Raw genomic sequence first — 57541 nt, 5'->3', positions numbered from 1 at the left:
TGAAGTCACGCAGATCGTTCTTTCGACGCAGCATCTCGAGGCCAGCTGGGATTCGAAGAAGGTGCGTTCGGTTGTCGAGCCTTACATTCGCGAAGCGCTTGGCGATCTGCCGGTTGCCGCAAACTGCAACTGGTACATCAATCCAACCGGTAAATTTGTCATTGGCGGTCCGGATGGTGACGCCGGTCTGACCGGTCGCAAGATCATCGTCGACACTTATGGCGGCGCAGCACCGCACGGCGGCGGTGCATTCTCCGGCAAGGACACGACCAAGGTCGATCGTTCGGCGGCTTATGCTGCGCGTTATCTTGCCAAGAACGTAGTTGCTGCCAATCTTGCAGACCGTTGCACGATCCAGCTTTCCTATGCCATTGGCGTTGCCCAGCCGCTTTCGGTCTATGTTGACCTGCACGGCACCGGCAAGGTTGACGAATCGGCTGTTGAGGAAGCGCTGCGCAAGGTCATGGACCTGTCGCCAACCGGCATCCGCAAGCATCTAGATCTCAACAAGCCTATCTATGCCAAGACCTCTTCTTACGGCCATTTTGGTCGCAAGGCTGGTCGTGATGGTTCCTTCTCCTGGGAGAAGACCGATCTTACCAAGGCATTGAAGGCAGCACTCTCAGCCTGATTGATTACATTTCCAGCAATACTGCGCAGCGGTTTTGCATAGGATAATGCGAAAAAAAGAGTTAGAGCGGTTCCCACGATACCGCTTTAACTGGAACAGCGATAAATGACCGATGAATCCCATCCCGTACGCGCGGCCGGAAACTTTTTCGGCCGCCGTCATGGCAAGCCACTCCGTCCACATCAGAATAATCTTTTCGAAGATTTGCTGCCGCGTCTGAAACTGGACCTCGATACACCTGCGCCGCAGGATTTGAGGACATTGTTTGAAGCGCCGGTTGAGAATGTGCGCATGGAAATCGGCTTTGGTGGTGGCGAACATCTCTATCATGAGAGTGGGCGCTATCCGCAGTCGGGCTTCATTGGTGTCGAGCCTTTCGTCAATGGTATGGCCAAGATGCTGGCGGCCCTTCATGAAGCGCCGCGCACTAATCTTCGTCTCTATGATGAAGATGCGACCGATGTGCTGGATTGGCTGCCTGATGCATCGCTTTCTGGCATCGATCTTTTCTATCCAGATCCTTGGCATAAGCGTCGCCACTGGAAACGGCGCTTTGTCAGTGATGCAAATCTTGATCGTTTCGCGCGTCTGCTGAAGCCAGGCACGAAGTTCCGTTTCGCTTCTGATATCGAACATTACGTCAACTGGACGCTGCAGCACTGCCGCAGGCACCCGGCGTTCGAATGGCAGGCGACAGGCCCGGATGACTGGAATAACGCCTATGACGGCTGGCCAGGCACGCGCTATGAAGCAAAGGCTTTCCGTGAAGGACGCGTTGCTGCCTATCTGACATTCATCAGGCTTTGATGGTTGGTTGAATTGCGGCCTCAATTGCGGCCTTGAAAAAATCCGCATCAGCTGGTATATAAGTTTCAAATTCTTGGTCGTTTGAACAAGAGTGGGCCCTCCCGGACCCGCTCTTTTTTGTTAACTACGGCTCTGTGAAAAAGGTTTATCGAGTGACGGAACAGGAACAGGCAATTGAGGCCGTAAACGCAGATGAGCGTATCATTCGCGAAACGGGCGTCGATGCAAAAGTAGCAGGCATTGTGGAGCCGGTGATCAATACGCTGGGTTTCCGCCTTGTGCGCGTGCGCCTTTCCGGCCTCAATGGTCAGACGCTGCAGATCATGGCCGAGCGTCCAGATGGCACGATGACAGTTGAGGATTGCGAATTGTTGAGCCGCACCGTGGCTCCGGTTCTCGATGTCGAAGATCCGATCAGCGGCAAGTACCATCTTGAAATCTCGTCGCCGGGTATTGATCGTCCGATGGTTCGTAAGTCCGATTTCAGCGATTGGGCGGGACATATCGCAAAGGTCGAGACCTCGATCGTTCATGAAGGACGAAAGAAGTTTCGCGGTCGCATCGTGGTCGGTGATGCCGATTCTATCGTGATCGAAAGTGATCAGATTTCATACGGTAATGAACCGGTTGTTCGCATTCCGTTCGATCTGATCTCCGATGCGCGTCTGGTTCTGACCGATGAACTCATTCGCGATGCGCTGCGCAAGGACAAGGCCCTGCGGGAAGGCCGCATTCCCGGAGATGATCTGGGTGATGGGCGCGGAGACGAGTCGACCGAAGACAATCAGGAAGCCGCTTCGACGGAATCCGAAGAGAAGTAAGTTTCAAAGTGAGTTTCAGGCGTCCGGTTCCTAAAGGCGAACGGATGCGTCACCAAGGAGAGACCTATGGCAGTCAGTGCAAACAGGCTGGAACTTCTGCAGATCGCTGATGCGGTTGCACGCGAGAAGTCGATTGACCGTGAGATCGTTCTTGCGGCCATGGCCGATGCGATCCAGAAGGCTGCGCGTTCGCGTTACGGTCAGGAAAGCAACATCCGCGCCGACATCAATGCAAAGTCCGGTGAGATCAAGCTTCAGCGTCTGCTCGAAGTGGTCGAGACTGTTGAAGACTATTCCACGCAGATTTCGCTGTTCACTGCGCGCGATCGCAATCCAGATGCGCAGGTTGGTGATTTCATCGCCGACCAGCTGCCGCCAATGGATTTCGGCCGTATTGCCGCTCAGTCTGCCAAGCAGGTTATCGTGCAGAAGGTGCGCGAAGCCGAGCGCGACCGCCAGTATGACGAATTCAAGGATCGCGTCGGCGAAATCGCTAACGGCACCGTCAAGCGTGTTGAATATGGCAATGTGATCGTTGATCTTGGCCGAGGTGAAGCAATCGTTCGTCGTGACGAACTGATCCCGCGTGAAGCTTTCCGTTATGGCGATCGTATCCGCGCTTATGTTTACGACGTTCGTCGCGAACAGCGCGGTCCGCAGATTTTCCTGTCGCGTACCCATCCTTCTTTCATGGCGAAGCTTTTCACCATGGAAGTGCCGGAAATCTACGACGGCATCATTGAGATCAAGTCGGTTGCTCGTGACCCAGGTTCGCGCGCCAAGATCGCCGTGGTTTCACGCGACGCATCGATTGATCCGGTTGGTGCCTGTGTCGGTATGCGCGGCTCTCGTGTTCAGGCTGTTGTTGCCGAACTGCAGGGCGAAAAGATCGACATTATTCCTTGGTCGCCAGATGCTGCTTCCTTCATCGTCAACGCGCTTCAGCCTGCTGAAGTTGCCAAGGTTGTTCTTGATGAAGACGCAGAACGTATTGAAGTTGTCGTTCCGAATGACCAACTATCACTAGCAATCGGTCGTCGCGGTCAGAACGTGCGCCTTGCTTCGCAGTTGACAGGCTGGGATATCGACATCCTGACGGAAGACGAAGAATCCGAACGTCGTCAGAAGGAATTTGCCGAGCGTTCGAACCTGTTCATGGAAGCCCTCAACGTTGATGAGATGGTTGGTCAGGTTCTGGCTTCTGAAGGCTTTGCCTCTGTTGAAGAACTGGCATATGTCGAGCCAGGCGAAATTGCCTCGATCGACGGCTTTGATGAAGATACCGCTGGTGAAATTCAGGAACGCGCACGCGAATTCCTGGAGCGCATTGAAGGCGAACAGGATGCCCGCCGCAAGGAACTGGGTGTTGAAGACGAACTTCGCGAGCTTCCGGGTCTTACCACAGCCATGTTGGTTGCCGTCGGCGAGGACGGAGTGAAGAATATCGAAGACTTTGCGGGTTATGCTGTTGACGATCTCGTCGGCTGGCGTGAACGCAAGGACGGAGAAACCGTTAATCACAGCGGTATCCTCTCTTCGTTCGATGTTTCACGCGTTGATGCTGAACAGATGATCCTGACTGCTCGCTTGAAGGCTGGCTGGATCACTGAAGAAGAGCTCGTTGCGGTTGAAACCAACGACGAGAGCGAAGCTGGCGAAGAAGAAGTCGCTTCGTAAAAAGACAAGAGACGGCATTGCGGTTGCGCCCGGAGCAATTCGGGCGCAATTTATGGCGTTTTAGAGTTTCGTATTGAGAAGTGGCGTCAGCTCTGCTAGGTCGCTGCCAGTTTGGTAATAAGTAACAGGCATCGATGGTAAAACCGAGTTTGCGTGCGGAGCAGGATATGAATGATAGAACCTGTATCGTCACGCGGGAAAGCGGATCGGCAGATGATCTGATCCGGTTCGTTGCTGGGCCTGATGGTTCGGTTGTACCTGACCTGAAGCGGAATTTGCCGGGCAGAGGTTGCTGGGTCAAGGCGGAACGTCGTCTTGTAGACGAAGCCGTCAAGCGCAAGCTTTTTGCGCGGGCGCTGAAAGACGATGTGAAGCCGCAAGCAGATCTTGGCGCGCTGGTTGACCAGCTGTTGACGAAGTCTGCACTCGGTAGTCTCGCGCTGGCTCGTAAATCCGGTGCAGTTGTATCTGGTTCCACTAAGGTGGATCAGGCAATTCGTTCCGGTGCTGCGGCATTGGTTTTGCATGCACAGGAAGCCGCTTCTGATGGCGTGCGTAAACTGGATCAAGCCCGCCGTGTGGTGGTTCGTATGGATGGCCCCGAAATCCCGGCCTTCACTCTTTTTAAGGGAGAAGAAATGGATTTGGCATTTGGGGGTGGAAATGTGATACATGCAGCCGTGCTCGACGGAAAGGCAGCAGCCGGGGTCGTGCAACGGTTGCTTTTATTGCATCGATATCGTGGCGAAAGCCCATTGAGTTGAAACGGCAGTCCGACACTGCTGAGTTATAAATTGGTAGAGCGGTTCTCTTAATCCCGACGAGACGGGATCCGCTCTGGAGCATGAACCGGATAATCGGCCTGGTTGGCCTAACCGGATTGTGCGCTAAAGTGGATGACCGGAGCATTATTCAAAATGATCTGATCGCGTTGGATAATGCTCGGGTAAAGCGGCTGAAGCCGCGAAGGAAACGGAAACGTAATGAGCGATAAAACAAACGACGACAAGACGCTGAGCGTCAACTCCAAGAAGACGCTGACCATTAAGCGGCCAGGCGTTGAGCAGAGCACCGTGCGCCAGAATTTCAGCCACGGCCGCACAAAGGCTGTCGTCGTTGAAACCAAGAAGCGCAAGTTCTCACGGCCTGATGAGAAGCCTGAAGCGGAAGCACTGGCACCGAAGCCAGCAGCGCCTGCTCCGGCAGCTCCAGCACCTGCGGCCGCGCCAGCACCAGCTGCAACAACGGCTCCCGTTGCTGCGCCGGTACAAGCTGCACCTGCTCAGCCAATAGCCAAGGCACCGGCCCCGGCTGCTCCTGCAGCACCGCAGCCAAAGCCTGCTGCTGCCGCACCGGCGGCTCCGCGCCCACAATCAACACAGCAGCAGCCACGTCATCAGCAGCGCCCTGGCCAGCAGCAACAGCGTCCTCGCCAGTCTGATCGCTCGGGCATGGTGCTGAACACGCTGTCTCGCTCCGAAATGGACGCACGCCGTCGTGCGCTCGAAGGCGCGTTGGTTCGTGATGCAGAAGATCGCGTTCGCGCAGCTGAAGAAGCCAAGCGCCGCGCTGAAGAAGATGCACGCCGCGCCAAGGAACGTGAAGAATCCGCTCGCCGTCAGGCGGAGGAAGAAGCCCGTATCAAGGCAGAAGCAGAAGCCAAGGCTCGTGCCGAGGCTGAAGCTGCCAAGCGCGCTCCACAGACCGAAGCACGCACCGAGCGTCGTGACGATGCGCGTCCTGCGCCGCAGGGCGGACGTCCGCAACATTCCGGTCGTCCACAACAGGGCGGTCGTCCCGGTCAGGGTCAAGGCCAGGGACAGCGTCCGGCATCGCCAGCGATTGCCGACGTTATTCCAACAGCCAATAAACCTTTGCCTCAGAGCCAGCAGCGCAAGCCGGGCGGTTCCGTCGATGACGATGATCGTCGTGGTCCAGCCGGCGCACGTCGCAGCACTCCAGCAAAGCCTGAAGTGCGCGCACCGAAGGTTGTTAAGGGTGAAGATGACCGCCGTCGTGGCAAGCTGACGATCTCCAGCAATCTGGAAGATGAAGGTCGTTCGCGTTCGCTGTCGGCGATGCGTCGTCGTCAGGAAAAGTTCAAGCGTTCGCAGATGCAGGAAACTCGCGAGAAGATCTCTCGTGAAGTGACCATTCCTGAAACCATTACGCTGCAGGAACTTGCACAGCGTATGACCGAGCGTTCGGTTGACATCATCAAGTACCTGATGAAGCAGGGCCAGATGATGAAGCCAGGCGACGTCATCGATGCGGATATGGCGCAGCTGATCGCTGAAGAATTTGGCCACACCGTCAAACGCGTTGCTGAATCGGACGTTGAAGAAGGCATCTTCGATGTTGCTGATAACGAAGGCGCATTGGTTTCACGTCCTCCGGTCGTAACCATTATGGGTCACGTCGATCACGGCAAGACCTCGCTCCTCGATGCTATCCGTCACGCAAACGTCGTTTCGGGCGAAGCTGGTGGCATCACGCAGCATATCGGTGCTTATCAGGTCGAACAGAACGGCCAGAAGATCACCTTCATCGATACGCCAGGCCACGCAGCCTTTACGGCAATGCGTGCTCGTGGTGCTCAGGCGACCGATATTGCGATCCTGGTGGTTGCAGCAGACGATAGCGTCATGCCGCAGACCATTGAATCGATCAATCATGCCAAGGCAGCTGGCGTTCCGATCATTGTTGCAATTAACAAGATCGACAAGCCTGAAGCCGATGCGCAGAAGGTTCGTACACAGCTGCTCCAACACGATGTTTTTGTGGAAACCATGGGCGGTGAAGTGCTCGACGTCGAAGTTTCGGCCAAGAACAAGATCAACCTCGACAAGCTGCTTGAAGCAGTTCTGTTGCAGGCTGAAATCCTTGATCTCAAGGCTGATCCGACACGTACGGCTGAAGGTGTGGTTATCGAAGCCCAGCTCGACCGCGGTCGTGGTTCGGTTGCAACCGTTCTGGTTCAGAAGGGTACGCTGCATCCGGGCGACATCATCGCTGCCGGTAACGAATGGGGCCGTGTACGCGCTCTGGTAAACGACCATGGCGATCATGTGAAGGAAGCTGGACCTGCTATGCCGGTCGAGATCCTCGGTCTCCAGGGTACGCCGCAGGCAGGTGATCGCTTCGCAGTTGTTGCCAATGAAGCCAAGGCTCGTGAAATTGCCGATTATCGCCAGCGTCTTGCCCGCGATAAGGCTGTTGCACGTCAGACAGGCCAGCGTGGCTCGCTCGAGCATATGATGAGCCAGCTTCAGTCTTCGGGTACTAAGGAATTCCCGCTCGTCATCAAGGGTGACGTGCAGGGTTCGGTCGAAGCGATTATTACCGCTCTCGACAAGCTTGGCACAGACGAAGTGCGTGCCCGCATCGTTCATTCGGGCGCAGGTGGTATCACGGAAAGCGACGTGTCGCTGGCCGAAGCCTCCAATGCCGCGATCATCGGCTTCAACGTTCGTGCCAACAAGCAGGCGCGTGATGCAGCTGATCAGCAGGGTACTGAAATCCGCTACTACAACATCATTTACGATCTGATCGAAGATGTTAAAGCAGCAATGTCCGGTCTTCTGTCACCAGAACGCCGTGAAACCTTCATCGGTAATGCTGAGATTCTCGAAGTCTTCAACATCACCAAGGTCGGTAAGGTTGCTGGTTGCCGTGTGGTTGACGGTAAGGTTGAACGTGGTGCAGGCGTCCGCCTCATCCGTGACAACGTGGTTATCCACGAAGGCAAGCTCAAGACGCTCAAGCGCTTCAAGGACGAAGTGTCGGAAGTGCCTATGGGCCAGGAATGCGGTATGGCGTTCGAAAACTACGACGATATCCGCGCTGGCGATACGATCGAAGCGTTCCGCGTCGAACACATTACCCGTACGCTTTAATAGCATTATGCCGTGTCGCCCTATCATGGGCGGCACGGCTTTCTTACATTTCCGTTGCCCGGTTCCGAGGGTCTGACTCCCATCTGAATTGTGGTAGATTGCGCTTTATTGCGCTTACCAGTTTGTAGCCATTTTGTCGGCCAGCCTTTCGGGACTGAGCGCCGATTGATGGCTGTTTATCGAGGATACAGCTATGGCACGTTCTCCAGATCCAAAAGGCTCAGGTGGCCTTTCCCAGCGCCAGCTCCGTGTGGGCGAACAGGTGCGTCACGCATTGGCTCAGGTTCTTCAGCGCGGAGAAATTCGCGATGACGTAATCGAGCGTACGGTTATTTCGGTGTCGGAAGTTCGCATGTCGCCTGATCTCAAGATCGCGACCTGCTTCATCACACCGCTGGGCAGCACTGATGTACAGGCTGTGATCAAAGCATTGGCTGCAAACGCGAAATTCATTCGCGGTCGCATGGCTCCAAGCCTCAGCCAGATGAAATATATGCCGGAATTCCGTTTCCGCGCAGATACCAGCTTTGATAATTTTTCCAAGATTGATGCGCTTCTCCGTTCGCCGGAAGTGGCGCGTGACCTTGGGCATGATGAAGATGACGGCGAGGACGCAACCTCCCGCAATGGAGACGAATAAAGCATGGCAAGACGAGGCAAGAAAAAAGGTCGTCCGGTTTCCGGCTGGGTCATTTTTGACAAGCCGAAGGGCATGGGATCGACCGAAGCGGTCTCGAAGATCAAGTGGTTGTTCAATGCCGAAAAGGCCGGCCATGCCGGTACGCTTGATCCTCTTGCCTCGGGCATGTTGCCTATTGCTCTGGGTGAAGCCACCAAAACCGTACCTTACGTCATGGATGGAACCAAGGTTTATCGTTTCACAGTGACATGGGGCGAGGAACGGTCGACCGACGATCTTGAAGGTGTTGCCACCAAAAACTCAGATAACCGCCCCTCGCGTGCGGATGTCGAAGCGCTGCTGCCTAATTATACAGGCGTTATCTCGCAGATTCCGCCGCAGTTTTCGGCTATCAAGATTGCAGGCGAACGCGCCTATGATCTGGCGCGTGAAGGTGAAACGGTAGAAATTCCGGCGCGTGAAGTCGAAATTGATCGCCTCGAAATTGTCGAGTTTCCGGACGCAAATCGCACCGAATTCGAAGTCGAATGCTCCAAGGGCACCTATGTTCGCTCGCTTGCGCGCGATATGGGCCGTGATCTCGGCTGCTATGGCCATATTTCGGATTTGCGTCGCATCGAAGTTGCTCCTTTCACCGATGAAGATCTGGTAACTCTGGCAGAGCTCGAAGAAGCGTGGCCTCCGCTGCCGCCGAAAAAGGAAGAAGGCGAGGCCGATGCCGAGATTGTTGAGCAGCCAGCAGCACGTCGCGACTTCTCGGCAATGGATGCCCTGATCATCGATACCGGTGCCGCACTAGATTGCCTGCCACAGGTTGCCCTGTCTGACGATCAGGCACAGCGCGTTCGTCTCGGTAATCCCGTGATCATTCGTGGCCGCGATGCGCCACTTGAAGCGGATGAGGCTTGCGTGACGTCGCATGGCAAACTGCTTGCCATTGGCTACATTGAGCATGGTCAGTTCAAGCCAAAGCGCGTGTTTACAGCGGGCTAAACTGGTCTCTCAAAAGTTGGGGCATATTTCGGACTGGTATTTCTGCCAAATTTGAACTATATGCCCCTTCAGCGATCGTACATAATGTACGTCAGATCGTGTAAATGGCCCGCGCTGGACGACATCCCGGCCTGGGCGTCTGTTTTTCCTCTCATCAAGAAAGGGTGTACGATGTCGATTACTGCTGAGCGCAAGCAAGCACTTATCAAGGAATACGCCACCAAGGAAGGCGATACCGGTTCTCCTGAAGTACAGGTTGCGGTTCTTTCCGAGCGTATTGCCAACCTGACCGAACACTTCAAGGGCCACAAGAATGACAATCATTCGCGTCGCGGCCTTCTGAAGCTGGTTTCGCAGCGTCGTCGTCTTCTTGACTATGTCAAGGGCATCGACCAGGCACGTTACCAGGCGCTGGTTTCCCGTCTGGGTCTGCGCCGTTAACGGTAAAATCGGGCGACGTCTCAAAACGTCGCCCTTTTGATTTAAGGCGCCTCCCGAAAAGTGCGAAGCGGTTTTCGGACAAGATGCGCAAAGTGTATTCCAAGGATGAGCGGATAGCCGCTTTCCAATAGCGAATGCGATTATATTGGGCGTATGCCCACTGGCATGAGACGGCGCACCGGGTGCATTCCGTCATGCCGATGACGAGCCAAAAGGCTCATGACCTGGACCAGTCATGGGGCAGGATTGCAGGTAGTTCGTGCCAGAGAATATTCGCAAATGAATGTTCCGACACGTAACGAACTTCCCGTTGTCTTGCCCGTGGCCTGTCCGCCAACCGAGGTGATGTCTTCAGGCGCTTTTGCGCGGCATCGCCACAAGAGGACAAGATATGTTCAATACCCACAAAGTAGAAATCGAATGGGGCGGTCGTCCGCTCACACTCGAAACCGGTAAGATCGCACGTCAGGCCGACGGTGCAGTTTTGGCAACCTATGGTGAAACCGTCGTTCTCGCGACTGTGGTTTCTGCCAAGGAACCAAAGCCAGGCCAGGATTTCTTCCCGCTCACCGTCAACTATCAGGAAAAGACCTATGCCGCTGGCAAGATCCCTGGTGGTTACTTCAAGCGTGAAGGCCGTCCGAGCGAAAACGAAACGCTGGTTTCGCGCCTGATCGACCGTCCAATCCGTCCGCTTTTCGTTGATGGCTACAAGAACGACACACAGGTTGTTCTGACCGTCGTTCAGCACGACCTCGAAAACAACCCAGATGTCCTGTCGATGGTTGCAGCTTCGGCAGCACTCACCATTTCCGGCGTTCCTTTCATGGGCCCGATCGGTGGTGCACGCGTTGGCTACATCAACGGCGAATATGTTCTGAACCCGAACATCGACGAAATGCCAGAATCGAAGCTTGATCTGGTTGTTGCCGGTACTTCTGACGCCGTTCTGATGGTTGAATCGGAAGCACAGGAACTCTCCGAAGAAGTCATGCTCGGTGCCGTTATTTTCGGCCAGAAGGGCTTCCAGCCAGTTATCGATGCGATCATCAAGCTCGCTGAAGTTGCTGCCAAGGAACCACGCGACTTCCAGCCGGAAGATCTGTCGGATCTTGAAGCTAAGATGCTTGCAGTCGTTGAAAACGATCTGCGTGATGCCTACAAGATCACCGAAAAGCAGGCTCGTTACACGGCTGTTGACGCTGCCAAGGCCAAGGCGAAGGCTCACTTCTTCCCTGAGGGCGTTGAAGAGCCAGAATTCTCGGCTGAAAAATTTGCAACCGTGTTCAAGCACCTGCAGGCTAAGATTGTTCGCTGGAACATTCTTGACACCGGTAGCCGCATTGACGGTCGTGACCTTTCGACCGTTCGTTCGATCGTTTCGGAAGTTGGCCTTCTGCCACGCACGCACGGTTCGGCGCTCTTCACCCGCGGTGAAACGCAGGCTATCGTTGTTGCCACGCTCGGCACCGGCGAAGACGAACAGATGATTGATGCATTGACGGGTACCTATAAGGAATCCTTCATGCTGCACTACAACTTCCCACCATATTCGGTTGGTGAAACTGGCCGTATGGGTTCGCCAGGCCGTCGTGAAATCGGTCATGGTAAGCTCGCATGGCGCGCAATCCACCCAATGCTGCCAGCTGCTGAACAGTTCCCTTACACGATCCGTTCGGTTTCCGAGATCACCGAATCGAATGGTTCGTCTTCGATGGCAACCGTTTGCGGCACCTCGCTGGCGCTGATGGATGCAGGCGTTCCGCTGGCACGTCCAGTTGCCGGTATCGCCATGGGCCTGATCAAGGAAGATGAGCGTTACGCTGTTCTTTCCGACATTCTCGGTGATGAAGATCACCTCGGCGACATGGATTTCAAGGTAGCCGGTACTGAAAACGGCATCACCGCGCTTCAGATGGACATCAAGATCGACGGTATCACCGAAGAGATCATGAAGGTTGCTCTGGAACAGGCTAAGGGCGGTCGCGTTCACATTCTTGGCGAAATGGCTAAGGCTCTTTCGACCTCGCGTGAAGAACTCGGTGAATTTGCTCCACGCATCGAAGTGATGAACATTCCGACCGACAAGATCCGTGATGTTATCGGTTCGGGCGGTAAGGTTATCCGCGAAATCGTTGAAAAGACTGGCGCCAAGATCAACATCGAAGACGATGGTACGGTCAAGATCGCTTCGTCGAACGGCAAGGAAATCGAAGCCGCTAAGAAGTGGATTCACTCGATTGTTGCTGAACCGGAAGTTGGCGAAATCTACGAAGGTACAGTTGTTAAGACCGCTGACTTCGGCGCATTCGTAAACTTCTTTGGTCCACGCGATGGTCTGGTTCACATCTCGCAGCTGGCTGCCGACCGCGTTGCCAAGACCACTGATGTGGTCAAGGAAGGCCAGAAGGTCTGGGTCAAGCTCATGGGCTTTGACGAGCGTGGCAAGGTTCGCCTGTCGATGAAGGTCGTCGATCAGGAAACCGGCAAGGAAGTCGTTGCAGAAAAGAAGGCAGAAGCTGACGCTGAGTAAGCGTCCCATCTTCTGTTAATCCAGAAAGCGCGTCCGTGTGGCGCGCTTTTTTTGTTGCGCGTTGAATGATTGATCGGCATGGGTGAAGCATGATGACACCGGCACAACAGACACTCTTTCTCCCCTTCTATCAGGACATTCTGGATATGCCTGCAGAGGGTCAATCGTACCTTGCCTGCGGCTTGTCTGCAGATCGGAATCTTGAGGCCGAATGGAAGCAGGCACTGACTTTCCTGCAGCCCTGGCGTCCCGACTGGCTGGCACTCAACAAGGAAGGCTTCAACGCAATTCCCAGATTGGCACCAGAATTAGACGAGGAGAGCCGTTATTCTGGGGGGCTACTTCTGCTCGGAAAACATCGCGGACGCAATGAGGCATGGTTTGCGGAGCTTCTGGCGCGTGTTGAACCGGGTGGGTGGATCGTCGTGTGTGGCGACAAGAAGCTTGGTGTCGATAGTTTTCGCAAATGGGTCGGCAATATCGCTGAAATCAGCGATCGCCTGTCAAAGAACCATGCGGTGGCCTTTTGGCTGCAACGCCCTGCTGACCTGACAAATGATTTTATCGATGCTCTGAAGCCGCTGGCGACAGATATTGATGATGTGTTCCGCACAGAGCCGGGTATGTTCTCGCATGGCGCGATCGATAAAGGCTCAGCTCTGCTGGTGCCGCATATGGAAAAGATCGTCTTTGGTCAGGTCGCCGATCTTGGTGCTGGCTGGGGTTATTTGGCGGCGCAAAGCCTCAAATATGCTGATCGTCTTAAGGGTATCGATCTTTTTGAAGCTGATTACGAAGCACTGGAGGCCGCGCGCGGCAATCTGGAGCGTCTTGGTGCATCCGTGCCGATTTCGTTTAATTGGTTTGATGTAACGAGTGAAAAACTGACCGGCATTTACGACACGGTGATTATGAACCCGCCGTTTCACGAGGGACGGGCAACCGAAGTGTCGCTCGGTCAAACCTTTATCGCAGCCGCCGCTTCACGGCTGAAAACCGGCGGACGTCTGCTGATGGTAGCGAACAGGCAATTGCCTTATGAGGCGACACTTAAAAGCTTGTTTAAGAACGTGACTGTTCTTGAGGAAGCGAACGGCTTCAAAATATTCGATGCTAAGAAATGAGACAAAAAAGGCCGCCTCGAAAGGCGGCCTTTTTTTATCAAGCTTATGAGACTTATTCGCCGCGTGTGTCAGCCGAACTCTTCAGTTCTTCCAGCGTTGGCATCGAAACGATGTTGTAGCCCGAATCCACATAGTGGATTTCGCCGGTTACACCGCTCGAAAGATCCGACAGCAGATAAACAGCCGATTTGCCCACATCATCGATATCGACAGTGCGGCGAAGCGGTGAGTTACGGCGCTGATAGCTGAAGATTGCGCGTGCATCGCCAATACCTGCACCGGCCAGCGTGCGAACCGGACCAGCCGAGATCGCGTTAACGCGGATACCCTGCGGACCGTAATCGGCAGCGAGATAACGAACCATCGCTTCAAGAGCGGCCTTGGCGACGCCCATGACGTTGTAGTTCGGGATAGTGCGCGTGGAACCGCCATAGGTCAGCGTCAGGATCGAGCCGCCGTCCTTCATGAGCTTTTCTGCACGCTGTGCCATTTCCGTGAAGGAATAGGCAGAGATCACCATGGTGCGGCTGAAATTATCGCGCGTGGTGACGTCTGCGTAACGTCCCTTCAGCTCCGTCTTGTCCGAAAAGCCAATGGCGTGAACGATGAAATCAAGCTTTCCCCATTTCTTCTCGATTTCAGCGAAAACGGCATCGACCGAAGCAATGTCTTCCACATCGCAAGGCAGCACCATATCCGAACCGACCTGTTCGGCCAGTGGCTTGACGCGTTTACCGAGTGCATCGCCCTGATAAGTGAATGCGAGTTCGGCACCCTGCGCTGCGAGCTGCTTAGAAATTCCCCATGCGAGTGAGTGGTTATTCGCGACCCCCATAATGAGGCCGCGTTTACCTTGCATCAGACCTTCCATATTGTCCCTCTCCGTCAGCCCTGATAACGCTGGAACACCAGCGTGGCATTGGTGCCGCCAAATCCGAAGGAGTTGGAGAGCACTGTATTGAGCTGAGCATTGTCGATGCGCTTGCGAACGATAGGCATGTCCGCGAAGGCAGGATCCAGTTCTTCGATATGAGCGCTTTCGCAGATGAAGTTATTCTGCATCATCAAAAGCGAGTAGATTGCTTCCTGAACGCCGGTTGCACCGAGCGAATGGCCGGTCAGCGACTTGGTCGCTGCGATTGGCGGGCAGGCATCGCCTGAGCCAAAGACCTGACGAATCGCTTCGATTTCCGGAGCGTCGCCTGCTGGCGTCGAGGTTGCGTGTGGGTTGATGTAATCGATCTTGCTTGTGACGGTCGAGAGCGCCATCTTCATGCAGCGGACCGCGCCTTCGCCTGATGGTGCTACCATGTCGTAGCCGTCAGACGTTGCACCGTAGCCGACGATTTCGCCGTAAATCTTCGCACCGCGAGCAAGGGCTGTTTCAAGATCTTCCAGCACGAGAACGCCTGCACCGCCAGCAATAACAAAACCGTCACGGTTTTTGTCGTAAGCGCGCGAGGCGGTTGATGGCGTTTCATTATACTTGGATGACATGGCACCCATTGCGTCGAACAGCACCGAAAGCGTCCAGTCGAGATCTTCACAGCCGCCCGCAAACATGCGGTCCTGCTTGCCGTACTGGATCATTTCAAACGCATTGCCGATACAATGGTTCGACGTCGCACAAGCCGACGAGATCGAGTAGTTGATACCCTTGATCTTGAAGAATGTTGCGAGCGTGGCCGATGCAGTCGAGCTCATAGCTTTCGGCACTGCAAAAGGACCGACGCGCTTCGGGCCTTTTTCACGGGTGATGTCGGCGGAATCGACGATCGTGCGTGTCGAAGGACCACCAGAACCCATGATGATGCCGGTACGATCATTGGAGACCTGCTCCTCCGAAAGACCTGCATCGGCAATCGCCTGATCCATAGCGACGTGATTCCATGCCGTACCACGACCATGAAAACGCATTGCGCGGCGATCTACGAGCGCTTCAACGTCGATTTTCGGTGCGCCGTGCACCTGGCAACGGAAACCGAGTTCGGCATATTCTTCAGCACGGGAAATGCCGGATTTGGCTTCACGCAGAGAGGTTGTTACCTCTTCGGTGTTGTTTCCAATCGAGGATACAATCCCCATACCCGTTACGACCACACGCCGCATCGCGTTCTCCTTTACACCTGTTCCGTGTGATCAACCCGTGAAGGCTGACCCTTGTTCCCGGTTACATAGGTGCGATCTTCGCATGTTTTGAGCGCGGCTGCATGAAAACTCATTATTTTCTGCAGTCGCGCCCGTGAATGATGAATGTATTAAGCGCCGTCGCCATCTTTTGACAGGCCGACGCGCAGGTCGCTTGCCTTGTAGATGGTTTCGCCATCAGCTTTCAGCCAGCCGTCTGCCGTGCCGAGAACAAGGCGACCACGCATGACGCGCTTGAAGTCGATGCCGTACTGCAGAAGCTTGGTGTGTGGGCGAACCATGCCCTTGAACTTCACTTCACCAGTGGACAGGGCCATACCGCGGCCCGGCTCACCGAGCCAGCCGAGGAAGAAACCTGTCAGCTGCCACATGCCATCGAGGCCAAGGCAACCAGGCATGATCGGGTTTCCCTGAAAATGGCATGGGAAATACCAGTCGTCTGGGCTTACGTCATATTCCGCGCGGATATAGCCCTTGTCGAACTCCCCGCCGGTTTCGGAAATTTCGGTGATGCGGTGCACCATCAGCATTGGCGGCAGGGGGAGCTGTGCATTGCCGGGACCGAACAACTCACCGCGTGCGCAGCTGAGGAGCTCTTCATACCCGTAGCTCGATTTCTGTTCTGCCATTACGCCTCCCTTGAGGATCATTCTGATGTGACCATTTCTGTCGCCAGAAGCAGTCGGGTTGTCGTCTGTTCGGGAACACCTCTAACATAGAGTGTTTCCGTCAGTAAAATAGTGCAGAGGGTTTTCCCAAAAAAGGCGGGTTTTACCATGCCTATTGATACTTAATTCGCAACGGCATATATCAATGTCAGTATGCAATGGGCAACAGCCCGTTTAATCTTTGACGAAATTGCTACAAGCTTATGACGGATCCAAGGGTGAATATGCAGAATTATCATGCCAACCACTCGATGGTTTCAATGGAAGAACGGCTTCGCGGGGCTGGTTTGCGCCCGACGCGTCAGCGTGTTTCGCTTGCCAGCCTGATTTACGCGCAGGGTGATCGGCATCTTTCCGCTGAAGACCTTCATGAAGAAGCTGTACTGGCAAATGTGCCGGTATCGCTAGCAACCGTCTACAACACGCTGCACCAGTTTACCGAAGCCGGTATGCTGCGCATCATCGCCGTTGAAGGTTCGAAGACCTATTTCGACACCAATATTTCTGATCACCAGCACTTCTTCCTTGAAGGCGAGAATGTCGTTTTCGATATTCCGCATGGCGAACGTGGTCAGCCAACAGTCTCCAACATGCCCGAAGCACCGGAAGGCATGGAAATCGTCAATGTGGATATTATCGTCCGTTTGCGACGTAAGACGCGTTAAGCTGTTTGATATTGGTTTTTGGAAAGCGGCCTTTAGGGCTGCTTTTTTGTTGCGCATAGTGGGTTAAAGTGATTCATCCGGGCCATCACCTTTCACAGGCGCATTTGAAAGCGGACCTCCCAACCAAGCACGAATGCGTCGATAACGATTTGACTGGAGACGTCTATGCGTAAGTTGATCATTGCAGCCGCTGCATTCGCCCTTTTTTCAACTGGAAGCGCTTTTGCTGAAAAGATTCGCATTGGCGTGACACCAGGGCCGCACGCGCAGATCATGGAAAAGGTCAAGGAGGTTGCAGCCACCAAGGGTATGGAAATCGATATTCAGGAATTTTCTGATTATGTGATTCCGAACATGGCACTGGCCGATAAGGCGCTTGATGCTAATTCTTTCCAGCATCAGCCCTACCTCGACAATCAGGTCGCAGATCGTGGCTTTCCGATTGAGACAGTAGCGCCAACGGTCAACTTCCCGATGGGCGTATATTCCAAAAAGATGAAAAACATCTCGGAACTGGCTGACGGTGCGACCATCGCCATCCCGAACGATCCGACCAATGGCGGTCGTGCGCTTCTGGTGCTTGCAGATAACGGCCTGATCAAGCTCGATGCGTCGAAGGGCCTGAAGGTTACGTCAATTGATGTGACTGAAAACCCGAAAAACCTGAAATTCGTGGAACTCGATGCCGCGCAATTGCCGCGTTCGCTCGAAGATGTGGACGCTGCCGTCATCAATACCAATTACGCGCTGGAAGCAGGTCTTAACCCGGCTGGTGACGCACTTATCCGCGAAGGCGAAAAGGCACCTTATGTCAATGTGCTGGTCGTCCGCACTGCCGACAAGGATGCCGAATGGGTGAAGACGCTGGTCAGCAGCTATCACAGCCCGGAAGTGAAACAGTTTATTGCTGAAACTTTCAAAGGCTCAGTCATTCCAGCTTGGTAATAGTTCAATTCGAATGCCGATTTTGAAGCGGGGCGAGCGATCGCCCCGCTATTTATTAGAGCCCGTTCTGAAAAGCGTGAAACGGCGTATTGGAGGCGTTTTCTAAGCTTTGAGCTGCATCCAGATATTGGCGAACGGAAGCCCGTTATCATCTTCTTCGCGACGACTGATTTCCTGAAAGCCGAGCCGCTGATAGAAACGGCAGGCTCCTTTATTATCGGCATAGACTTCGAGAGAGAGTTCGCCTTTCAATGCCAGAGCATGGTCGAGCAAGCGGCGGCCTATGCCATATCCTTGCGCGGAGGGATCAACGAAGAGTCCGCCGATGAAACAATCCAACAGGCCTATAAACCCGACCGGCTCACCATTTATAACGGCGACCCAGGTCTCTGCCTTTTCGAGATAGACGTCTTCGATAAGCTTCTGCTGATCGCGTAGCAGGTCTTTTCCTAGAAACGCATGTGCTTCCAAAGAGGCGCGATACCAGATGGAAGACAATGTCTGTTTGTCCGCAGCCTGATAGGCGCGGATGATAACCGTCATGTTTTTCATGATTATTCCAGAGTTTAACTATGCACAAAATTCCCATCCGTTGGATGGGTCCAAATCCGTTAAAACGGAGACACTGAACTTCTGCGCATAAAACTCCTTCTTGGTTTTGTTCTGTGAGAACTAACCTCACGAATGATGCAACGTCAAGACTGACGCTGTGCCGGGTCAGTCGAACACTTCATCCGGATAAACGCCCCAAAGATCCGATTGCCTGATCCAGCCGCGCGTACCCTGAATATCCATCCGGCACCACTGGCCATTGCATTCGCGAACTGTGCCGACAACATTGGGCTCGACTTCCGCCGACAGTCCCGATGTTTCGCTCGGATCGCGGCGCATGGTAATCATCGCGCCCTGATCGTTCTTGAGCCATGGTGCCGTAATCGCCGTGCGCTTGCCCGACAGGAGAGACTGATAGACCCAGCCTTCCGTGCCGTCGGCATCGCGGATGCGGCGCCAGTTATCGTATTCCTGAATGATTTCGACAGGCAGGCCGGATTTCATGAATAACCATGACACGGCATAATCACGCCCCGGACCCACGCGCAGATTGACGCGTGCCGGCTTGAGGCTGACAAAACGGGGTACAGGCAAGCCACTTGCGCCCAGCGTTGTTCCTGCTGATGCTTGAGCCATTGCAGCATAGTTATGCGATGCGCCTAGCGGCGCAACAACCAGCAGCAAGGCAATGCTGCCAAGTGCTGCTATAAAAAAGCGTTGCGAAAGTACTCGGTACAAATCTGACCTCTCGCCGTCCTGTCACTTCACGGCAGTTCCAACGAATGGGGAGTTTCCGTCTGCAACTGCAAAAATAAAATTGTGCGGTTCTTCCGCCTCTGCTTCTCAAACAAGTCAGGCAAAAGCTTGTCTTCTCACAGGTTTCCGGTGAGGCGTCGGAGACGCAAGGGCAGCTTTCGCGATTCTGTTTTTCTTTGTCTTTGCTGCGCCGCCTTGCTAGAGATGAGCAGCCGAAGCAATATCTCATATTGCACCTTCTTGGTTAAGGAGGTCTCAACATGAGAATCGGCGAGCCAGGTTTCCTGTGAAATTTATGGACCTGCACAGGTGGCACTGCTCAAGAAAAAGGGGTGGAGATGTCGAACAAGAAGAAGCCGCTGGTCGTACTTACCCGGAAACTTCCGGACCCGGTGGAAACCCGAATGCGGGAACTGTTCGACGCACGTCTGAATATTGACGATCATCGCATGTCGCAGCCGGAAATTATTGCTGCGATGAAAGAAGCCGATGTTCTGGTGCCTTGCATCACCGATGTGATCGATGCGGCAGCCATTGAACAGGCCGGACCCAATCTCAAATTGATCGCCAATTTCGGCAATGGTGTTGACAATATCGATGTAGCTGCAGCTGCAAAGCGCGGCATCACCGTCACCAACACACCCAATGTGCTGACCGAAGACACCGCCGACATGACGCTGGCACTGCTTTTGATGGTGCCACGCCGTCTGGTTGAAGGCGCAAATGTCCTTAATGAGCGTGACGGCGAATGGCCGGGCTGGTCGCCGACTTGGATGCTTGGGCGCCGCATCTGGGGCAAGCGTCTGGGGATTGTCGGCATGGGTCGCATTGGCACTGCCGTTGCCCGCCGCGCCAAGGCTTTCGGTCTGTCTATCCATTATCACAACCGCAAGCGCGTCAGCGCACAGGTTGAGGAAGAGCTTGAAGCGACCTACTGGGACAGCCTCGATCAGATGCTGGCTCGCATGGATATCATCTCGGTCAATTGCCCGTCGACGCCTGCAACCTTTCACCTGCTTTCGGCCCGCCGCATCGCTTTGATGCAGCCGACCGCGTATCTCGTGAACACGGCGCGCGGTCAGATCATTGATGAAAATGCGCTGGTCGAACTGATCGAGCAGGGCAATATTGCCGGAGCCGGGCTTGATGTGTTTGAACATGAGCCAGCTGCCAACCCGCGCCTTTTATCGCTTGCTGAAAAAGGCAAGGTCGTGCTTCTGCCGCATATGGGATCGGCAACGATCGAAGGCCGTGTGGATATGGGTGACAAGGTCATCATCAATATCAGGGCTTTTGTCGACGGACATCGCCCACCGGACCGTGTGTTGCCGAACCGAATCTAATTATTTGCTGGCAGTTAGCGGTGCGTCCAGCCTATTGCCCGCAATGAATTTCAGGACCGTTTTCGCATAAAGGCGCGGGTTTTCAGCCGGAACGCCATGACCGGAATCGGGCAATATGACCAGCTGCGCTCCGGGTATATGATCCGCAATAAACTCAGTATGTTCGCGGGTAATTGCCGTATCCCGGTCGCCGATGACGATTGCTGTCCGAACATCGATTTTTGAAAGGTCTTCTGCGGTATAATTCGGCTCATTCGCCCAAAGCGCATGAATTTCCTTGTCGATGCTGCTGTAGTGGCGGAGTTCGGGAATTGGTTTTCCTTCGGCGCGCGCCAGCGCATAGCCGGTTGAACCTTCCGGTGTGACGTTTGCAGCCTGTGCGAACAGGCTTTTCAGTCGCTCGGGATAGCGGATGGCAATATCGATGCCGATAATGCCGCCATCGCTCCAGCCAACAAGATCGACCTTGTTGACGTGCAGATAGTCGAGCAGGGCAACATAATCATCTGCCATCAGCTCATAGGTGAGGGGTTCGATCGTTCGTGTCGAGCGGCCCTGACCACGACTGTCTGCGACAATCACCATATGATCACGCGCCAGAATAGGCAGCTGCGCATCCCAGACATGCTGGTCAGAAAGCCCGCCATGGATCAGCAGGATTGGCGGTCCCTTGCCCACAACGCGGTAGTACATTTCGATGCCGTTAACGCTGGCAAAGCTGGCTGGTGAGGCAGTAATAGTCATACGGGCTGCCCTTTCAAGAGAAACGGCGGACGGGAAGAAGGCAACAAACCCAAAGAGCAGTGCTGAGATTCCGAGTGTAGTCATCCAGAGTGCTGATCGTGGGAGTGTTGTTCTTCCCTTCATGATAGATACCCTGTCCTCAGGGCCTTCTGATCAGAGTCGGCAGGTCATAGAGATAAGCGATGCGCTTGATTGCATCCTTGAGAGGCTCGAGCGTTACGGTCATCGTATGGCCGCTGGCATGGATCAGCATGTCAGGTGAGGCACAAATTGCGACATGACCCTTCCAGAAGACCAGATCGCCGCGCTTGAGATTGGAATAGTCTGCGTCGGGTTCGACGATTTCACCGAGCGTGTTTTCCTGCATGTCCGAATCGCGCAGGACCTTGCGACCTGCGACCCACATCGAAAGCTGGACAAGACCGGAGCAATCGATCCCGAAGCCTGAAGTCCCACCCCAGAGATAAGGCGTATGCAGGAGTGTTTCGGCGATTGCAACGAAATCGTGGGCATGGTCGCTCAAAGGCGCGAGATGCCTGGCAATCAACGCTTCACCGCTCTCAAGCAGTGCATATTCGGTGCCACGTTTTTCAGAGGTGCCGACGATTCGCACGCGCGAACCGAGTGACAATGCTTTTGTATGCGGGAATCGAAGATCATTACCGGGATAGACGAATGTGCGCGGAACGATGACCATATGCGTCGCATCATCAACCGGCTTCTCCAGTGATGCTGCGGAGACATATCCGGTATAGCCGTCGCGTTCAGCCTGAACCCAGCACCAACCGTCCTGCTCTTCAAAAACGCGTACCGTGTCGCCAAAGATGATCTGCGTCTGTGGTCCGCTATCGGGACGTGGTTCTGCGCGCAGGTCGACAACCGAATCGGAAACATGCATCAGCGTGCCAGCCGTAAAGCGACCTGCTTCCACCTGACCACTCAGCCGTTCATCGGCGAGATCGGGACGGTAGGCGTTCAAACGGCGATCAAGTATGCTCACAATGGTAACTCCCTGGCTCTGGCGATCACAAGATCGCCTAGTCTTTCGACATAAAGTGCGCCAGTGACTGTTCTCTTTACTAGCACATTTCTACGATCTTTTTCATCACGATGCCGGGATACGAGATCGAGCGTTCCCATCGTGTCGAGCGCACGCGTTATCACCGGCTTTGTAACATTCAGCTTGGCTGCCAGCCCTCGCACGGTATGCGGGGGTGTTTCCAGATAAATTGTCAGAAGGATAGCCGCTTGCCGCGTGGTCAGGTCAGGCATTTCATCCTGCACCTGTGCCAGTGAAAGCGTTCTCAGCAATGTCAGTGCCTGCAAAGGCTTCAGTTCAACGGGCATATCCTACCGATTTTCGGGTGATTGTTTCGGACCCGTATCATTCAACGACGTTTTCTTTTTGCAGGCAAGTCATTTCATTTTGCGGGATATTTATGCTTGAGAAGCGCATAGATCGCACGAATGGCCTGCGCTTCACCACCGACAGGCGAGGCAGGCTTTTCGACCGGCACCCAACCATAAATATCGAAATGTGCCCAGCTTTTCGCCTTTTCGACAAAGCGGCTCAGGAACAGTGCAGCGGTCACAGATCCAGCAAAGCCGTCAGTCGTAACATTGTTGATGTCCGCCACGCGCGATGAAAGTTTTTGCGCATAGGGCGCCCACAACGGCATACGCCAGAGCGGATCAGCCGTCTCGTCGGCCTTTTCAGCAATGGCTGCTGCAAGCGCATCGTCATGGGTATAGAACGGCGGCAGATCAGGGCCAAGCGCCACACGCGCAGCACCGGTCAGTGTTGCCATATCGATGATGAGCTCCGGCTCTTCCTCGTCGGCCAGCGTCAGCGCATCGGCCAGAACGAGACGACCTTCCGCATCGGTATTGCCAATTTCGACGCTCAAGCCCTTGCGGCTTTGCAGAATGTCGCTTGGGCGGAATGCATTACCCGCGATCGAGTTTTCAACTGCCGGGATAAGAACGCGCAGTCGAACCGGGAGTTTTGCATTCATGATGATCGACGCAAGGCCCAGCACATTGGCAGCGCCGCCCATATCCTTCTTCATGAGCAACATGCCGCTCGCTGGCTTGATATCGAGACCGCCAGTGTCGAAACATACACCCTTGCCGACAAGGGTGATCTTAGGATCACTATCCTTGCCCCAAGTGAGATCAATGAGGCGCGGCGCAATGCTGCCTGCGCGACCAACCGCATGGATCATCGGGAAGTTTTGTTTCAGCAGCGCATCGCCTTCAATCGTGCTGACCTTTGCGCCATTCCTGGAAGCGAGATCGCGCGCAGCCTGTTCCAGAGCATCTGGTCCCATGTCATTGGTCGGCGTGTTGATAAGATCGCGTGCAAGCGTTACGGCGTCGGCAATATGCTGTGTTTCAGTGGCGTTGACGCCTGCCGGCACCGCCAGACGGATAGTTTTGTCGCTGCCCTTGCGATAGCGCGTGAAGCTATAGCCGCCCATCAAGAAGGCGAGAGTTACCAGTTCTGCGTGGTCTGGCTTATTTTCGAGATGCCAGTCGCCTTCGGGGAGGCCGCGCGCCAATTTTCCGGCGAGCAATTGCGACTGACCGCCCTGGTCGTCATCACCTGTGCCAAACAGAGCTCCGGCAATCGTGCCGTCTTTGCCGGGAAGTACCAGAATACGACCGGATTCCCCGTTAAAATCATTGGCCTTGGCCCAGGCCTGAACATCGGATGTCAGCGCCGTCTGCTCGGTCTTATTCTTTCCGATGAACCAGATTGGGCGGCTGTCTGCTGATTTTGCGGCTACGATCTCAACGGTCATGACATTCCTCGGCGATTAGAATTTCTGGCTCAATCAATAAACAAATAGCCACCCTGCGTGAACAGGGTGGCTATTCAATTCTGCATGAAGAGAGACAACTTAGTTTCGTTCAGTCATCTGGATCTGTGCGGCCTTGTAATCAAAAGCGGAAGCAGGCTTTCCAGCGAAAAGCGCCATGCCACTAATGACGGCGATAACGGCAAGCGCACCGATGAGTGTGCATTCGATCATCGCTGCACCCGATCTGTTTTTAAAAAAGCGCGTCATCAAAGCCGGCATGTTACTTACCCTGAGCTGAAATCTCGTTGGGGTTCTTTTTAGTGCCTGGCAATTGTGATGAGTTTAAGAAACAAGGAAAATAAAACGTTAATATAGGTCGGGTCCTACTTCGATCTGGTTTGGGTTAACGGATGGCAAATGCAGCCGAGCGGCATTATATGGTCGTGACAGCTTGTTTCTTTTCCCGCCCGAAAGATGAAAAATGCCTGAATTACCTGAGGTCGAAACGGTTCGCCGCGGTTTGCAGCCTTTCATGGAAGGCGCGAAAATCGAACGGATTGAGCAGAACAGGCCTGATCTCCGTTTCCCTTTTCCCGATCACTTTGTTGAGCGTCTGTCCGGACGCAACATCGACGCGCTCGGTCGGCGCGCAAAATATCTCACGATACATCTCGACGATGGACTTTCGATTATCAGCCATCTTGGCATGTCCGGTTCGTTTCGGATTGAAGCAGATGATGCGGAAGGAATGCCGGGCGGCTTTCATCACGAGCGGTCCAAAATCGCCAAACATGACCATGTCGTTTTCCATCTCTTGCGGGGAAATGGGTCAACCGCACGCGTCATCTATAATGACCCGCGCCGGTTTGGATTCATGCTCTTTGCGGAGAAGGGCACATTGGATGAACATCCCTTTCTGAAAGGCCTGGGCGTAGAGCCCACAGGCAATCGCCTTTCAGGTGAATTGCTGGGAACGCTCTTTGAAGGCCGCAAGACGCCGTTGAAATCGGCTTTGCTTGATCAGCGCCTCATCGCAGGGCTTGGCAATATATATGTCTGCGAGGCGCTGTGGCGCTCGCGTCTTTCCCCGATGCGTGCCGCAGGTTCAATTGCCCAGGATGCGAAACTTCTTGATCGGCTGGCTGAGGATATCCGCACTGTGATTGCCGAGGCGATTGCAGCTGGCGGCTCCAGTCTGAAGGACTACATTCAGGCTGATGGTGCGCTTGGTTACTTCCAGCATTCATTCTCCGTTTATGGGCGCGAGGCAGAGCCGTGCCGTACGCCGGGCTGTACCGGAGTTGTGGAACGCGCCGTGCAGGCAGGCCGTTCGACCTTTTTCTGCGCTTCCTGCCAAAGTTGATTCTGAGCTGACCTTGCCAAAGTGAGTCGGGCGGTCCAACTTGGCCGCCACTATGAACCGATCAAGGAGGAGAGGCTTTCTCATGGCTTATGAAACGATCGTTGTGGAGACGCGCGGTGGCGTGGGACTCATCCGTCTCAACCGACCGCAGGCGCTCAATGCACTCAACAGCACAGTACTCAAGGAGCTGACGGAAGCACTGGCCGCCTTCGATACCGATGGCAGAATCGGTGCGATCGTTCTTACCGGCTCGGAAAAGGCCTTTGCGGCCGGTGCCGACATCAAGGAAATGCAGCCGATCAACTTCGTCGATGCCTATTTGCAGGACATGTTTGCAGATTGGCGGAAAGTGGATCGTACCCGCAAGCCGATCATCGCAGCCGTGTCAGGTTATGCGTTGGGCGGCGGCTGTGAGCTTGCCATGATGTGCGATTTCATTATCGCAGCCACCAATGCCAAATTCGGCCAACCGGAAATTACGTTGGGCGTAATGCCAGGTATGGGCGGCTCTCAGCGCCTCACGCGCTTTGTTGGCAAGTCGAAGGCGATGGATATGTGTCTGACCGGACGCATGATGGGCGCTGAAGAAGCCGAACGTTGCGGCCTTGTTTCGCGTCTTGTTGCACCGGAAGAGCTGATTGAAGAAGCTTTGAAAGCTGCCGAGCGTATTGCCTCTTTCTCGCAGCCATCCGTGCAAATGGTCAAAGAATCGGTCAACCGTTCTTATGAGACTACACTTGATGAAGGCCTGCGTTTTGAGCGACGCCTGTTTCATTCGCTGTTTGCCACGGAAGATCAGAAAGAAGGCATGTCTGCGTTTATCGACAAGCGCACGCCATCGTTCAAGAATCGCTGATGTGAAGAGGGTGGGAAGGGCAATTGAGGCGCTATAGCTGCCTCGACTGCCTGAAATTCGGCAAGAAGGCCGCATATCCGGCCTTCTGACGCGCTTTGAGATCAGAATCCTCGTTGACGCGAAGGCAAAGCTGATCTATAAGCCCGCCACGGATCGGCGGCCCTAGGCATTATGGCTGCCCTAGAGGTTTTGTGCCCGACGGTTAAATCCAGTGGGCTGCTGACAGAAAAAAGAGAGGCATTTATGGCCAATACTCCTTCGGCCAAGAAGGCAGTGCGCAAGATCGCTGCCCGCACCGAAATCAACAAGTCCCGTCGTTCGCGCGTTCGCACCTTCCTCCGCAAGGTTGAAGACGCTCTCCTGAGCGGCGACAAGGAAGCAGCATCGGTTGCATTCAAGGCTGCCGAGCCTGAACTGATGCGCGCTGCTTCAAAGGGCGTCGTTCACAAGAATACCGCTGCTCGTAAGGTTTCGCGCCTTGCTGCACGCGTTAAGGCTCTGAACGCCTAATACTACCTATTTATAAAATTAGGTTTCGAAACCCGGCTCATTGTTAGCCGGGTTTTCTTTTTTGGAACTTTTTTAAAGAAACGTACCCTCGAAACTATGAGTATGTTTTTTTAGCAATATTTCATATCAGGCAGATAGTTTTAGAACTAATCGAAAGATATATGCGGCGAATTCCTCATTATTTTCAAAAGCTTGTGCGTGTTTATCCACAGTTATCCACAGCCCCTGCGGAGGACTCGGAAGCCCCTCTGAGTCAAGCCACTTTTTGAAAAATTATTTTGTCGGAGAACATATCGTGCCCGTCTAAAAAACCGTCAATCAAAACGCATTGAATCCAAAGGCGTTATTGCTCTCTCGACCGATTCTCTGCTTGAGGGCACAGGGCATGCAAGTCTTTCTTGAAGAAAAAACTGCAGATCTTAGGCTTGCTCTTTGCCGTAAGGCTTCGTTAAAGTCAGAGCCATAAGAGGGGTGGGCCAATGGCCCGGAGTTAGCATTAAATAGGATGTCTTATTGGCGTGGGCAGCTTTGTCCGCGGGTGCTGAATTCTGGTCTTAAGGTCCTGTTCTTATTAAGTTTGTCTCTTTTGGTGATTGCTTACCATTCATTAACCGGAATGCTGTTTTTGGCGCATCTTCGCAATTGAATGGTTGTGGCAAATTCCGATCCGGGCAATCAGCCTTGAGCAAGGATTTGATGAGTCGTAACGAGTAGCTCAACAGGAGTTATCTGGGTGTTTGTCCGCAGCAGTTGTTCGATTGCGGACGGTTTGAGTTTGTGTGCGGTTCTTAGAAAGAACCAGTGTGAATTGAGTACCAGCTGGGTTTCCGGTTCCCCAAACCGGACACGATGCAGGAAATAACGACAAGCGCTGTAAAACTAGCGCGTAGGAATGTGAAGGCAGGCGAGACGATGGCAATGATGACTGGTAAGTCGACGGCAACGATGGGTGATGATGCGCATGCGAACCGTATCCATGGATCTTCTGCTACTGGAAAAGAAAACAGCCTCGTGGTGAGTGCTGAAAGCAACGTCGGCGAAGACGTTTTCGAGCGTCTGACTGCAAAGCTCAAGGCACGCGTCGGCAGCGAGATTTATTCAAGCTGGTTTGGTCGCCTCAAGCTCGATGACCTCTCCAAAAGCGTTGTTCGTCTGTCGGTTCCGACCGCATTCCTCCGCTCTTGGATCAACAATCATTATTCTGAACTGCTGACCGAGCTTTGGCAGGAAGAAAATCCGCAGATTCTCAAAGTTGAAGTCGTTGTGCGCGGCGTGAGCAGAGTCGTTCGTACTGCAGCACCAGCAGCGGATACTAATGACGCGATTGAAGCAAAACTGTCTGTCGCCCCACGCGAAAAGATGGCTTTCCCTGTAGGCCAGCCAAGTGCTGAAAAGCGCGGTTCCGCAGTTGTTGCAGAATCGGTTGCCGCTTCCGGTGCCGTTCTCGGCTCCCCACTCGACCCGCGTTATACATTTGATTCTTTCATTGATGGTGCATCCAACCGTGTAGCCCTTGCCGCCGCCCGCACTATCGCAGAAGCAGGTTCTAGCGCTGTTCGCTTCAATCCGCTTTTCATCCATGCATCTGTCGGCCTTGGTAAGACGCACCTTCTGCAGGCAATTGCCGCAGCAGCGCTGCAGCGTCAGGAAAAGGCCCGAGTCGTTTATCTGACCGCTGAATACTTCATGTGGCGCTTTGCAACAGCGATTCGTGACAACAATGCTCTTTCCTTCAAGGAACAGCTTCGTGATATCGACCTGCTCGTCATCGATGACATGCAGTTCCTGCAGGGTAAGTCGATTCAGCATGAATTCTGCCATCTGCTCAACACGCTGCTCGATAGCGCTAAGCAGGTTGTTGTTGCCGCCGACCGCGCACCTTCGGAACTGGAATCGCTTGATGTCCGCGTGCGCTCGCGTCTTCAGGGCGGTGTCGCTCTGGAAGTTGTTGCACCAGACTACGAAATGCGCGTCGAGATGCTGCGCCGCCGTCTGACAGCTGCTCAGGTCGAAGATCCAAGCCTTAATATCGATGACGATATCCTCGCTCATGTCGCCCGTACGGTCACTGGATCGGGTCGTGAGCTGGAAGGTGCCTTCAACCAGCTTCTGTTCCGCCAGTCGTTCGAGCCTAATCTCTCAATTGATCGCGTTGACGAACTGCTTGGCCACCTGACACGCGTAGGCGAACCAAAGCGCATCCGCATTGAAGAAATTCAGCGCATCGTTGCTCGTCACTACAATGTGTCGAAGCAGGACCTGCTTTCCAATCGCCGCACACGTACCATCGTGAAGCCACGTCAGGTTGCAATGTATCTTGCCAAGATGCTGACGCCACGTTCGCTGCCGGAAATCGGTCGTCGTTTTGGCGGTCGCGACCATACGACGGTTCTTCATGCGGTTCGCAAGATCGAAGATCTGGTCGGTGCTGACACCAAGCTGGCGCAGGAACTTGAGCTTCTCAAGCGTCTGATCAACGATCAGGCAGCCTGATCGACAGAAATTAGTTAAAAAGCCCGCGCCGTGTCGATTTGCGACGTGGCGCGGGCTTGCTTTTCGTCTCAAAAATCTGCCACTTTAGCAAACCTTCGGGCGCCACAAGCGCCTTACTGATAGGGGCGTCTGCCCGTTGCGCGGTTGCCCAGTCCTAGAGAGCGAGTGCGTTTCAATATGCGTGTAACCCTGGAACGGTCGAACCTTCTTAAATCCCTCAATCATGTGCATCGCGTTGTCGAACGCCGCAACACGATTCCTATCCTGTCGAACGTGCTTTTGCAGGCAGAGGGCGCCAGCCTCGCGCTGAAGGCTACGGACCTTGATCTTGAGGTCAATGAAGCAACCGCAGCCATGGTCGAGCAGGCTGGTGCCACCACGGTTCCGGCACATCTTCTTTATGATATCGTGCGCAAACTGCCGGATGGCGCTGAAGTGATGCTGTCCACCAATCCGGATGGCGGCTCGATTTCGGTGATTTCCGGAAAATCCTCTTTCCGTCTGCAGTCGCTGCCACAGTCCGATTTTCCGGAACTGACTGCCGGCGCTTTCACCCATTCATTCCGCATCGATGCACAGGCTCTGAAACGCCTGATTGATCGCACCCAGTTTGCGATCTCGACGGAAGAAACCCGTTATTACCTCAACGGCATTTATTTCCACGCCATTGAAAGCGATGGTGCTTTGAAGTTGCGTGCCGTTGCAACCGATGGCCATCGTCTGGCACGCGCTGAACTCGAAGCCCCTTCTGGCACTGAAGGTATGCCGGGCATCATTATTCCGCGCAAGACGGTTGCTGAACTCCAGAAGCTCGTTGATGCTCCGGATACGGTTGTTTCGGTTGAACTTTCTGACGCAAAAATCCGCTTCACCGTTGGCTCGGTGGTTCTGACCTCCAAGCTCATCGATGGTACATTCCCGGATTACCAGCGCGTGATTCCTTCGGGCAATGACAAGAAGCTCACCATCAGCCGTCAGGAATTTGCCGCTTCTGTTGATCGTGTTTCCACGATTTCCAGTGAGCGCGGCCGTGCGGTCAAGCTTTCGATCGCTGATGGTCAGTTGACGCTGACGGTCAACAATCCCGATTCGGGAAGTGCGACCGATGAACTGGCTGCCGATTACGATGCTGATCCGATCGATATCGGTTTCAACTCGAAATATCTGCTCGACATCACCAGCCAGCTTTCCGGTTCCGATGCCGTCTTCATGCTGGCTGATGCCGGTTCTCCTACGCTGGTGCGCGATACCGGCGATGAAGATGTGCTCTATGTTCTGATGCCTATGCGCGTCTAGGATTTGAAAACCGACCGTGAGCATTTTTGAACCCATTATAAGCCGTCCGGATCGAGTCTCGGTCCGGCGGCTTAAACTTTCTGATTTCCGCAACTACACGGAACTCACGCTCCCGCTTGGTCCCGGCCATGTGGTGCTGACAGGTGAAAACGGTTCAGGCAAAACCAACCTCATTGAAGCCGTTTCCTTTCTGTCGCCGGGCAGGGGGCTGCGCCGTGCTTCCTATGATGACGTGGCTCGCACCAGCGGCCATGATGGCTTTGCCATTCATGCTTCGCTTGATTGTATGATCTACGGTGATGCTGAAATCGGCACCGGCACAGCGGGCGGTGGTGAAGGCGGCCGCAAAGTCCGCATCAATAGCAATGCTGCATCCGGTGACGAACTTCTCGATTATGCGCGCATTCTCTGGGTGGTGCCGTCGATGGACGGTCTATTTACCGGTGGCGCTTCAGACAGGCGGCGCTTTCTTGACCGCATGGTGCTGGCAATCGATACCAGCCACGGCAAGCGCGTGCTGGATTATGAGAAGGCCATGCGCTCGCGCAATCGGCTGCTGAGCGACGGTAACAGCGACAATCAGTGGCTCGATGCGATTGAAAGCCAGATGGCTGAGCTTGGCATTGCCATTGCGGCGGCCCGCTCAGAGGCCATGCAGCTGATCGCTGCGATGATTGAACGCCTGCCTGCTGAAGGTCCTTTTCCCAAGGCAGACTGCTTTCTTGAAGGAACACTTGAGCAGCGCATTGGTCTCGAAGCAGCGCTTGATCTTGAAGAAGATTTTCGTCGTACAATGCGAGACGGTCGTGCCCGGGATCGCGCTGCAGGGCGCACGCTTGAAGGTCCACATCGCACGGATCTGATTGTGCAGCATCGGCCAAAATCCATGCCCGCTGCCCTTTGCTCCACCGGCGAGCAGAAAGCACTGCTGATCGGGCTTATTCTGGCTCATGCAAGGCTGACGGGCGAGCTTTCGGGCATGGCACCGATTTTGTTGCTTGATGAAATCGCGGCCCATCTCGATACCGGACGCCGCGCGGCTTTATTTGGTATTCTCGATGATCTTGGCGGACAGGCTTTCATGACCGGCACCGACCATTCACTGTTTGAAGCTCTTGAAGGGGACGCGCAGTTTTTCAATGTTGCTGGGGGCGAACTCACCAGACTTTGAGACAAAATATCCGCTGACAGATGACCTTAACGGGCCTATGTTTATGCATCATGAACGCACCATCAAAGCCTTTTTCATCTGAAGAATTAGAGCGCTATGCGCGCCATATCGTGCTGCCGGAAATCGGCGGGCCTGGACAGCAGCAGCTGAAAGCTGCCCGTGTGCTCGTGGTGGGAGCTGGCGGACTCGGTGCCCCGGTTCTGCAATATCTGGCCGCAGCTGGTATCGGAATACTTGGCCTTGTCGATGACGATACGGTGTCGTTGTCGAACCTGCAGAGACAGGTAATCCACGACACTGAGAGCGTTGGTCAGAGCAAGGTTGCAAGTGCGACGGCTTCGATTGCTCGTATCAATCCGCATGTGAAGATCGAAGGCCATGCCTTGCGCCTCAACAATGAGAATGCGCAAGCCCTGATCAGCCAATATGATGTTGTTGTTGATGGTTCTGATAACTTTGCGACACGTTATGCACTCGCAGACGCAAGCGCTTTGGCAGAGCGACCACTGGTCTCAGGCGCAATGGGGCGCTTTGACGGCACCGTCACTGTGCTTATGCCTTATGCAAAGGGCGCAGATGGAGAGCCTAATCCTTCCTATCGTGATCTGTTTCCGGATATGCCGCCGCCGGGTGCGGTGCCAACCTGTGCAGAGGCCGGAGTTCTCGGTGTATTGCCGGGCGTGATCGGCAGTTTGCAGGCCATGGAAGTCATCAAGCTCATAACGGGCATTGGCGAACCGCTGGTCGGAAGGCTCCTGCTTTACAACGCATTGAACGTGCGTTTTGAAACAATCCGATACAAGGCACGCAGACCCAAATGACGGAATTTCGCATGACATCCATCGACGCGGATTTTGGTCACTGGGACGAACTTTTGAAGCTCATTCAGGACAGTTTCGCTTACATGGATGGCATAATCGATCCGCCATCGTCTGCGCATCATCTGACGATAAAGGCTCTTCAAGGAAAGGCAGTCGTCGAAACCGGCTTTGCAGTGTTCATCGGTGATGCTTTGGCTGGTTGTGTGTTCATCGCTGAGAAAGAAAATCATTTTTATCTCGGCAAGCTTGCTGTCGCACCTGCCTTTGAAGGCCGGGGTATTGCACGTCAGCTCATGGCGAAGGTCGAGCAGCAGGCAGTCACGCGCGGCAAACCTGTAATGGAACTGCAAGTGCGTATCGAGCTTGAACGCAATCACATTGTTTTCGGTAGGCTCGGCTATCGCAAAGTAGCCGAGACATGCCATCCCGGATTTACAAGAACGACATCGATAACCATGCGTAAGGAGATCTCGCGTGGCACTGACATTAACCCATGAAGAGCAGTCGATAGCTGCCGGGGAACAGGGACAAGGGGCTGCGATGGCCATGCGCATCGTAGCCGAAACAGCGCGTTTGATGGGGGCATCGCGCCTCATCCCGATCGCGTCTGCACATATTGATGGTGCGCTTTATCACGGCGATAGCGGTACGCTGTTCGCTGAACGACTGGTTGATGGCTGTGCCAGAACCAAAGTGCGTGCCACCCTTAATGTGGGATCCATTGATCTCACCGGCTGTTCCCGCAATTTGTTGCCGCAACATGAGGCCGACATGGCCAGACGCATGATGCGGGCTTATATCAAGCTGGGATGCGAGCCGACATGGACCTGCGCGCCGTATCAGGCCGGACATCGTCCCGCAAAGGGAACAGACGTTGCATGGGGTGAATCGAACGCCGTTGTGTTCTGCAATTCCGTGCTTGGTGCCAGGACAAACCGCTACGGCGATTTTCTGGATATAGCTTGCGCTATTGCCGGACGCGCACCTGATTATGGTCTTCATCGAAACGAGAATCGTCGAGCGACGGTTATTCTCGATATTTCCGCAATTGACCCTGCTTTCCTTCAGTCAGAGGTCGCGTGGCCGATTCTTGGCAATCTGTTTGGCCGGAGCGTTGGCACAAATATCGGTGTTGTGGCTGGCGCGGGAATGCGTCCGGATGAAGATGCGCTGAAGGCCTTTGGAGCTGCGGCAGCCTCGGTGGGGTCCGTTGGCCTTTTCCACGTCGCGGGTGTGACCCCCGAAGCTCCCGACCTTGAAACAGCCCTGCAGCATCAAAAGCCAGACGGCATCATTCATGTGACACAGGAAATGATCGAAGCCACCCGCAAACGTCTGTCGACCGTCGATCATGCGGATTCAATTGATGCGGTGGCGATTGGCAGTCCGCATCTGTCGATCACTGAGTTTGACAGGCTCGAACGTGCAATCGCGGGTCGGAAGCTTGCCGTGCCGCTTTATGCCTGCACCGGGCGACATGCCCTTGTTGAGCTCGAAAAGAACGGACGCAGAGCGATGCTTGAAAAGGCAGGCGTTGTCATCGTAGCGGATACTTGTGTCGTGGTGACGCCGATCATGCCCACAAAGGATGACGCGGTTCTGATGACCAATTCCGGCAAGTTCGCGCATTATGCACCGGGTAATACCGGCTATGACGTGTTGTATGGTTCGCTTGAGGAGTGCGTTGAAAGTGCTGTCGCTGGTCGACCTATATTTGTGAGGCAGGCCGCATGATTACCTCCAATTATATGTCATCGGTTCTGGTCGCTGGGAAAGCAACAGAAGCTCAGGCACTGGTTTTGTCGGCTCCTATCAGCTTCTGGGGCGGAGTTGACCCCAAAACCGGACGGATTGCCGATGTCCGCCATCCGGAGCACGGGCAGAGTATTTCGGGCTATGTTTTGTGTTTACCGGGAACGATCGGCTCGTCATCAGCCGCAGCAGTACTGCTCGAGCTGGTTCATGCCGGTTTGGCACCGGCCGCAATCATATTGCATGAACCTGATGCGATCCTGCTTCTCGGGCTTATTGTTGCACGCGAGATGGGACATGATGTTCCTATCGCAGTCGAGTTTGACCGGGAGAAACAAAAGAAACTCGCCGGCCATCGGGTGACGGTCGGCGAGAATGGGAATATTTCGATCAGCGCCTAATATTGCGTGGCGCGGTCAACCACGTTTTCGAGCGTTCCGTCGCGTTCAAACGCTTCGATCTGGCGGATAATCTGCGGAACAATTGCGGTTGCCGAGGAGCTTGCAGCCGCATGTGGCGTGATAGTTACCTTCGGATGCGTCCAGAGCGGGCTATCAGTGGGCAGCGGTTCCTGGTTGAACACATCAAGCGTGACTGCCGAAAGCAGGCCACGATCAAGAGCGGCAAGAACATCAGCTTCGTTCTGCAAGCCACCACGACCTGCGTTGATCAGCACAGGCGCGCCAAGCGGGCCGTCGCTTTTCAATTGCGCAAACATCGTCATGGACAGAATGCCCTTGGTGTCCGGCGTCAAAGGCAGAAGACAGACGAAGATATCGGCAGTCTTGAGGAAGCGTGTAAAGCCTTCCTTGCCGTTGAAGGTCTGAACGCCGTCGATCTCCTGCGGACGGCGACTCCATCCGGTAACATTGAAACCAATCGCTTTGAGCTTTTCTGCTGCATCACGGCCCAAGACACCCAATCCCATAATGCCGACAGTCACTTCATGGGCTGCTGGCTGGCGTGGGTCTTCGTGCCAGACGCGATTCTTCTGCTGCTTGCGATAGCTTGCGCCAAGGCGATGATGGTCAAGCACCTGCCAAACCACATACTCGGTCATGCGCATGGTGAGATCATCTGAAATGACCCGTACCAGAGGTACGTCCGGAATATGCGGATCATGAAAGACATGATCGACGCCAGCCCCCAGTGAGAATATCACTTTGAGATTTGGAAGATTGGTCAGCGAACCGGGCTTTTGCTTCCAGACAAGCGCGTATTCGATGCTTGGATCATTTTCTGTACGTTCTGTCACGACATTGCGTTCAGGCGCATGTGCCTTGAAGCTGTCGATCCAGATGGCCGGGTCCCAATTGGTCACGGAGAGTAAGATATTGCCGCTTTTGCTCATTGTTTCACTCCTCCCAAAGTGGTTGCCTCCATGTGAAAGGCTGCTGCCATCAATGCCTTGGTATAATCCGTTTTTGGATTGGCAAAGACTTCCTTTGACGTTCCATATTCGACTGCCTTGCCATTGCGCATCACCAGCACATCATTGGCCAGTGCCCGCACCACTTTCAGATCGTGGCTTATGAAAAGATAAGCGAGATCATGCTTCTTCTGCAATGCGCGCAAAAGATCCACCACCTGCGCCTGCACGCTCATGTCGAGCGCTGAGGTTGGCTCATCCAGCATTACGAATTTCGGATTGAGCACCATGGCGCGTGCAATAGCGATGCGTTGGCGCTGGCCGCCGGAAAACTCGTGCGGGTAACGAAAGCGACTTTCAGGGTCGAGGTTCACTTCTTTGAGTGCGGACACAACGCGCTCGTCGCGATCATCAGCGGAAAGCTTCGGCTCATGCACCAGCAGACCTTCAGCGATAATATCTGCGATGGTCATCCGCGGGCTCAATGAGCCGAACGGGTCCTGAAAGACGATCTGCATTTCACGGCGGAGCGGGCGCATATCCTTAAAGCTGAACTTCGCAATATCGCGTCCGTCGAAGCGGATTTCGCCCTTCGATGAGATCATGCGCGACAGGGCCAGCCCAAGTGTTGTCTTGCCGGAGCCAGATTCACCCACGACACCCAGCGTCTGTCCCGCGCGCAGTTCCACATCAATGCCATCTACGGCCTTCACATGATCGACTGTCTTACGCAGGAACCCCTTCTTGATCGGGAACCAGACGCGTACATCCTTGCCTTCCATCACCGTCTTGGCAGAGAGATCGGCCAGTGGCGGCTCGCCCTTTGGCTCTGCGGCAAGCAGATGCTTGGTATATTCGTGTTGCGGATTATCGAAGATTTCCTTGGTCGGCCCGGTCTCGACAATCTTGCCCTTGCTCATCACACAAACCCGGTCGGCGATTTTGCGAACGATGCCGAGGTCATGGGTGATGAATAGCATCGACATGCCCTGTGCTTCTTTTAGGTCTGCAAGAAGCTTCAGGATTTGCGCCTGCACCGTGACGTCGAGTGCTGTGGTTGGCTCATCAGCGATCAGCAGCTTTGGCTTGTTGGCAAGCGCCATGGCAATCATCACGCGCTGGCGCTGGCCACCCGAAAGCTGATGTGGAAAGGATTGCAGGCGTTTTTCCGGCTCACGGATGCCCACTTCTTCCAGCAATTCCAGCGTCCGCTTGCGCGCTGCCTGATCGCTCATGCCCTGATGCATCTTCAGAATTTCACCGATCTGTCGCTCCACCGTATGCAACGGATTAAGCGAGGTCATCGGCTCCTGAAAGATCATGGTGACATCATTGCCACGCACGCGCCGCAACTCCGGTTCGGAAGCCTTCATCAGGTCTTTGCCGTTGAAGAGAATTTCCCCGGATGGGTGGCTCGCAGCCGGATAGGGCAAAAGCTTCAGGATGGAGAGTGCTGAAACGGACTTGCCGGAACCAGACTCACCAACCAGTGCAACTGTTTCACCTTCGGCGATATCGAAGGAAACGCGGTCCACGGAAATGCGTTCTTCACCATTCTGGCGGAAGGCGACGGAAAGATCGCGGACGGAAAGCAAAGGCTTATTCATCGACCCACTCATTGAAATGCCTTTCGTGGATCAAATGCGTCACGGGTAGCCTCGCCGATGAAGATCAACAGCGACAGCATGACCGAGATAACCACAAAGCCTGTAATGCCAAGCCATGGGGCTTGAAGATTGTTCTTGCCCTGCGCAAGCAATTCGCCAAGCGAGGCCGAGCCTGGCGGCAAACCGAAGCCAAGGAAGTCGAGCGCTGTCAGCGTCGTGATCGAACCATTGAGAATGAACGGCAGGAAGGTAAGCGTTGCCACCATCGCGTTGGGCAAAAGATGTCGCCACATGATTGTGCCATTCTTCACGCCAAGTGCGCGGGCCGCATTCACATATTCAAAGTTTCTGGCACGCAGGAATTCAGCACGCACCACGCCAACAAAGGCGACCCATGAGAAAAGCAGCATAATGCCCAGCAATACCCAGAATCCGGGCGGTAATATCGCAGCGATAATCAGCAGCAGATAAAGCACTGGAATCGAAGACCAGATTTCGATCACGCGCTGGAAGATAAGATCGACCCAACCGCCGAAATAGCCCTGCACAGCACCAGCTGTCACGCCGATGATGGCGGAGAAGAAGGTGAGGATCAGACCGAACATCACCGAGATGCGGAAGCCATAAAGCGCGCGGGCAAAGACATCGCGTGCCTGATCATCAGTGCCGAGCCAGTTCCAATTGCCGACGATGCAGTTCGGGTCGTTGATACCGTCCGGGTAACGCTGGCAACGCTGTTCTGCCGTATAAAGCCATGTAGGCTTTGAAGGTGCTGCTTCTGGAATCTCGTTGTTGACGGTGTTGTAGGAATACCGAACGGGTGGCCAGATTGCCCAGCCATTATTCTTGATTTCATCCTGAATAACCGGGTCGCGGTAATCGGTGACGGCGTAAAAGCCTCCGAATTTTTCTTCCGGATAATCGACAAAAACCGGCGTGAGCAGCTCACCTTTGTAGGAAACGAGGATAGGGCGGTCGTTAGCGATAAACTCGGAACAGATCGCTGCAACAAGAAGCACGAGGAAAATCCACAGCGACCAGTATCCGCGCTTGTTGGCTTTGAAATTCTGCCAGCGACGACGATTGAGCGGCGAAAGAAACGGGCGCTTTACCGGCTTGGCCTGAGGGGAAAGAGTGGCGTCTGTCATCACACGTCCCTCCGGTCAAAGTCGATGCGCGGATCAATCCATGTGTACATAAGATCAGACAAAAGCCCGACCAGAAGCCCGATCAGCGAGAAAATAAACAGGCTGGCAAACACTACCGGATAATCGCGGTTGATGATCGACTGATAGCCAAGAAGCCCCAGACCATCGAGCGAGAAGATCGTTTCGATCAGCAGTGAGCCAGTGAAGAATGCCGAGATGAAGGCGCCCGGAAAACCAGCAATTACGATCAGCATGGCATTGCGGAACACATGGCGGTAAAGCACCTGATGTTCGGTCAGTCCCTTGGCGCGTGCCGTGGTCACATATTGTTTGCGGATTTCTTCCAGAAACGAGTTCTTGGTCAGAAGCGTTGTGGTGGCAAAGGCCGAAAGCACAAGCGCCGTCACGGGCAAAACCATGTGCCAAAGATAATCGCCGATCTTTCCCCATATCGACATTTGCGCAAAATCAGACGAGGTGAGGCCACGCAGCGGGAACCAGTCGAAGAATGATCCACCAGCGAAAAGCACGATCAGCAGGATGGCGAACAGGAAGCTCGGAATAGCATAGCCGACGATGATGATGGCGCTGGTCCATGTGTCGAAGCGGGTGCCTTCCTTGATCGCCTTGCGAATGCCAAGCGGGATAGAGATCAGATAGGACAGGAAGGTGAGCCACAGTCCGAGCGAGATGGAAACCGGCATTTTCTCTTTGATGAGGTCGATCACGCTGATGTCGCGAAAATAGCTGCGACCAAAATCGAAGCGCATATAGTTCCAGAGCATCTGTCCGAAGCGCTCGAGGGGAGGCTTATCGAAGCCGAACTGCTTTTCAAGATCGGCAATGAACTGTGGGTCGAGCCCCTGCGCACCGCGATATTTCGAGTTGGATGAACCACTGTCTAGGTTGTTCTGGCCGAAATCACCGCCACCGCCCGAAAGACGGTCGAGTGCATCGCCGCCCTGACCGGAAAGCTGTGCAATCACGCGCTCAACAGGCCCGCCGGGAGCAAACTGAACAACGGCGAAGGATATGGCCATGATGCCGAGAATGGTCGGGATCATCAAAAGCAGGCGGCGTAAAATATAAGCGCCCATCAGCCTTCACGGCTCCGGAAATTCAGGTTGCTCTTATGGCTTGCCAACAGCTTTTGCCCTTTTGTTTTTCAAGATCATGATCTTGCCCGAAAACGGGTCCCCTTCTGGGGTTATGTTTTAATCCACCAAAGCGTTTCAACCGGGAAGCCATAATCGGGCTTTGGCTCCTTGAAACCAAAACGGTCCCAATAGGCCGCCAGGTGATTCGCTACAGTCCAATTTGGAATCCACTCGCGCCGGATACGCAAGTACCGATCAAGCACCCGGATCGTTGCGACCAGGTCATCGCGCGTGGAAACCTTGCCCACATCCTCGATCAATGCGTCGATAATGGGATCAGACGTGCCCGGAAAGTTATAAGTGCCCGGTGTTTTTGCCGATTCTGATCCGAACATGCTCGCTAGCGAATCCTTGGTTGGCGTCGCGCTGAACTGGATCGCCATGCCGACCATATCGAAATCAAAATTCTGCAACCTTGCCTGATACTGGCTGGCATCGACCAATCGTTGGCTCGCATCAATGCCAATTGCCCTCAGCTTCTGTACAAAGGGATTGTAAATGCGTCCAAAGGCATCTGAGTTGCTGAGAATTTCCAGCGAGAATTTCGTCCCGCTCTTGTCATGGAACTGACCGTTCTTGCGTTCAAAACCTGCCTGCTGCATCAGATCAACGGCACGCGAGAAAAGTTTGCGATCTCGTCCGGTGCCGTCGGAAACCGGCATGACCGGAACTTCCGCAAAAATCTCCTGCGGAAGCTTGTCACGGTAGCGTTCGAGGATCTTCAACTCGTCTGATCCCGGCGCTCCCGTCGCCTCGAAATCCGAGCCGTTGAAGCATGATTGCGAGCGCTCATAGGTATTGTAGAACAGGTTTGCGTTGGTCCACTCGAAGTCAAAGCAAAGATTGATGGCTTCACGTATGAGCGGATCGCGGAAACGTTCGCGGCGCTGGTTGAGCGCCCATGCCTGCATCAGTGGACGCTTCTCTCTCGGAAAAGTGCGCTTGATGACTTTTTTCTGCTGAACGGCGGGGAAGTCATAGGTCGTCGCCCAGTTCTTTGCGACATTCTCTTCGCGAAAGTCTATGGCACCTTTCTTGAAGGCTTCAAACTCCGGCTGGCGATCCTGATAGAACTCAATCCGAATGCGATCAAAATTGCTGGTGCCGCGCCTTACGGGCAAATCTTTCGCCCAATAATCCTCTACACGCTCATATTCGATTGCCTGCCCAGCAGACACTTTTCCGACCCGGTAAGCGCCAGATCCAAGAACGGCTTCCATGCTGGCCGAATCAAAATTGCGATCTTTGAACCAGTTTGCAGAAAGGATAGGGAGTTCAAGAGAATCAAGAACTGCCTGCGGATTTCGACCTTCTGCAAGGCGCAAACGCACCTGATACGTTCCGACCGCATCCACTTTTTCAATAGCCGCCAGCGATTGTCGAAGGAGCGGATGCCCCTTTTCCTTGACCGTCACATAGCTGAAGACCACGTCCTTCGCTTCAATGGGTGAGCCGTCGTGAAAGCGTGCTTCTTTACGAAGATCAAACAGGAAAGACCGGCGGTCTTCAGACAGAGTTACGCTCTTCGCCAGCAGACCATACATGGAATCAGGTTCATCGAGTGCTGAGGCCATCAGGCTGTCGAAAGTGAGTTCCATGCGCGGCGGCGCATCGCCTTTAAACGTCAGAGTGTTGAGCGTGTTGAAGGTCTGTGTGTTCTGGTTCCAGAACCATGTGTTCGGTGCCAGAGTGAATGTTCCGCCCTTTGGCGCATCGGGATTCACATAGTCGAAATGCGTAAAATCTGCCGGATATTTGAGTTCGCCAAATGCCGATAATCCATGCAATGCTTTTTGGGTTGGCAATTTGGCAAAGGCCATTTCTGGAAGGCAGGCCGCAATGGCGGCACTGCCTGAAAGACCTAGAAAATGGCGACGGTCCATAAGTAGGATGGTCATTTTCGCCGTCCTTATTCAGTGCCAGTCTTGATCTTGGTTTCCTTCGCAGGGTCTATCCACCAGGAAAATGGGTCAATCCCCATATATTCAGGCTGCTCTTCCGGCATACCGAATTTGTTCCAGTAGGCCACGTTGATGTGGTCGGAATACCATTGCGGAATGACGTAATAATTCCACAGCAATGCGCGGTCGAGGGCATGAGATGCAGCGACCAACTCCTCGCGATCCTTCGCATAGATGATTCGGTCGATCAGTTTGTCGATGGCCGGATTCTTGATGCCCGCATAGTTGCGGCTACCTTTGAAGTCCGCGGCTTTCGAACCCCACATATCGCGCTGCTCGTTGCCTGGCGAGGCGGTCTGTGCGGTGACGGAGGTGATTACGTCGTAATCAAAATCATTAACGCGGGCTTGATACTGCGCGGTATCGACGATGCGGACCGTCGCGTTAATACCGATCTTGCGCAGGCTTGCTGCAAACGGATTATAGATGCGTTCGTCGGTTGGGTCTTTACCCAGAAATTCAATCGTGAACTGATTGCCTTTGGCATCAACAAGCTTGTTGCCCTGCAATTTCCAGCCAGCTTCGCCAAAAAGCTGCAACGCCTTGCGCAGATTATCGCGTGTTGCCTGTGGCGTATCGTAAACCGGAAGCTTGAACTCTTCGGTCAGAGCCTCGGCCGGTAGCGCGTCCTTTACGGTTTCAAGAATTGCCGTTTCTTCCGGCGTTGGCGCTCCGCTCAGCTGCAGTTCGTTACCAGCAAAATAGCTGTTGATGCGTGTGTACTGATTGAAGAACAGAAGGCGGTTCATCGATTCAAAATCGAAAGCATAGGTCAGTGCTTCACGTACTTTCGGGTCTTTGAACTTATCCTTGCGGGTATTCAGAAAATACCCCTGCATTCGACCGACCGCATTGAACGGGAATGATTTTTTTACAACATCGCCACGTTGCACCGCCGGGAAATTATACTGCTCGGCCCAACGCTGTGCGCGATTCTCATTGCGGTAATCGTACTGACCGCCCTTCTTGAAGGCTTCCCATGTCGCATCTTCGTTGAAGTAATATTCGTAGCGCACTTCATCGAAATTGTTGCGTCCGACATTTACAGGCAAGTCTTTGCCCCAATAATCGGCTACACGTTCCCAGATGATGGAGCGGCCGGGCACGACACTCTTGATCTTGTAAGCGGCGGAGCCGAGCGGAATTTCCAATGTGGGGCGGCTGATATCGCGCTGCTTGCCCTGCGCATCTTTACCTTCCCACCAATGCTTTGGCAGAATGGCAAGCTGACCAACAATCTGTGGCAACTCGCGATTGCCGGTCTGCGAGAAGGTGAATTTCACCTCATGGTCACCGGTCTTTTCGGCTTTTTCCACATCGCTATAATATTTGTTGTAAAGCGGCGACTGCTTCTTGAGGATATCGAAAGACCAGATGATGTCATCGACAGTGATCGGTTCACCATCATGCCATTTGGCGTTGGGATTGAGTTTGAACTTCACCCAGGAAAAATCATCGGGATACTGCAAAGCCTCGGCAATCAGCGGATACTGTGTCGATCCTTGATCCAGCGAGTCCGTCATCAGTGTATCGTAAAGCATTCCGCCGCCAAAATCGGCGAGTCCTGCTGCGGGCACGCCCTGAACCACAAACGGATTGAGGCTATCAAATGTGCCGACTGCCACTTGATTGAGTGAGCCGCCTTTCGGCGCATCAGGGTTCACATAGTCGTAGTGTTTGAAGTCTGCCTGATATTTGGGCTCGCCGATAAGGCTGGAAGCATATCTCCATTGAGGCTCGGCATCCGTGGCATGACCAAACGATACCGTGCTCGCCAGCATGGCTACTGCGAACGCTCCCGCCCAAAAACCTCTCATCCAGCATCTCCGTTTCTGCTTCGGATATTTTGGGAGCGATTTTTATGGGTTTTTGCGGAGGAAGAAAGGCACAAGTTGAAAAAACATGCAGGCAATAAAAAAGCCGGGTCGAAACCCGGCTTTTTCTCGATATTTCAATCAGCTTAGTTCGCTGGCGCAGGCTGTGCCGGCGCAGGTGCTTCACCGCCGCCCGCTGGAGCCTGTTCTGCAGGCTTTTCAGCTTCACCTGCAGGCGCCGCGCCTTCAGGTTTTGCTTCGCCACCTTCCGCAGGCGCTGCATCGGCAGTCGGAAGCGGGGCAGGATTGTCGGAAAGCGTGCGCAGATAAGCAATCAGATCGGCGCGCTCATTGTCCTTCTTATCGCCAGCAAAGCCCATGGCTGTGCCCTTGATGAAGCCCTTTGGCGAGGTGAGGAACTTGTTGAGATGTTCGTAATCCCACTTGTTGCCAGCAGCACCAAATTCTTTCATCGCAGCCGAATAGCCGAAACCTTCAACAGAGGCAGCCGGACGGTCCAGCACATCCCAAAGATGTGGTCCAACCTTGTTGGCGCCACCCTTTTCACCGGTATGACATGCCGCGCAACGCTTGAAGACGGTTTCGCCGCGTGCAGGATCAGCGGATTGCAGCAAAGTTGCAATCGACACTTCTTCCTTGGCAGGTGCAGCTTCACCACCAGTCGAAGCTTCTGCCGCCTCGATTATGAAACCTGGCTTTTCAGGTGCGGGTGCATGAAACAGCGTATCGGACAGAATGCCCGTTGTCATGACAACGAAAACCGTTGCCAGAAAAGCCATGATAAACTTATTAGTCCGGGTTGAATTCATCGCCGGTCAGCGCTCCCTCTACTCAACGCCTCCAAAGCCGGCATGCAGAACCTGTGTAAAAGGCTAGCAAGTCTCTCCCCGGCATTGGGCGGAAACTAGGTCTTTTACAGGGGGGGTGCAACACCTATAAGGGGTGCTACCCCCGTGACTTTTTGACACTTTTGCTGCATTTGCTATGCAGATAAAGGTCGCCAGGAAGCAACATCAGACCTTTTACGGCCACATTAAACACCAAGAGGCGATCATGCTTCAGACTTTGAAAACACTGACACTCATTCCGGCGCGAATGGCCTCCACACGCCTGCCAAACAAGCCTCTCGCGGACATTTGCGGCAAGCCGATGATCGTGCATGTGGCCGACCGTGCTGCGGCAGCCAAGCTCGGTCGTACTGTCGTGGCGACTGACAGCGAAGAGATTTTTGCAGCCGTTCAGGCACATGGTCATGAGGTCATTATGACGCGCAGCGATCATGAGTCGGGCTCGGACCGCATTTATGAGGCGCTGCAGAAAGTCGATCCGAATGGCGAGATGGAGGCGATCGTCAATGTGCAGGGTGATCTGCCGACAATCGACCCTGAAACAATCCGCCGTGCATTATTGCCGCTGGTCGATGGACCTGCCGATATCGCAACGCTTGGCGTCGAGATCACCGTGGATGAAGAAAAGATCAATCCCAATGTGGTCAAGATCGTTGGTTCGCCGATGAATGATGGCGAACGCCTGCGCGCGCTCTACTTCACGCGCGCCACCGCCCCTTATGGTGATGGTCCGCTTTATCATCACATCGGTCTTTATGCCTATCGCCGTGCGGCGCTGGAGCGTTTTGTGAAGATCGGTCCTTCGCCGCTCGAAAAGCGCGAAAAACTTGAGCAATTGCGCGCACTTGAAGATGGTATGCGCATTGAAGCCGAGATTGTCCGGACCGTTCCGCTTGGCGTTGATACGCAAGCTGATCTTGACCGGGCACGGGAAATTATCGCAAAGGGTTTGTGATAAGTAAGTTTCGATTGTTGCGAAACATTTCAGAAAGTACGGACACGATGAAGACCAACCGGATTTCCTTTCAGGGTGAAGCGGGCGCCAATTCCGATACGGCTTGCCGCAACATGTTTCCCGATATGGAGCCTTTGCCGTGCCCGACTTTTGAGGATGCCTTTAATGCGGTCGAAAGCGGTGTTGCGGATCTTGCCATGATCCCAATCGAAAACACGCTCGCAGGCCGCGTTGCCGATATTCACTATCTGCTGCCGCTTGCTGATATGCATATCGTTGGTGAATATTTCCTGCCGATCCACTTCCAGCTTATGGTGCTTCCGGGCGTCAAGCGCGAAGAAATCAAGACTGTTCACAGCCATATTCATGCGCTCGGTCAGTGCCGCAATGTCATTCGTAGCAATGGCTGGAAGCCAGTGATTGCAGGCGATACGGCGGGCGCTGCACGCCTCGTTGCTGACATGAAAGATCGCTCAATGGCGGCGCTTGCGCCAAGTCTTGCGGCTGAGCTCTACGGTCTTGATATTCTCGAGGAGAATGTTGAGGATTCGGAAGACAACGTGACCCGCTTCGTCGTTCTGTCCAAGAACAAAAAATGGGAGCCACGTCCAGAAAACGGCGAGCGCATCGTCACAACTTTTGTCTTCCGTGTTCGCAACGTGCCAGCCGCGCTTTATAAGGCGCTCGGTGGCTTTGCTACCAACGGCATCAACATGACCAAGCTGGAAAGCTATCAGATCGGTGGCCGTTTCATCGCGACGCAGTTCTATGCTGATGTCGAAGGCCATCCGGAAGACCAGAACCTTCAGCTCGCATTGGAAGAATTGCGCTTCTTCACCAAGGAAGTGCGCATTCTCGGCGTCTATAAAGGGGCTGATACGCGCGGCACGCAGTTGTTGGCGGCTGAATAGTTAACTACTCGCCCAGGCCTTGATCAGGTGGGTTGCGATGGCACCGGATGCCGGTACACGCAGCCCATTTTCATGTGTACCTGCAAGCATGGCACGCACTTCCACCTTGTCGAACCAGCGACCGTCTTCCAGTTCTGAACGATCAATAGTGAAGTCGTCAGACAGTACTTCGGCATGACAGCCGATCATCAGCGAATAGGGAAATGGCCATGGCTGGCTCGCATGATAAGCGACGCGGCCGATTTTGAGCCCCATTTCCTCAAAGCTCTCACGACGCACTGCAGCTTCGATTGTCTCGCCATGCTCGATAAAGCCAGCAAGGCAAGAGTAAGATCCTGCGGTAAAATGTGGGCTGCGTGCGAGAATACATTTCTCACCGCGAACAGGCAGCATGATCGCAACGGGATCAGTGCGCGGAAAATGCTCGGCACCGCAATTCGGGCACACACGTTTGCCACCACCGGCACGCATTTCGCTTTTTGTGCCGCAACGCCCGCAAAAACGGTGGTTGCTGTGCCATGCGGTCAGTGCTGCGGCTTGTGCCAAAGCACCGACGATATCTGCAGGTACGAGCCCTTCCATGTAGATGCTGCGATAGTCCTGCGCCCGAAATGGCTCTGCAAGAGCATCCGGATCGAGCGGTGCCATGAGTGCCACAATCGGTGCGCCATCTTGCAATCCAAGCAGTACCGGCTCATTGAGATCAGGCGAAAATGCCTGTGCTTGTTCAAGTGAGAACAGGGCGCGGGGCGCGTTTTCTTGCGTATAATCAAGTAGAAGCTTATTGCCACCTAAAACCATTACGCGCGTTTCAGGCAACTCCAGCGCTGTAAAAGCGGAATCGTCCTGTCGCTTTTCGGAAAGGCGGTCTATGCGGTTGCCTGCAAAGCCGACAAGACGGCTCGGTTCTGTTTCCGGCAGGTCGTAAAGGCGAAAAGCCATGATGTTCTCGGGAAAATGTTTGGGAGGGAATCAGAGTGCTTCGCGGATTTCTTCAATCAGCTTTTGTGCGTCAACATCGCTATAGGGTTCGCGGGTGCCGTGCCCCCAGACGGGGCCGGGCCAGCCTGCATCACCTTCATTGCGTGCAATGACATGGATGTGCAGCTGGCGTACGATATTGCCAAGCGCGCCGCTATTGATTTTCTCGCAATTGGTCATTTTCTTGACCGCCTGCGCAACAATGCCGGTTTCAAAGGTCAGCATGGTCTGATCAAGCGGCGTCATGTCGTGAATTTCGCTCAAAGAGCCACGGCGCGGAACGAGGATAAGCCATGTCCAGCGCTTGTCATTCATGAGCCGCAGCTCGCAAAGGCCGAGCGGGACCACTGAAAAAGTGTCGGCGGAAAGCCGTTTATCGAGTTCAAACTGTTCCATAATAGAATTCTTATCAGTTTTTTCGTCTCTGCGCTTGTTTTTTGCGCCATGCCCTTCTTGCTTTTTGCTTCATAATTGACGATATGCAGCGTGGGAGGTTGGTGGTGGACGAGCCACTCGCCAACCGGGTCAGGTCCGGAAGGAAGCAGCCCCAACGAGCACGGCACGGGTCATCGTGCCAGCCTCCCACCTTTCTTTCATGACGATTATGGCTGTTGATGGTTGATAAGCCAGCGTCGAAGTCACTTTCGTCTCTGGTCCAAACTGTTTAGAGTTTGTTGATCGGAACAAGCGAACAGGGAACGGAAGGGTCGCAATGGACACAAAATCCGAAACTGGCGCTTATCGCGTTCTCGCCCGCAAGTATCGCCCCCAGAATTTCAATGATCTGATCGGCCAGGAGCCGATGGTCCGCACGCTGAAAAACGCGTTCGAGACCGGTCGTATCGCGCAGGCATGGATGCTGACTGGTGTTCGCGGTGTGGGCAAAACCACAACTGCGCGTATTCTGGCGCGCGCGCTTAATTACAAGACCGATTCTATCGATCAGCCGACGATTGATCTCTCCGTAATGGGTGAGCATTGTCAGGCGATCATGGAAGGCCGCCATGTCGATGTGATCGAAATGGATGCGGCTTCGCATACAGGTATCGATGATATTCGCGAAATCATCGAGCAGGTGCGCTATCGCCCTGTTTCGGCACGCTACAAAGTCTATATCATCGACGAAGTGCACATGCTGTCCAATCAAGCCTTCAACGGCTTGTTGAAGACGCTTGAAGAGCCGCCGCCGCATGTGAAATTCATCTTCGCCACCACCGAAATCCGCAAGGTTCCGATCACGGTTCTATCGCGCTGTCAGCGTTTTGATCTGCGTCGCATCGAATCGGGTACGCTGGCTGCACATCTGAAGCGCATTGCAGAAGCAGAAGCAATCGAAGTCGATGACACATCGCTTGCGATGATTGCGCGCGCGGGTGAGGGGTCGGCACGCGATTCGCTCTCCATTTTCGATCAGGCCATCGCGCATGGCGCGGGTCATGTTTCGGCGGAAGCCGTGCGTTCAATGCTCGGTCTTGCAGACCGCGCGCGCATTATCGATCTCTTTGAGATGATCATGCGTGGGGACGTTGCTGGCGCTTTGACCGAATTTCGTGCGCAATATGATGTCGGAGCCGACCCATCGGTCGTACTAACTGATCTGGCCGATTTCAATCATCTGGTGACACGTCTGCGGTTTACGCCGGATGTGGCGGAAGATGTATCGCTCTCGGAAGATGAGCGCGTTCGCGGTCGTGATTTCTCGCAGAAGCTGTCGGTGCGCGTGCTGTCTCGGACATGGCAAATGCTGCTTAAGGGCATTGCCGAAGTCGATACGGCAACGCGGCCTGTGCAGGCCGCAGAAATGCTGTTGATCCGTCTGGCCCATGCCGCTGATCTGCCAACGCTTGATGAAGCACTGCGTGGGCTTGAAAACGGTTCTGCTTCGGTTACTCGTCCGCAATCTCCAAGCGGCGCAAGGCCAAATGGCGGTTCGCAGCCAGAAGCGCGCGGCAGTGTTGATGCGGTTTCCGCCTCAACCATGATGCCTGCATCGGGTGGTCCTGCAACAGCCATGCGTCTGGTGGAAACACAGCCGCAGCCGGTTCAACCGCCTGCTCCACAGCAGTTTGTCGATAGCACACCACAGCCTTCGGTTCAGATCAACAGCCTCAATGATATCGTTGCGCTGGCTGATAAGTTTCGCGACATGCAGTTCAAGATTCTGGTCAAGAACTGCGTGCGCCTGTCCTCCATCGCTGCCGGAAGGCTTGAGATCGGCCTGACCGACGATGCACCGAAATCGCTGCCAAGCGATATTTCGCAGCGCCTGCACAACTGGACCGGCATTCGCTGGGTCGTGACAGTTGCGCGTGACGTTTCTGGGCAAACGGTTGCAGAAGCTGAAACCGAGCGTCGCGATAACCTCGTGACCGATGCGCGCGCTGATCCCGATGTTGCCGCCATTCTTGCAGCTTTTCCGGGTGCGAAGATAACAGATGTCCGCATTGCCGTTGCAGAACAGGGCGATGATGACGATATAGACCTTGATACTGTCGAAGACGTGCCCGGCGCGCCTTCTGACGATGATTGAATTTTAGAGCGCATCCCGAAAAGTGCGAAGCGGTTTTCGGAGCAAGTTGCGCGTTCAAAAAATGATGGAGTGAACCCATGCGTGACATGATGGGCATGATGAAACAGGCAAAGGAACTGCAGGCCAAGATGAAGGCCATGCAGGACGAGATTGCCAATCTTGAAGCAACCGCTTCTTCGGGTGGCGGTCTGGTTACTGTCACGCTTTCGGGCAAGGGCGCTTTGTCGGCTCTTCGCATCGATCCTTCGCTTGCCAAGGAAGACGAGGTCGAAATCCTCGAAGACCTGATCATTGCAGCTCATAATGATGCCAAGGCGAAGCTCGAAGCTGAAATGGCTGAAAAGACCCAGTCGCTCACCGCCGGTCTGCCAATTCCTCCGGGCTTCAAACTGCCGTTTTAAGGCAGTAAGTGAATAAGGCAGTAGGGCAGTAAGTTTTATTTGCTAAAAGCCCTGCTGCCTGCATTTTCCCTATTGCCTTACTCCCCTATTGCCTTACTGCCTTAAATCATGTCCAAACGTATCGCCGGTCCCGAAATTGAACGTCTGATCCAGCTTCTGGCCCGTGTGCCGGGATTGGGGCCGCGTTCTGCGCGTCGTGCGGCGTTGCACTTGATCAAGAAAAAAGAGGCGCTTCTGGTGCCGCTTGGCGGTGCCATGCAAGAGGCTGCTGAAAAAGTGCGTATCTGCTCATGTTGCGGCAATGTCGATACTTCTGACCCCTGCACCATTTGCACTGATGCTCGTCGTGATTCTACGACGCTGATCGTCGTGGAAGATGTGTCAGACCTCTGGGCGCTTGAACGCGCAGGCACCATGAATGTGCGCTATCATGTGCTGGGCGGTCGCTTGTCGCCTCTGGATGGCATTGGCCCGGATGATCTCAACATCAAAGGGCTGGTCGAGCGCGTTGCAACGGGCGACATCAAGGAAGTGATTCTCGCGGTGAATGCGACAGTCGAAGGCCAGACGACAGCGCATTACATTACCGATCAGCTGACTAATTTTGAAGTCCGTGTAACACGGCTTGCGCATGGCGTTCCTGTTGGCGGTGAGCTTGATTACCTCGATGAAGGAACGCTTGCGGCTGCATTGCGAGCGCGAACGACCCTTTAATCTTCAATTATTCTGTTTTGGGAGACGTGTATGAAGGCTGCATTCTGGAAGCGAGGCCTGACCACGGCTCTTTGTGTGGCTGCGTCCCTATCTGCAGCGCCTTCTTTTGCAGCCCCCTCCAAAGCGCAGGTTGAGAGCCAGTATCGCAACTGGATTGAAAAAGACCTCTGGCCCGAAGCAAAGGCGGCAGGTGTTTCGCGCCCTGTTTTTGAGCAGGCTTTTGCAGGTGTTACGATCAACTGGAAGCTGCCTGATCTTGTCATTCCGGGCGAAAAGCCAACAACGCCGAAAGAGCAGAAACAGGCGGAGTTCGGCGCGCCGGGCAAATACTTCAATGCCAAAACGATTGGTTCTGTCACAAGCGGCGGCAAAGCGCGCCTTGGTCAGAATGCAAGCCTGCTTAAAAGCATCGAGCAGCAATATGGCGTGCCGGGCCGCATCGTTGTGGCAATCTGGGGGCGCGAGTCGGGCTTTGGCACGGTCAAAATTCCGTACAACGCCTTTGAAGTGCTTGGCACTAAGGCCTTCATGGCAACGCGCAAAGATATGTTTCGCAAGGAGTTGATTGCAACACTCCAGATCACATCACGCGGTTACATCTCCAATGGTTCGATGAAAAGCTCGTGGGCGGGTGCGCTGGGTCAGCCGCAATTCATGCCGACATCCTATCTCAAACATGCCGTTGATTTTGATGGTGACGGCAAGCGCGACATCTGGAATTCGGTGCCCGATACGCTTGGCTCCATTGCCAATTATCTCAAAATCCACGGCTGGCAGTCGGGGCGCGATTGGGGCTATGAAGTCAATGTGCCTCAGAATATTTCCTGTTCCCTGGAAGGGCCAGACCAGGGCAAGACATTTGCCGAGTGGGCAAAGCTCGGTATCACCCGTACCAATGGCAAGGCGTTTCCGGCCAATGAAATGCGCGGCGAGGGCTTTCTGCTCATGCCCGCTGGTCGTTATGGACCGGCCTTTATCGTGACGCCGAATTTCTACGTCATCAAAGATTACAATATGAGCGATCTCTATGCGCTCTTCATCGGTCATGTTGGCGACCGTATTGCCTATGGCGCGGGTGATTTTCAGACGCAATGGGGTAATGTCGGCACCATGTATCGCTCCGACATTCTGGCGATGCAGAAGCGTATGCAGGCGCAGGGTTACGATGTTGGTAAGGCCGATGGTCTGCCGGGCTTCAAAACCCGTCGTTCGATTGGTCTTTGGCAGTCAAAGAATGGACTGGCGCCAACCTGCTTTACCCAGCCCGAACTGGTTAAATCCATCCGCTAAAATGGATTGCCGGGAGCCAAAACTCCCGGCATCAATCATTTAAGCAGCCTTTGTCAGCATACCATGCGGGTCGAGCACGAATTTCTTGGCCACCCCGTGATCAAAGCTTTCATAGCCTTGCGGTGCTTCTTCCAATGAAATCACCTGCGCATTGACGATATCGGCAATGTTCAGACGACCATGCAGAATAGCCTGCATGAGTTGGCGGTTATATTTAACCACCGGCGTCTGACCGGTATGGAAAGATTGTGCCTTTGCCCAGCCGAGACCAAAGCGCAGTGACAGGCTTCCCTGCTTGGCAGCACTGTCGACAGCGCCCGGATCTTCGGTCACGTAAAGACCTGGAATACCAATAGAGCCTGCCGGGCGGGTGATTTCCATCATCTGGTTGAGAACGATGGCCGGTTGTTCGCCACCGCTATGGCCGCGCGCTTCAAAGCCAACCGCGTCAATGGCGCTGTCCACTTCGTTGCTGCCTGTGACTTCGGCAATCATATCGCCAAGGCGATCACTGGCTGAAAGGTCAATCGGCTCGAAACCGACCTTGCGGGCGTGTTCCAAGCGCTCCTTGTTGAAGTCGCCGACCATGACGACCGCAGCACCTAAGATGCGAGCAGATGCTGCCGCAGCAAGTCCAACAGGACCAGCACCCGCCACATAGACGATTGAGCCTACGCCGACGCCTGCCTTCACCGCCCCGTGGAAACCGGTGGGCAGAATATCGGACAGCATGGTCAGATCGCGAATTTTCTCAATGGCCTGTTCGCGGTCCGGGAATTTCAGCAGATTGAAGTCGGCATAAGGCACCATGACATAGCGTGCCTGTCCGCCGATCCAGCCGCCCATATCGACGTAGCCATAAGCGCCGCCAGCGCGTGATGGATTGACGGTAAGGCAAACGCCGGTGTCCTGCGACTTGCAGCAACGGCAGCGCCCGCAGGCGACATTGAACGGTACGGATACGATGTCGCCAACTTCGAGCATTTCGACATCGCTGCCTTTTTCAATCACTTCGCCGGTGATCTCATGGCCGAGCACAAGGCCGGGCATTGCGGTGGTACGACCACGCACCATGTGCTGGTCTGAGCCGCAAATATTGGTGGTGATCACTTTCAGGATGACGGCGTGGTCCAGCTTGCGCCCATCGGGAGCGCTCAACACCGGATCATCAATATCTCGAACTTCGACTTTACCCGGGCGCATATACACAACGCCTCTATTCCTGCTCATGTCTACCTCCTCCAGATCGACGTGCGGATCGGTCCCGATCCGCACATAGTGGGCCGGGATGTGCGGGGATATACCCGTGGAAGAAGCGTACAGTGGTTATCGGTCGGAGAGTTGTCCTGTGCGCGACATGTCCGGTTCTCTCATCAGCATGTCAGCGAAAGATTTAAGCGCCTTTGTCTGATAGCGGTCATTATGCGACAGCATCAGAAACTGGCGTTGTGGGAGAGTAAAATCGGCCTTGACGAGTGTGCCTGCTGCAAGATGCGGTGCTGCGACGAGTTCCGAAATTGCAGTCACGTAGTTGCCGGAAAGTACGGCCGAACAGATCGCTTCGTTGGATGGAAGTTCCAGAGCTATTTTGAGGCGTTCAGGATTGTAACCCGCAACCCGCATCGCATCTTCAAACACGCTGCGAGTGCCTGATCCATGTTCACGCAATATCCATTGGCCGCTGAACAACGTATCCCATGAGAGTTTAGCGGCGGTGCGCCATTCATGGGCAGGGCCTGTGACAACGATAAGCTGATCCGTTCCAACCTTGCGCATCGTGAGGGCGGGAGCTTGCACAGCGCCTTCCACGAGACCGATATCCGCCAGTCCTTCTTGCGTGGCCTGCGTGACACTCTCGGTGTTCCCGAGCGTCAGGCGCAAGTCGATCATCGGATGCGTCGCATGAAACCGTGCCAGATAAGGCGGTAGCCAGTAACTTGCGATAGTCTGGCTGGCATGGATCGAGAGAATTCCGCGTTTCCCGCCGCCAAGTTCTGAAAGCATGCGCTCGGCCGATTGTGCACGGGCCAGCGTAGCGCGTGCTTCATCTAAAAATATGCGGCCATCGCCTGTCAGCTCGATACGACGACCGATGCGATTGAAAAGCATCGCGCCATAGCGTTCTTCGAGCGTGCGAATAGCTGAACTCACCGCCGATGGCGTGAGATTAAGTGCTTCCGAAGCGCGGGTGAGGTGTTCCCGCTCGGCCACTTCGATGAAAATACGCAGTTGTTCCAGTGTCATAGCTTAAATCGTTCGATTTTATCTAATGAATTGTGCCATATTATGCGATGGAATGAACAGAAGAATTAGCGCATCTCATTGGAAAATATTTCTCAAGATTTGAATGCTGATTCCGATGACCACCGCAACTGCCACAAAATTTCAGAACATTCTCCCGGGGCTTGCACTTAGCCTTGCTGTTTCGGCTGTGGCGATCGGGCTTGAAAAGATTGAGGAGCATTATACCGGGAAAGCTTGGCTGGAAGCGCTGGTGTTGGCAATTCTGATTGGCACCGCCGTCAGAACCATTTTCCGCCCCGGCAAGCAATTTTCCAAAGGCATCAGCTTTTCCGCGAAACTTCTGCTGGAGATTGCGGTCGTGTTGCTTGGCGCTTCGATCAGTGCAAGTGCCGTCATCGATGCTGGTCCCGGCCTTATATTTGGCATTGCCTGCGTTGTGGTGATGGCCATTACATTCAGCTACGGGATTGGACGGTTACTGAAGCTGCCGCATCGCATGGCTGTTCTTGTTGCTTGTGGCAATTCCATCTGCGGTAACTCGGCGATTGCGGCAACGGCTCCCGTCATTGGTGCAGACAGTGAAGACGTTGCAGCTTCCATTGCATTCACGGCCATTCTGGGTGTCGTCGTTGTACTGCTCCTGCCACTGCTGGTGCCGTTGCTGGGATTGTCTTTCACGCAATATGGCGTTCTTGCCGGGCTGACGGTCTATGCCGTGCCGCAGGTTTTGGCTGCCACTGCTCCAATCGCCACAATCAGCGTGCAGCTCGGAACATTGGTCAAGCTCGTCCGCGTGCTGATGCTCGGCCCTGTTATTCTGGCGCTCTCCGTGCTGGCTGGCAACAAGGACGCGAAAGTAAAACCCGGCTTCCTGCAATTAGTTCCGTGGTTCATCATCGGCTTTCTGGTGATGATGGCACTGCGTTCGCTGCACCTGATCCCCGAAGCCATTCTTCCCGGTATTCAGGTTGCGTCCACCGCACTGACGATCATTTCCATGGCGGCACTTGGTCTGGGCGTCGATGTGCGCTCTGTGGCTTCCGCTGGCGGGCGGGTGACACTGACAGCTATTCTGTCGCTGCTGGCGCTTGGCGCTATCAGTCTGGGCCTGATCCATATGCTGAACATTGTCTGACGCCAATTGTCGGGTTCATCAGAATAGATTTGCGATTGTCCGGGCTGCGGAAAAATGCTGCGATAAGTCATAGCTGATCAACGACTTGCGAGATTAGAAATGGCAGTATTACCGCTTACCAAAATCCCAGATCCGTTTTTGCGCGAGGTCTCTCTGCCTGTCGAAACCATCGACGACGATATTCGCGGTTTTGCACGGGATATGCTTGATACGATGTATAATTCGGGTGGCGTCGGCATTGCCGCAGTTCAGGTGGGAAAGCTCCTGCGTATCACGGCCATTGACGTGAATTACCGGGATGGCGAACGCAAGCCGCTGATTGCGATCAATCCAGAGATCTTAGCTTCCTCCAAGGAACAAAGCAGCTACGATGAAGGTTGCCTTTCGGTCGGGCCTTATCGGGGTTCGGTATCACGTCCAGCGCGTATTACTGTCAGCTATACCGATCTTGAGGGCGAGAAACACCAGATCGAAGCTGATGGTATTCTGGCAACATGTTTTGAGCACGAAATCGACCATATGGACGGTGTGTTGTTTTTCGATCATCTGACCAAAGAGCAGCGTCAGGAAATTCTGGATCAGGTGGCTGCGGAACAAACGTCTGTAGCCTGATGTCTATGGAAAATGCAGATCGGCGCATTTCCAATGCTTGTCCGCGATCAGGATAAAGAAAAAGCCCGCCATTTGGCGGGCTTTCTCATGTTCAGTCGAAGGGACGGAAAACTTAGTTGTTTTCCGACTTCTTCATTGCTGCAGCAAGAATATCGCCGAGCGAAGCGCCTGAGTCGGACGAACCGTACTGAGCAACTGCTTCTTTTTCTTCAGCGATTTCGAGCGCCTTGATCGAGACCTGCAGCTTGCGGGTCTTCTTGTCGAAAGCGATGACGCGAGCGTCAACCTTCTGACCAACCGTGAAGCGTTCTGGGCGCTGTTCGTCACGATCACGCGACAGATCCGAGCGCTTGATGAAGCTTTCGAGGTCGTGATCGACCAGGCGAACTTCAAGACCGCCATCGGTAACAGCGGTTACTTCACAGGTTACAACGGCGTTCTTGCGCAGATCACCCGAAGCTGCTGCTTCACCGACCTTGTCGCCGGAAAGCTGCTTGATGCCGAGCGAGATGCGTTCCTTCTCAACGTCAACGTCGAGAACGACAGCCTTAACGACTTCACCCTTGTTGTACTCTTCGATGACCTGTTCGCCTGGACGGTTCCAGTCGAGGTCGGAGAGGTGAACCATGCCGTCGACGTCGCCGTCGAGACCAATGAACAGGCCGAATTCGGTCTTGTTCTTAACTTCACCTTCAACGATCGTGCCCTGAGGGTACTTCTGAGCGAAGGTCGTCCATGGGTTGTCGAGGGTCTGCTTGAGACCGAGGGAGATACGGCGCTTGACCGGATCAACTTCGAGCACAACAACTTCGACTTCCTGAGTGGTCGACAGGATCTTGCCTGGATGCACGTTCTTCTTGGTCCACGACATTTCCGAAACGTGGATCAGACCTTCGATGCCTGGCTCGATTTCGACGAATGCACCGTAGTCGGTGATGTTCGTGACAGTACCGGTGATCTTTTTGCCGATCGGGTACTTCGCGCCGATGCCATCCCAAGGATCGTTCTCGAGCTGCTTCATGCCGAGCGAGATACGATGGGTATCCTGGTTGATACGGATGATCTGCACCTTAACGGTCTGGCCGATGGTGAGGATTTCCGATGGATGGTTGACGCGGCGCCATGCCATGTCGGTAACGTGCAGGAGGCCGTCGATGCCGCCGAGGTCAACGAACGCACCGTAATCGGTGATGTTCTTGACAACGCCTTCAACAACCTGACCTTCTTCAAGGTTCTGAACGATTTCCGAACGCTGTTCCGCACGGCTTTCTTCAAGAACGGTACGACGCGAGACAACGATGTTGCCGCGACGCTTGTCCATCTTGAGGATTTCGAAAGGCTGTGGGACGTGCATAAGCGGGGTAACGTCGCGGATCGGACGAATGTCGACCTG

54 protein-coding genes and 1 other RNA gene (2 of these 55 running past the window's edge) are annotated in these 57541 nt (G+C 54.2%); 33 read left to right on the top strand and 22 right to left on the bottom strand.

Annotation, left to right across the window (positions count from 1 at the left end; all coding sequences use genetic code 11):
• From metK to RT142_RS04615, 11 genes are all read left to right on the top strand, one after another.
• Window positions 1–631, top strand: part of the annotated coding region (gene metK, locus RT142_RS04665; RefSeq protein WP_313027654.1) for a methionine adenosyltransferase (this coding region is incomplete at its 5' end). Its footprint begins 208 nt before the window's first position; 631 of its 839 annotated nt are in view.
• A 105-nt stretch (window positions 632–736) separates the two neighbouring features.
• Window positions 737–1438 carry a tRNA (guanine(46)-N(7))-methyltransferase TrmB gene (locus RT142_RS04660; RefSeq protein ID WP_007872819.1) on the top strand — a complete coding sequence of 234 codons (702 nt, stop codon included), beginning with the start codon at window positions 737–739 and terminating at the stop codon, window positions 1436–1438.
• Window positions 1439–1590: 152 nt separating this feature from the next.
• Entirely contained in the window at window positions 1591–2259 is a 669-nt protein-coding gene (rimP, locus tag RT142_RS04655) for a ribosome maturation factor RimP (protein ID WP_064322303.1), read from the top strand.
• Between the two features lie 66 nt (window positions 2260–2325).
• Window positions 2326–3936: a transcription termination factor NusA gene (gene nusA / locus RT142_RS04650; protein WP_007872824.1), complete on the top strand. Its 1611-nt coding sequence runs from the start codon at window positions 2326–2328 to the stop codon at window positions 3934–3936.
• A gap of 134 nt (window positions 3937–4070) precedes the next feature.
• Complete coding sequence (locus RT142_RS04645; protein ID WP_083898612.1) at window positions 4071–4700, top strand: RNA-binding protein; 630 nt, start codon at window positions 4071–4073, stop codon at window positions 4698–4700.
• A gap of 219 nt (window positions 4701–4919) precedes the next feature.
• The gene (gene infB / locus RT142_RS04640) at window positions 4920–7832 is read left to right on the top strand and encodes a translation initiation factor IF-2 (protein WP_313027648.1); all 2913 of its coding nucleotides are present in this window, start codon (window positions 4920–4922) and stop codon (window positions 7830–7832) included.
• Between the two features lie 193 nt (window positions 7833–8025).
• The gene (gene rbfA, locus RT142_RS04635) at window positions 8026–8472 is read left to right on the top strand and encodes a 30S ribosome-binding factor RbfA (protein WP_007872832.1); all 447 of its coding nucleotides are present in this window, start codon (window positions 8026–8028) and stop codon (window positions 8470–8472) included.
• A gap of 3 nt (window positions 8473–8475) precedes the next feature.
• Window positions 8476–9465, top strand: a complete 990-nt coding sequence (gene truB, locus RT142_RS04630; protein WP_105519108.1) for a tRNA pseudouridine(55) synthase TruB — start codon at window positions 8476–8478, stop codon at window positions 9463–9465.
• A 171-nt stretch (window positions 9466–9636) separates the two neighbouring features.
• On the top strand, window positions 9637–9906 hold the full coding sequence (rpsO, locus tag RT142_RS04625; RefSeq protein WP_007872840.1) for a 30S ribosomal protein S15: 270 nt from the start codon (window positions 9637–9639) through the stop codon (window positions 9904–9906).
• A gap of 391 nt (window positions 9907–10297) precedes the next feature.
• A complete protein-coding gene (gene pnp, locus RT142_RS04620) occupies window positions 10298–12439 on the top strand; it encodes a polyribonucleotide nucleotidyltransferase (RefSeq protein WP_007872843.1) in 2142 nt (713 codons plus the stop codon).
• Between the two features lie 89 nt (window positions 12440–12528).
• Window positions 12529–13563, top strand: coding sequence for a class I SAM-dependent methyltransferase (locus tag RT142_RS04615; protein ID WP_113158782.1), 1035 nt, complete (start codon window positions 12529–12531; stop codon window positions 13561–13563).
• Between the two features lie 52 nt (window positions 13564–13615).
• Here RT142_RS04615 and fabI read toward each other — a convergent pair whose 3' ends face one another.
• The 3 genes from fabI to fabA all read right to left on the bottom strand — a co-directional run bounded on the left by fabI (window position 13616) and on the right by fabA (window position 16340).
• Window positions 13616–14434: an enoyl-ACP reductase FabI gene (gene fabI, locus RT142_RS04610; protein ID WP_064322306.1), complete on the bottom strand. Its 819-nt coding sequence runs from the start codon at window positions 14432–14434 to the stop codon at window positions 13616–13618.
• Between the two features lie 14 nt (window positions 14435–14448).
• Window positions 14449–15672, bottom strand: coding sequence for a beta-ketoacyl-ACP synthase I (fabB, locus tag RT142_RS04605; RefSeq protein ID WP_007872853.1), 1224 nt, complete (start codon window positions 15670–15672; stop codon window positions 14449–14451).
• Between the two features lie 149 nt (window positions 15673–15821).
• A complete protein-coding gene (gene fabA / locus RT142_RS04600; protein ID WP_007872855.1) occupies window positions 15822–16340 on the bottom strand; it encodes a 3-hydroxyacyl-[acyl-carrier-protein] dehydratase FabA in 519 nt (172 codons plus the stop codon).
• Between the two features lie 263 nt (window positions 16341–16603).
• Between fabA and irrA the strand changes: the two genes are divergently transcribed.
• Complete coding sequence (gene irrA / locus RT142_RS04595; protein ID WP_007872859.1) at window positions 16604–17044, top strand: iron response transcriptional regulator IrrA; 441 nt, start codon at window positions 16604–16606, stop codon at window positions 17042–17044.
• 165 nt (window positions 17045–17209) lie between these two features.
• The gene (locus tag RT142_RS04590) at window positions 17210–17989 is read left to right on the top strand and encodes a MetQ/NlpA family ABC transporter substrate-binding protein (protein ID WP_112804542.1); all 780 of its coding nucleotides are present in this window, start codon (window positions 17210–17212) and stop codon (window positions 17987–17989) included.
• A 102-nt stretch (window positions 17990–18091) separates the two neighbouring features.
• On the opposite strand, the gene RT142_RS04585 is transcribed toward RT142_RS04590, so the two are convergent.
• Window positions 18092–18541, bottom strand: coding sequence for a GNAT family N-acetyltransferase (locus RT142_RS04585; RefSeq protein WP_112804543.1), 450 nt, complete (start codon window positions 18539–18541; stop codon window positions 18092–18094).
• A gap of 165 nt (window positions 18542–18706) precedes the next feature.
• A complete protein-coding gene (locus RT142_RS04580) occupies window positions 18707–19279 on the bottom strand; it encodes an SH3 domain-containing protein (protein ID WP_112804544.1) in 573 nt (190 codons plus the stop codon).
• Between the two features lie 356 nt (window positions 19280–19635).
• Here RT142_RS04580 and RT142_RS04575 point away from each other — a divergent pair, with 356 nt between their 5' ends.
• The gene (locus RT142_RS04575; protein WP_313027638.1) at window positions 19636–20640 is read left to right on the top strand and encodes a D-glycerate dehydrogenase; all 1005 of its coding nucleotides are present in this window, start codon (window positions 19636–19638) and stop codon (window positions 20638–20640) included.
• Here RT142_RS04575 and RT142_RS04570 read toward each other — a convergent pair whose 3' ends face one another.
• The 5 genes from RT142_RS04570 to RT142_RS04550 form a co-directional block, all read right to left on the bottom strand.
• Window positions 20641–21507: an alpha/beta fold hydrolase gene (locus tag RT142_RS04570; protein WP_409558560.1), complete on the bottom strand. Its 867-nt coding sequence runs from the start codon at window positions 21505–21507 to the stop codon at window positions 20641–20643. It abuts the gene before it with no gap.
• A 16-nt stretch (window positions 21508–21523) separates the two neighbouring features.
• A complete protein-coding gene (locus RT142_RS04565) occupies window positions 21524–22384 on the bottom strand; it encodes an NlpC/P60 family protein (protein WP_112804546.1) in 861 nt (286 codons plus the stop codon).
• Window positions 22381–22731 (bottom strand): MarR family winged helix-turn-helix transcriptional regulator, encoded by a 351-nt coding sequence (locus RT142_RS04560; RefSeq protein WP_007872881.1) that lies wholly within the window; start codon window positions 22729–22731, stop codon window positions 22381–22383. Before RT142_RS04560 ends, RT142_RS04565 begins: the two co-directional genes overlap by 4 nt.
• 74 nt (window positions 22732–22805) lie before the next feature.
• Entirely contained in the window at window positions 22806–24188 is a 1383-nt protein-coding gene (locus RT142_RS04555) for a leucyl aminopeptidase family protein (protein ID WP_112804547.1), read from the bottom strand.
• 99 nt (window positions 24189–24287) lie between these two features.
• Window positions 24288–24467 carry a Flp family type IVb pilin gene (locus tag RT142_RS04550; protein ID WP_007872884.1) on the bottom strand — a complete coding sequence of 60 codons (180 nt, stop codon included), beginning with the start codon at window positions 24465–24467 and terminating at the stop codon, window positions 24288–24290.
• Between the two features lie 202 nt (window positions 24468–24669).
• Here RT142_RS04550 and mutM point away from each other — a divergent pair, with 202 nt between their 5' ends.
• The 10 genes from mutM (at window position 24670) to RT142_RS04500 (ending at window position 34851) form a co-directional block, all read left to right on the top strand.
• Complete coding sequence (gene mutM / locus RT142_RS04545) at window positions 24670–25551, top strand: bifunctional DNA-formamidopyrimidine glycosylase/DNA-(apurinic or apyrimidinic site) lyase (protein WP_112804548.1); 882 nt, start codon at window positions 24670–24672, stop codon at window positions 25549–25551.
• Between the two features lie 82 nt (window positions 25552–25633).
• Entirely contained in the window at window positions 25634–26407 is a 774-nt protein-coding gene (locus RT142_RS04540; RefSeq protein WP_007872887.1) for an enoyl-CoA hydratase, read from the top strand.
• Window positions 26408–26650: 243 nt separating this feature from the next.
• The gene (gene rpsT / locus RT142_RS04535) at window positions 26651–26917 is read left to right on the top strand and encodes a 30S ribosomal protein S20 (protein ID WP_007872888.1); all 267 of its coding nucleotides are present in this window, start codon (window positions 26651–26653) and stop codon (window positions 26915–26917) included.
• A gap of 918 nt (window positions 26918–27835) precedes the next feature.
• A complete protein-coding gene (gene dnaA / locus RT142_RS04530; protein WP_105518001.1) occupies window positions 27836–29410 on the top strand; it encodes a chromosomal replication initiator protein DnaA in 1575 nt (524 codons plus the stop codon).
• 177 nt (window positions 29411–29587) lie between these two features.
• On the top strand, window positions 29588–30706 hold the full coding sequence (gene dnaN, locus RT142_RS04525) for a DNA polymerase III subunit beta (RefSeq protein WP_007872890.1): 1119 nt from the start codon (window positions 29588–29590) through the stop codon (window positions 30704–30706).
• Window positions 30707–30722: 16 nt separating this feature from the next.
• Window positions 30723–31877: a DNA replication/repair protein RecF gene (recF, locus tag RT142_RS04520; protein WP_112804549.1), complete on the top strand. Its 1155-nt coding sequence runs from the start codon at window positions 30723–30725 to the stop codon at window positions 31875–31877.
• Between the two features lie 50 nt (window positions 31878–31927).
• Complete coding sequence (locus RT142_RS04515; RefSeq protein WP_112804550.1) at window positions 31928–32698, top strand: molybdopterin-synthase adenylyltransferase MoeB; 771 nt, start codon at window positions 31928–31930, stop codon at window positions 32696–32698.
• The gene (locus tag RT142_RS04510) at window positions 32695–33195 is read left to right on the top strand and encodes a GNAT family N-acetyltransferase (RefSeq protein WP_112804551.1); all 501 of its coding nucleotides are present in this window, start codon (window positions 32695–32697) and stop codon (window positions 33193–33195) included. Before RT142_RS04515 ends, RT142_RS04510 begins: the two co-directional genes overlap by 4 nt.
• Window positions 33173–34432, top strand: coding sequence for an aconitase X catalytic domain-containing protein (locus RT142_RS04505; RefSeq protein ID WP_313027626.1), 1260 nt, complete (start codon window positions 33173–33175; stop codon window positions 34430–34432). The genes RT142_RS04510 and RT142_RS04505 overlap by 23 nt, the downstream gene beginning before the upstream one ends.
• Entirely contained in the window at window positions 34429–34851 is a 423-nt protein-coding gene (locus RT142_RS04500; RefSeq protein WP_112804552.1) for an aconitase X swivel domain-containing protein, read from the top strand. The genes RT142_RS04505 and RT142_RS04500 overlap by 4 nt, the downstream gene beginning before the upstream one ends.
• Here the strand turns inward: RT142_RS04500 and RT142_RS04495 are convergent.
• The 7 genes from RT142_RS04495 to RT142_RS04465 all read right to left on the bottom strand — a co-directional run bounded on the left by RT142_RS04495 (window position 34848) and on the right by RT142_RS04465 (window position 44336).
• Window positions 34848–35801, bottom strand: a complete 954-nt coding sequence (locus RT142_RS04495; protein ID WP_112804553.1) for a 2-hydroxyacid dehydrogenase — start codon at window positions 35799–35801, stop codon at window positions 34848–34850. The genes RT142_RS04500 and RT142_RS04495 overlap by 4 nt on opposite strands.
• Window positions 35798–37426 (bottom strand): ABC transporter ATP-binding protein, encoded by a 1629-nt coding sequence (locus tag RT142_RS04490; RefSeq protein WP_112804554.1) that lies wholly within the window; start codon window positions 37424–37426, stop codon window positions 35798–35800. Before RT142_RS04490 ends, RT142_RS04495 begins: the two co-directional genes overlap by 4 nt.
• 8 nt (window positions 37427–37434) lie before the next feature.
• Window positions 37435–38574, bottom strand: coding sequence for an ABC transporter permease (locus tag RT142_RS04485; protein ID WP_112804555.1), 1140 nt, complete (start codon window positions 38572–38574; stop codon window positions 37435–37437).
• Window positions 38574–39671, bottom strand: a complete 1098-nt coding sequence (locus tag RT142_RS04480) for a microcin C ABC transporter permease YejB (RefSeq protein WP_112804556.1) — start codon at window positions 39669–39671, stop codon at window positions 38574–38576. Before RT142_RS04480 ends, RT142_RS04485 begins: the two co-directional genes overlap by 1 nt.
• A 110-nt stretch (window positions 39672–39781) precedes the next feature.
• Window positions 39782–41629 carry an extracellular solute-binding protein gene (locus RT142_RS04475; protein ID WP_112804557.1) on the bottom strand — a complete coding sequence of 616 codons (1848 nt, stop codon included), beginning with the start codon at window positions 41627–41629 and terminating at the stop codon, window positions 39782–39784.
• 11 nt (window positions 41630–41640) lie between these two features.
• The gene (locus tag RT142_RS04470; RefSeq protein WP_313027620.1) at window positions 41641–43509 is read right to left on the bottom strand and encodes an extracellular solute-binding protein; all 1869 of its coding nucleotides are present in this window, start codon (window positions 43507–43509) and stop codon (window positions 41641–41643) included.
• Window positions 43510–43652: 143 nt separating this feature from the next.
• On the bottom strand, window positions 43653–44336 hold the full coding sequence (locus tag RT142_RS04465) for a c-type cytochrome (protein ID WP_007872941.1): 684 nt from the start codon (window positions 44334–44336) through the stop codon (window positions 43653–43655).
• 244 nt (window positions 44337–44580) lie between these two features.
• Here RT142_RS04465 and RT142_RS04460 point away from each other — a divergent pair, with 244 nt between their 5' ends.
• Complete coding sequence (locus tag RT142_RS04460; protein ID WP_079211334.1) at window positions 44581–45330, top strand: 3-deoxy-manno-octulosonate cytidylyltransferase; 750 nt, start codon at window positions 44581–44583, stop codon at window positions 45328–45330.
• Window positions 45331–45377: 47 nt separating this feature from the next.
• Entirely contained in the window at window positions 45378–46241 is an 864-nt protein-coding gene (locus RT142_RS04455) for a prephenate dehydratase (protein WP_007872946.1), read from the top strand.
• Here the strand turns inward: RT142_RS04455 and nudC are convergent, their stop codons facing one another.
• Window positions 46242–47183, bottom strand: coding sequence for an NAD(+) diphosphatase (nudC, locus tag RT142_RS04450; protein WP_079211335.1), 942 nt, complete (start codon window positions 47181–47183; stop codon window positions 46242–46244).
• A gap of 30 nt (window positions 47184–47213) precedes the next feature.
• A complete protein-coding gene (locus RT142_RS04445; protein WP_313027615.1) occupies window positions 47214–47618 on the bottom strand; it encodes an HIT family protein in 405 nt (134 codons plus the stop codon).
• Window positions 47619–47711: 93 nt separating this feature from the next.
• On the opposite strand from RT142_RS04445, the gene ffs reads away from it, so the two are divergent.
• From ffs to RT142_RS04420, 5 genes are all read left to right on the top strand, one after another.
• Window positions 47712–47808: signal recognition particle sRNA small type (ffs, locus tag RT142_RS04440), an RNA gene on the top strand.
• 126 nt (window positions 47809–47934) lie between these two features.
• Window positions 47935–49752, top strand: a complete 1818-nt coding sequence (locus tag RT142_RS04435; protein WP_313027613.1) for a DNA polymerase III subunit gamma/tau — start codon at window positions 47935–47937, stop codon at window positions 49750–49752.
• A gap of 77 nt (window positions 49753–49829) precedes the next feature.
• The gene (locus RT142_RS04430; protein WP_079211337.1) at window positions 49830–50153 is read left to right on the top strand and encodes a YbaB/EbfC family nucleoid-associated protein; all 324 of its coding nucleotides are present in this window, start codon (window positions 49830–49832) and stop codon (window positions 50151–50153) included.
• A gap of 108 nt (window positions 50154–50261) precedes the next feature.
• Window positions 50262–50867: a recombination mediator RecR gene (gene recR, locus RT142_RS04425; RefSeq protein ID WP_079211338.1), complete on the top strand. Its 606-nt coding sequence runs from the start codon at window positions 50262–50264 to the stop codon at window positions 50865–50867.
• A 30-nt stretch (window positions 50868–50897) separates the two neighbouring features.
• Window positions 50898–52157, top strand: coding sequence for a lytic murein transglycosylase (locus RT142_RS04420; RefSeq protein WP_313027607.1), 1260 nt, complete (start codon window positions 50898–50900; stop codon window positions 52155–52157).
• Window positions 52158–52196: 39 nt separating this feature from the next.
• Here the strand turns inward: RT142_RS04420 and fdhA are convergent, their stop codons facing one another.
• Entirely contained in the window at window positions 52197–53387 is a 1191-nt protein-coding gene (gene fdhA / locus RT142_RS04415) for a formaldehyde dehydrogenase, glutathione-independent (protein WP_007872961.1), read from the bottom strand.
• Window positions 53388–53483: 96 nt separating this feature from the next.
• Complete coding sequence (locus RT142_RS04410; RefSeq protein ID WP_313027603.1) at window positions 53484–54401, bottom strand: LysR family transcriptional regulator; 918 nt, start codon at window positions 54399–54401, stop codon at window positions 53484–53486.
• A 115-nt stretch (window positions 54402–54516) separates the two neighbouring features.
• Between RT142_RS04410 and RT142_RS04405 the strand changes: the two genes are divergently transcribed.
• The gene (locus RT142_RS04405; protein ID WP_112804725.1) at window positions 54517–55536 is read left to right on the top strand and encodes a YeiH family protein; all 1020 of its coding nucleotides are present in this window, start codon (window positions 54517–54519) and stop codon (window positions 55534–55536) included.
• A gap of 99 nt (window positions 55537–55635) precedes the next feature.
• Entirely contained in the window at window positions 55636–56148 is a 513-nt protein-coding gene (def, locus tag RT142_RS04400; RefSeq protein ID WP_112804561.1) for a peptide deformylase, read from the top strand.
• A 112-nt stretch (window positions 56149–56260) separates the two neighbouring features.
• On the opposite strand, the gene rpsA is transcribed toward def, so the two are convergent.
• On the bottom strand, window positions 56261–57541 hold the 3' portion of the coding sequence (rpsA, locus tag RT142_RS04395) for a 30S ribosomal protein S1 (RefSeq protein WP_007872977.1). It continues 420 nt past the right edge of the window; 1281 of the gene's 1701 nt are visible here — the last part of the coding sequence; its start codon lies off the right edge, out of view — the gene reads right to left on this strand; it ends in the stop codon at window positions 56261–56263.

Origin of the sequence: Brucella sp., assembly GCF_032066345.1 — a bacterium.
In the GTDB taxonomy this organism is placed as follows: domain Bacteria; phylum Pseudomonadota; class Alphaproteobacteria; order Rhizobiales; family Rhizobiaceae; genus Brucella; species Brucella pseudogrignonensis.
This window is presented reverse-complemented; position numbering and strand designations above follow the sequence as displayed.

Excerpts from the sequence above, each read along its gene's own strand:
- RT142_RS04585 (WP_112804543.1), bottom strand. The coding sequence starts at position 18,541 with ATGAAAAACATGACGGTTATCATCCGCGCCTATCAGGCTGCGGACAAA.
- def (WP_112804561.1), top strand. The coding sequence starts at position 55,636 with ATGGCAGTATTACCGCTTACCAAAATCCCAGATCCGTTTTTGCGCGAG.
- nusA (WP_007872824.1), top strand. The coding sequence starts at position 2,326 with ATGGCAGTCAGTGCAAACAGGCTGGAACTTCTGCAGATCGCTGATGCG.
- RT142_RS04495 (WP_112804553.1), bottom strand. The coding sequence starts at position 35,801 with ATGAGCAAAAGCGGCAATATCTTACTCTCCGTGACCAATTGGGACCCG.
- pnp (WP_007872843.1), top strand. The coding sequence starts at position 10,298 with ATGTTCAATACCCACAAAGTAGAAATCGAATGGGGCGGTCGTCCGCTC.
- RT142_RS04420 (WP_313027607.1), top strand. The coding sequence starts at position 50,898 with ATGAAGGCTGCATTCTGGAAGCGAGGCCTGACCACGGCTCTTTGTGTG.
- RT142_RS04615 (WP_113158782.1), top strand. The coding sequence starts at position 12,529 with ATGATGACACCGGCACAACAGACACTCTTTCTCCCCTTCTATCAGGAC.
- RT142_RS04470 (WP_313027620.1), bottom strand. The coding sequence starts at position 43,509 with ATGAGAGGTTTTTGGGCGGGAGCGTTCGCAGTAGCCATGCTGGCGAGC.
- RT142_RS04510 (WP_112804551.1), top strand. The coding sequence starts at position 32,695 with ATGACGGAATTTCGCATGACATCCATCGACGCGGATTTTGGTCACTGG.
- RT142_RS04475 (WP_112804557.1), bottom strand. The coding sequence starts at position 41,629 with ATGACCATCCTACTTATGGACCGTCGCCATTTTCTAGGTCTTTCAGGC.
- RT142_RS04455 (WP_007872946.1), top strand. The coding sequence starts at position 45,378 with ATGAAGACCAACCGGATTTCCTTTCAGGGTGAAGCGGGCGCCAATTCC.
- rpsT (WP_007872888.1), top strand. The coding sequence starts at position 26,651 with ATGGCCAATACTCCTTCGGCCAAGAAGGCAGTGCGCAAGATCGCTGCC.
- RT142_RS04570 (WP_409558560.1), bottom strand. The coding sequence starts at position 21,507 with ATGAAGGGAAGAACAACACTCCCACGATCAGCACTCTGGATGACTACA.
- RT142_RS04645 (WP_083898612.1), top strand. The coding sequence starts at position 4,071 with ATGGTAAAACCGAGTTTGCGTGCGGAGCAGGATATGAATGATAGAACC.
- fabA (WP_007872855.1), bottom strand. The coding sequence starts at position 16,340 with ATGGCAGAACAGAAATCGAGCTACGGGTATGAAGAGCTCCTCAGCTGC.
- RT142_RS04435 (WP_313027613.1), top strand. The coding sequence starts at position 47,935 with ATGGACACAAAATCCGAAACTGGCGCTTATCGCGTTCTCGCCCGCAAG.
- RT142_RS04460 (WP_079211334.1), top strand. The coding sequence starts at position 44,581 with ATGCTTCAGACTTTGAAAACACTGACACTCATTCCGGCGCGAATGGCC.
- RT142_RS04480 (WP_112804556.1), bottom strand. The coding sequence starts at position 39,671 with ATGGGCGCTTATATTTTACGCCGCCTGCTTTTGATGATCCCGACCATT.
- mutM (WP_112804548.1), top strand. The coding sequence starts at position 24,670 with ATGCCTGAATTACCTGAGGTCGAAACGGTTCGCCGCGGTTTGCAGCCT.
- RT142_RS04465 (WP_007872941.1), bottom strand. The coding sequence starts at position 44,336 with ATGAATTCAACCCGGACTAATAAGTTTATCATGGCTTTTCTGGCAACG.
- rbfA (WP_007872832.1), top strand. The coding sequence starts at position 8,026 with ATGGCACGTTCTCCAGATCCAAAAGGCTCAGGTGGCCTTTCCCAGCGC.
- dnaN (WP_007872890.1), top strand. The coding sequence starts at position 29,588 with ATGCGTGTAACCCTGGAACGGTCGAACCTTCTTAAATCCCTCAATCAT.
- RT142_RS04590 (WP_112804542.1), top strand. The coding sequence starts at position 17,210 with ATGCGTAAGTTGATCATTGCAGCCGCTGCATTCGCCCTTTTTTCAACT.
- RT142_RS04575 (WP_313027638.1), top strand. The coding sequence starts at position 19,636 with ATGTCGAACAAGAAGAAGCCGCTGGTCGTACTTACCCGGAAACTTCCG.
- RT142_RS04405 (WP_112804725.1), top strand. The coding sequence starts at position 54,517 with ATGACCACCGCAACTGCCACAAAATTTCAGAACATTCTCCCGGGGCTT.
- RT142_RS04500 (WP_112804552.1), top strand. The coding sequence starts at position 34,429 with ATGATTACCTCCAATTATATGTCATCGGTTCTGGTCGCTGGGAAAGCA.
- RT142_RS04410 (WP_313027603.1), bottom strand. The coding sequence starts at position 54,401 with ATGACACTGGAACAACTGCGTATTTTCATCGAAGTGGCCGAGCGGGAA.
- fabB (WP_007872853.1), bottom strand. The coding sequence starts at position 15,672 with ATGCGGCGTGTGGTCGTAACGGGTATGGGGATTGTATCCTCGATTGGA.
- RT142_RS04490 (WP_112804554.1), bottom strand. The coding sequence starts at position 37,426 with ATGAATAAGCCTTTGCTTTCCGTCCGCGATCTTTCCGTCGCCTTCCGC.
- irrA (WP_007872859.1), top strand. The coding sequence starts at position 16,604 with ATGCAGAATTATCATGCCAACCACTCGATGGTTTCAATGGAAGAACGG.
- RT142_RS04550 (WP_007872884.1), bottom strand. The coding sequence starts at position 24,467 with ATGCCGGCTTTGATGACGCGCTTTTTTAAAAACAGATCGGGTGCAGCG.
- RT142_RS04555 (WP_112804547.1), bottom strand. The coding sequence starts at position 24,188 with ATGACCGTTGAGATCGTAGCCGCAAAATCAGCAGACAGCCGCCCAATC.
- rpsO (WP_007872840.1), top strand. The coding sequence starts at position 9,637 with ATGTCGATTACTGCTGAGCGCAAGCAAGCACTTATCAAGGAATACGCC.
- recR (WP_079211338.1), top strand. The coding sequence starts at position 50,262 with ATGTCCAAACGTATCGCCGGTCCCGAAATTGAACGTCTGATCCAGCTT.
- fabI (WP_064322306.1), bottom strand. The coding sequence starts at position 14,434 with ATGGAAGGTCTGATGCAAGGTAAACGCGGCCTCATTATGGGGGTCGCG.
- RT142_RS04485 (WP_112804555.1), bottom strand. The coding sequence starts at position 38,574 with ATGACAGACGCCACTCTTTCCCCTCAGGCCAAGCCGGTAAAGCGCCCG.
- nudC (WP_079211335.1), bottom strand. The coding sequence starts at position 47,183 with ATGGCTTTTCGCCTTTACGACCTGCCGGAAACAGAACCGAGCCGTCTT.
- RT142_RS04660 (WP_007872819.1), top strand. The coding sequence starts at position 737 with ATGACCGATGAATCCCATCCCGTACGCGCGGCCGGAAACTTTTTCGGC.
- fdhA (WP_007872961.1), bottom strand. The coding sequence starts at position 53,387 with ATGAGCAGGAATAGAGGCGTTGTGTATATGCGCCCGGGTAAAGTCGAA.
- infB (WP_313027648.1), top strand. The coding sequence starts at position 4,920 with ATGAGCGATAAAACAAACGACGACAAGACGCTGAGCGTCAACTCCAAG.
- RT142_RS04560 (WP_007872881.1), bottom strand. The coding sequence starts at position 22,731 with ATGCCCGTTGAACTGAAGCCTTTGCAGGCACTGACATTGCTGAGAACG.
- RT142_RS04445 (WP_313027615.1), bottom strand. The coding sequence starts at position 47,618 with ATGGAACAGTTTGAACTCGATAAACGGCTTTCCGCCGACACTTTTTCA.
- RT142_RS04540 (WP_007872887.1), top strand. The coding sequence starts at position 25,634 with ATGGCTTATGAAACGATCGTTGTGGAGACGCGCGGTGGCGTGGGACTC.
- RT142_RS04430 (WP_079211337.1), top strand. The coding sequence starts at position 49,830 with ATGCGTGACATGATGGGCATGATGAAACAGGCAAAGGAACTGCAGGCC.
- RT142_RS04515 (WP_112804550.1), top strand. The coding sequence starts at position 31,928 with ATGAACGCACCATCAAAGCCTTTTTCATCTGAAGAATTAGAGCGCTAT.
- truB (WP_105519108.1), top strand. The coding sequence starts at position 8,476 with ATGGCAAGACGAGGCAAGAAAAAAGGTCGTCCGGTTTCCGGCTGGGTC.
- dnaA (WP_105518001.1), top strand. The coding sequence starts at position 27,836 with ATGATGACTGGTAAGTCGACGGCAACGATGGGTGATGATGCGCATGCG.